The following is a 57,671-nucleotide window of genomic DNA, read 5'->3' as shown; positions in this document are numbered from 1 at the left end:
CCCTCAAAGGTAATAGCAAAGAGCTTGAGATTAATTATGAATTGAGGAATAATCATTCAGAAGTTGTGGAGTTATGGTTTGGGATGGAGTTTAACTTCGGGATGCTATCATCGGACGACGGGAGGAAGACTTTTTACGTCAAAGGCCTGGAGCAAAAAGACAGAAAACTCAATCTAAAGACAGAAGATGAGAATATCACGGATTTTGGCATAAGGGATGAAGCTTTGGGTCTCCAGATAGACCTGAAGCTGGATAAACCCGCAAGTATCTGGCAATTCCCCCTATATACTGTCTCCTTATCTGAATCCGGCTTTGAAAAAACTTATCAGAGCACGGTCTTGTTTCCGAACTGGAAAATCAGGTTAAATCCCGCAGAGGTTTGGCAGGCAAGGATAATCAAAAAAATCGATATTCTGTCTAGGATGGATCCATTCGGATAGTCGCCCGATTCATCGGACAAATTGCCTTCCTCGACTGGAGGGGTAAGGCGAGGGTGATTGGTGGGTCAGACATTTTTGTCTGACCCAACAGGAGAATGGGGGGGAAAGTAGTTCTTGCTCGAACTCATCCTCTGACCCTTCTCTTAGGAAGAGAAGGGGAGCTTTAGTCCCTCTCTTTCTAAGAGAGGGATTCAGGGTGAGTTCGCAACCTGAAATCGTCTCACTTATCTACAGGAACAGACAGGAATGTCTGTTTTACCATTCTCAAAAGTGTAGGTCAAGACAAGAGACTGTAGTTGCCTGATTTATCAGGCAAGTGCCAGGCGCAACATAAAAAAAGCTCGATGAATCGAGCAACTACAGCATACCCTGTTCGCTTATTTCCTTCTTCAAATTCTTTACATGCGTTCCTGCCCAAAAGAGCTTATTGCATTTAGAACAATAAAAGAATTTCTCCTGGGTCTTGAAGACAAAGGGCGGGACTTTATTCTCTACTTCTTTTTTAGGAACCGGAACCAATACGGTATTGCACATAATGCAGCGGGTAAAATGATTTTTTTCCTCAGGTTTAAGGTTGAACTTTTTCAGAACTTCTTTCAACTGCTCCAGGGGCTGGTTCAAAGAGAGGAGGAAAAGATTCTTCTCTGCGGATTTGAACCGTTTAAGCTGCTGGTCCCGGCTCAGGATTATCCTTTCTTCCTTTAAAGCCGTTGAAACTAACTCGGTGTCCTCTATCTCCTGGCTGAAAAGGGTGTCATACCCCAGGGTTCTCAACCATTTGGCTAACTTCCCTAGATTGTCATCGCAGATGAATTTCATAATATGAGTCTATTTTAAAAAATCCAAACAGGGTTTGTCAAGGATTTTAAATAAAAAAATTAATGATGTCATTGCGAGTCCCATATGGAGGCGAAGCAATCTGTTAACCCTTTAAGAATTGCTTCGTCGGTCAGATGGACTCCTCGGTATGTACCACTTTGGTGCCTACCTCGCAATGACAAAACTATTTTTTTTTCGTCATCCGCCATTAGCTTTTTTCAAATATTTTTCCTTGACTTTTACCATTCTGAAATTCTAAATTGAAATAGCTTTAGGCTGAAAAAGTGATGATTAGCTATTATCTCCTAAACTTTTAAAGGAGGCAAAAATAGCCAAGGAATTGTTTAACCTCTTGTAAAGGTCATAAGACTTTTTGTATAATATTTATTTTACTGAAAATATAAGTCAAAATAGGAGATGCTAAAATGAGCACATTCAAGGTTTCGTGAGCTGTCTTTTGGTTTCTTTTGCTCTTTCTCGGTTTCTTCTTTACCTCAGTAGTGGCCTTTGAACCGAATTTTCATCGTGGTGTCTACGGTCCTCTCCACACACCAGATTTTAGGTCTTATCCCTATTTCGATAAAACAAAAAGTCACGGTTTTAATTGCGCTCATTCCCTTCCCTGGGGATTTACTTATGCAGATTATGATTCAGCTTCGGTCGATACTCTTAACTTGATAGACTACATCTACTTGCAGCCGGGAAATGGACTGTACAGTAAGTATGAAGCCGACAGACATAATCTCAGAGATTACTATCAACCTTATCCAGGAGATCAAATCCGCTTTCTCAGTACTCGTTTGGATCACAACGGATATGGCAATCAGGTGCAAGACCCAGACGCTGGCAACGGATACGCATGGTTCGAATCTAAGGACAGCGTAACCCATAATGGTGGGTTGGTATTGTGGGGACTCTGGCATGAACAACCCGACTGTGACAGAATCCGTGACACATGTTGCATCGTTGATTATAGCAGAGAGATGCTCTGCTCAAATAGCTGGTGGGGATGTTATTATGAACTAATATACTATGCCCGCTTTAACCTTAAGGTTCCTGTAACACCTGGTGCTCAACCTTTGGACTCAGTTGCACGTATTGAGGTTCATTATATGAACGCGGTAAGAGATAGCGTAGTGGCGGATTCCCTACTTCTCTACGGGGATTTCACTCTGGGGCAATACCGGATATTTGAACTGTCATTCCACAACCAAATCCCTTATGGAAATGATTCGGTCGATTACAGAGTTCACTGGTTTAAGAATACTGATCTCTTCATAGATTATGTCGAAGTTTATGATTGCATTTACGATACCTTAATGAATCACAGTCCAACCTATCAAGATAGGATTATTGCACAAGTATCAACGTTGGAAAATCAATATCATGGAACATCTTTATTTCGATGGTACTTGCGTGACGAACCCGCCTATGTGCATTACAAAACCAACAGAGAGATAAGCCATCTACTTGATTCACTCAACTATGTTCCGGGAATTCAAGCAACAGGAGATGCAGCCTGGCATCATCCTAAAAAGTTTGCGGATGAGGTACAACCACATGAAATATGTTATGATGATTACCCTATAGCTACCTGGGTTGTTCCAGAATCTCTTCAGTACCTGCTAAATCTGTTTACCTGGCGCATCCGACAAGCGGCTGAAGCCGCACGCGAACATAATATCGAATGGTGGTATGTGGCCCAAACTCTCAGGGACCCCTATTGGTGGAGATATTCGCACAACAGCGAGCTAAGGACCACCGTTTACTTATCCTTGGCTTATGGTGCCAAAGGAATGGAGTACTTTCGGTACTCAAGTCACCCACAATGGACCCCCCAAAATCCGGCTTGGCAAAGTGGATTGCTATGGTGGAACGAAGATGTGCAGGATTGGGTGCCTATTGAGACCTACCCCGGTCCAAATCCTTATTCGAGCCAACCAGAGACTTTGCTAACTGAGGTTGTCCAGATTAATTTCTGGCTTGATTCCCTCGGCACAACGCTGCGGAGCCTCGACTGGATTGATGCCTGCTTAGACAGTTCCTACAACAACAATGACCTCCATGGCTGCGGTGGCAGTTACCTCGACAGCATCAGGTCACCTGGGCATGAACCCCATTGGGTGCAGGTCGGATTCTTTGAGAATCAAACCGGCGATACCAGCTACTTTATGCTGGTTAACCGTGAATGCTTGGCAACCGAAGGAGCAAATTACGATGTCTTTTTAAGCAAAGCAGGTGGTCCATTCTATATCAGAGATATGTACCTCAACACGAAAGTTGGTATGGTAAATGGAATAGGTGACATGTTTACAGTCTATCTGGGTCCTGGTGAAGGGAAGCTTTTCCGGTTGGAGCCATTTACCCCTAGCCCGCATGTTATCCGGATTCCGGTTGATTTTCAAACAATTCAAGAAGGTATTGATTCTGCTTCGAATGGAGATACGGTTTTGGTTGCGCCTGGAACTTATTATGAGAATATAAATTTCCGGGGCAAAGCTATAACTGTAGCAAGCCATTTTATCTATGACCATAACTCTGCCACTATTGAAGCAACTATAATTGATGGAAGTGAACCTATTAATCCCGATTCAGGCAGTGTGGTAACTTTTGTTTCAGGCGAGGATTCTATATCTATTTTAATAGGATTCACCATCACTGGCGGCACAGGAACTAACTTTTATCTGGGAAGGTGGCAACGCCATGGTGGAGGCATTTATTGCTTTTCTTCATCACCTACAATAATGAACAATTTGATTATTAACAATCACATCCCTAGCGAGCCGGGAGGGATGTGGGAACTGGGAGGTGGTATGTCTTGCAGGGGAACATCAAGCCCCTTAATTGTGAATAACTTGATTATTCTAAATAGTTGCGATGACGGTGGTGGTGGAATATGCATAGAAAGCGGCGGTAGCCCTAGAATTGTTAATAACACCATCTCAAACAATGGATCTGATGGAATGCTTATATGGAATGTTTGTACTCATAATGTTAGCAACAACATTATCGTTAACAACGATGGTCACGGGATGAGTTTCATGAACTGTTCTTCTTACTATGGTATTTCACATAATGATGTTTGGAACAATGCTGATGGTAATTTTGATGCTGAGGGATATCCTCCTCCCGAAATTGGAGATACCACCTGGGGAACTAATGTCAATGGAATCCCTTGCGACAGTTATCACAACATTATCAGGAATCCTATGTTTGTCAATCCGGACACTGATTACCACTTGCAGGAAAACTCCCCTTGCGTTAATGCAGGAGACAAATATATTTCAGGTTTACCCGATTTTGATTTTGACTTTAAACCCAGAATAAGAGGTTGCAGAGTGGATATGGGTGTGTATGAATATGATTATCAATATGAGTACACGTGCGGTGATGCTAACGGTGATCACAAAGTAACTGTATCGGATGCGGTTTATCTGGTAAATTATCTGTTCAAAGGGGGTCAAACCCCTATTCCAATTCAGTCCGGAGACGCTAATTGCGATGGGAAAGTAACTGTTTCCGATGTAGTGTATTTAGTTAACTATCTTTTTAAAGGCGGACCACCACCTTGCTGAGAAAAGGTTTCAGCTTTACATAAGTATTAGCCAAAATTCTTAGTATCCTGTAGGGGCAATTCATGAATTGCTCCTACAATCTATTGTAGAGAAAGGCTTCAGCCTTCCATTTTTCTTTTTATATTATATTGAACAGGCAGGAATGCCTGTTCTACCATCAAAGTTCGCCCCTACATTTCCTTGCATAAAGCTTGCCCAAAAATTATATTAGCTCCCACAGGAGAAGGAGTAAAGGTGAAACACGTAAGCCAATTCAGAAAAGTAGCAATCCAGGCGGCTCTTAAAGGTGGGGAGATCGTTCAGAAGTGCAGAGGCAGGGTTAAAAGGGTTGGGTATAAAGGGGTGGTGAATCTGGTTACAGGGGCGGACCGGCTCTCTGAGGACACTATTATTGAAATCATCCGAAAAAATTTTCCTGAACATAATATCCTGACTGAAGAGAGCAAAGGATACGAAAAAGAATCAGATTATAAGTGGATAATCGACCCTCTGGATGGCACGACCAATTACGCTCATGGGTTTCCCGTATATTGTATCTCGATTGCCTTAGAAAAAGAGGGAGAAATAATTTTGGGAGTGGTTTATAATCCGGTTCTGGATGAGCTGTTTGTGGCTGAGAAGAATAAAGGTGTCTTTTTGAATGGAAAGAGAATCCAAATCTCAGCCCAAAGGGACCTTTCTAAGAGTCTTTTAGCAACCGGGTTTCCTTACGATATAAGAGAAAGCCAGATTAATAATCTGGACCATTTCAAAAATTTTGCACTGCGTGCTCAAGCAATAAGAAGGGCTGGGGCTGCGGCTCTGGACCTATGTTATCTGGCAAAAGGAATCTTTGACGGGTTCTGGGAGCTGAAGCTTTCTCCCTGGGACACAGCGGCTGGAAGTTTAATGGTCAAAGAGGCAGGTGGAAAAGTTACTGACTTCTCAGGTAAAAGATTCAGCATCTACCAGAAAAATATCTTAGCCACAAATGGTAAGATCCATACCCAGATGATAACTGTTTTGAAGATGGGAAAGAAAGTTTAAATATGGATCAGAGATATATAAGAAATTTCTCCATCATTGCCCATATCGACCACGGCAAATCCACTCTGGCTGACAGGCTATTGGAGTTTACCCATACTTTACCTCCAAGAGAAATGAGAGAGCAGGTTCTGGACAATATGGACCTGGAAAGGGAGAGAGGGATAACCATTAAAGCTCATGCCATCAGGATGGACTATAAGAACGAGGAAGGAAACGAGTATATCCTGAACCTGATCGATACGCCCGGACATGTTGATTTTACCTACGAAGTGTCCAGGTCTTTAGCCGCATGTGAAGGTGCCCTTTTGGTGGTGGATGCCTCCCAGGGGGTTGAAGCCCAGACCATCTCTAACCTGTTTTTAGCCCAGGGGAACAACCTTGCCATCATCCCGATAATTAACAAAATTGACCTGCCAGGTGCGCAGATCGATTTAGTCAAAAACCAGCTTAAAGAGCTTTTAGGAGTAGAGGAACAGGAGATAATCTTGGCCTCAGCCAAGCAGGGGATTGGGATAGAAAAGATTTTGGAGACGATAATCATCAAGATTCCGCCCCCTTCAGGAGCGGATAAAAATCCATTAAAAGGACTGATCTTCGACTCGGTTTTTGACCAGTATAGGGGCGCTATTCCCTATATCAGGATAAAAGACGGCTCCTTAAAAAAAGGAGACCGGATAAAATTCTTTTCGAACCAGAAAGAGTATGATGTGGATGAGGTGGGGTATCTCAGACTGAAATTAGTCCCCACGAAAAGCCTTTCGGTCGGAGAGGTCGGTTATGTAATAGCTAATGTCAAAAATGTCACCGACACCAAAGTAGGGGATACCATAACTTCGGTTAATAATCCGGCAACTGAGCCGCTTCCCGGTTTTAAGGATATAAAATCTATGGTCTTCTCCGGGTTCTATCCGGCAGATTCTGAGAATTATGCGGAGTTAAGAGATGCGATGGATAAGCTGAAGATGAACGATGCTTCCTTAACCTTTGAGCCGGAAAGCTCTAATGCCTTAGGATTCGGGTTCAGGTGCGGTTTTTTAGGGCTTCTTCATCTGGAGATTGTTCAGGAAAGGTTGAGAAGAGAATATGGGCAGCCAATAATTGCCACAGTTCCCAACGTGGAATATCGGGTGACTTTGAAAGATGGTAAGATCGTCTATGTCGAAAATCCTGCCCTTTTGCCACCAACGGATAAAGTCGAGAAAATCGAGGAGCCGTTCGTCTTGGTCCAGATAATCTCTCCTTCTGAATATATAGGGAATATTATGAAGCTGGTTATGGAAAGAAGGGGCGTTTATAAAACCACAGAATACGTGGACAAGACCAGAGTATCCCTGCATTTCGATTTGCCCCTTTCAGAGATAATTTTCGATTTCTACGATAAGCTGAAGTCTATTACCCGCGGGTATGCCTCCCTGGATTACGAGCTGGAAGATTTCAGGGAATCGGATCTGGTGAAGTTAAGCATACTGATCAACGGGGATCCAGTAGATGCTCTATCTGCTATCGTGCATAGAGAGAAAGCCTATTTCTGGGGGAGAAACCTGTGCCAGAAATTAAGAGAGCTGATACCTAGACAGCTTTTCGAAGTGGCAATCCAGGCAGCAATAGGTTCCAAAGTAATCTCCAGAGAAACAGTCAGCCCGTTAAGAAAAAATGTGACTGCCAAATGCTATGGCGGAGACATAACCAGAAAAAGGAAGCTCCTTGAAAGACAAAAAGAGGGTAAAAAGCGGATGAAACAGATAGGCTCTGTTGAAATCCCCCAGGAGGCTTTCTTGGCTATTCTGCAGGTGGAAAGATAAACCCTCCAGATGAATTGTAGTTGCCCAATTTATTGGGCTGGTTTTTTCGTAGGGCAAATCTCAAGATCCATCTTGGACCTTCAGGTTTGTACATGTCATCCTCAAAGTTGTCCCGCTTTTAGCAGGATGCCCTACGGGTTCTTGGCTCGATAAATCGAGCGACTACATTCTTTTACCCCCTTATCCATTTTAAACTTCGTTCCTACGCGGGCTCTTACCCTTAAACTTTTGTGTTTCTTTACCGATAAACTACTTGGTGAAATACAAGTATTTTCCGCGAGGATAAGATACCATGATGAAAAGAAAAGAGCAGAAACCTTCAATTATAGGTTTTGTAGAAGTATTGTTCCTATCCCTTTTGATTGCTTTCCTTTTGAGAACTTTTGTAGTCCAGGCATACAAGCTTCCTTCTTCCTCAATGGAAGATTCCTTACTTTCCGGGGATTTTGTTCTGGTCAATAAGCTTCATTATCGCTACAAAGAGCCCAAGCCGGGCGAGGTCATTGTGTTTAAATACCCCCTGAATCCCAGCAAGGATATGGTGAAAAGGGTAGTTGCCCTGGAAGGGCAGACTGTGGAGATCAGGAGTAAGATTGTCTATGTGGACGGGAAAATGATTCCAGACCCATTTTTGGCAAAACATTCAGATTCTCGGATCCTGCCTGAGGATTATTCTACCAGGGATAACTTTGGGCCGGTTCAAGTTCCAGCAGGTCACCTTTTCGTCTTAGGGGATAACCGGGACAATAGCCAGGATTCCAGGGAATGGGGTTTTTTGGACCGGAGTTTCATCAAAGGCAAAGCGATGATCGTGTACTGGTCCTGGACAGAAGACCCGCACGCTCCCAAATTCAGAAGCCCATACATCACCCCTCTTCTGGAGATAATCTTTTACAATTTAGGACATCTTGGTGATAGACTGCGTCTAGATAGGATAGGGACAATAGTGAAATAGCAAACAGTAGACAGCATACAGGTAGGGGCGAGGTTTCCTCGCCCTTTTTTTTGTTATTTTCCCTGTTGACAAACAAAGAATTTCTCAATTTATTAAAGGCAAAGTCAAGGCTCTATCAGTCAAAAAGGTAGGCTGGGGAAAACCATATCACAGTCTGAACTCACCCTAAATCCCTCTCTTGTAAAGAGAGGGACTTGTGTCCCCCTTCTCTTTGTAAGTCGAAGATCCCGCCAAAGGCGGGGAGAAGGGGCCAGGGGATGAGTTCGAGAACGACGGTAAAAAGAAACGGATGATAAAAAATAATATCTAATCATAACTTTTTAAAAGGAGGTTTTGTGTCCCGTATTATTCCATTGCTCTTGATAGTGGCTTTAGTTGCTGGCTGCGGTCCCCAAAAGATGACACCGGAGGAAATCGCTAAAGAGAAAAAGGCGGTTGAGGAGGTGGCGATTAGCTATAGCAAATCAATACAAGCCAAGGATACAGAGGGTATTCTCAATTTGTTTTCTAAATCTTCAGAGCTTTTGGTGTTAGGCACAGATTCAGCCGAGGTGTTTAAAAATTTAGATGGATTGAAATCGCATTTTGAAGTTGATTGGGAATTGCTGAAACTGGAGAAATTCGACGAGCTGAGATATCTTTCGATGCAAATCAGTCCGGATGGTAAGTTAGCTTCGGCACTTTTCGAAGTCCCGTATGACCTGGTGATCGCAGAACAAATGATGCGCGCCCTTCTACGGCTTTCTATGACGATGATAAAAGAAGATAACCAATGGCATATCGTCCAGCTAATGGGGTCGATCGCCACGGTTGGTCAATCATCTGAGGATTTGTTAGCCAAGATGAAAGAAGAAAAAGCGAAAGGGACAAAGAAGTAGTTATTGCGTCGAATACCTTAAGGCGATTGACTGTAAACCATTTAACAGTCCGAGCTCACCCTGAATCCCTCTCTTAAAAAAAGAGAGGGACTAATGTTCCCCTTCTCTTGTTAAGAGAAGGGGTAAGGGGATGAGTTTAAAACGCCCGTAGGGCGGCTACTAACTATATAGTGTCTGAATTTTTGTAGGGGCGTTCAATCCGGGAAACGGATCCGCAGGATTGAACGCCCCTACGCTCTCTCCCCACAATAGCAAAATAAACCCCTTTATTTCTTTCAAGTTTATTAGTAATATAAATATATGTCTCTTGGCATATATATCCACATACCTTTTTGTCTTTCCAAATGCCCATATTGCGATTTCAATTCTAAAGTTATAGACTCCGATTTAGCTGAAGAATATGTCAAATCCCTTTTAAAAGAGATTCAGGCCTTTTCTAACAGTCAACCAGAAAGGATGTTTGTTGAGACTATCTATTTTGGAGGTGGGACTCCATCGATTTTAAAAACTTCTCAACTTGGCGAAATCTTAGAAAAGGTTTTCAGCTCCTTTAAGGTCAAACCGGATGCGGAGATAAGCTTAGAGGCAAATCCGGGAACTCTAATAAAGGAGAAAGTAAAAAAGCTTAAGGATTCAGGTTTCAATCGGGCGAGCTTAGGGGTCCAGTCTTTCAGAGAGAAAGAGTTAAAAATCTTAGGAAGAGCTCACAATAGCGAACAGGCAATCAAATCATATAAGATACTCAGAAAGTATTTTAATAATCTAAGCCTGGATTTGATCTTTGGGATTCCGGGACAAAGTCTAAAGACCTGGAGAGGAAATCTAAATATGGCTTTAAAGCTCAAGCCAGAGCATCTATCGATCTATAGTCTTACCATCGAGGAGAGCACGCCCTTCTATCATCTATGGAAGCAAAGGAAATTGGATCCACCTGATGAGGAAGAGGTAAGGAAAATGTACCTTGAGGGTATAAACCTGCTTAAAGCTCAGGGGTACAGACAATATGAGCTTTCCAATTTTGCCCGCAAAGGGTTTGAATGTCAGCATAACTTAAGGTACTGGCAGGGGAAGGAATATATAGGATTTGGAGCAGGCGCTCATTCTTATTTCCAGGGGGTAAGATGGGGGAATATAAGAGGCATTAAAGAGTACGTAGAGCTGTCTGAGAAAAATTCTTTGCTTATTGATTTTAGAGAAAGGCTCACCGAGAGTCAAAAAATAAACGAGTTTATCCTTTTGGGCATGAGAATGACTGAGGGGATAGACTTAAAAAAACTGAAGGAGGATTTGAATTTTGATCTGGAAAAGTTCAAAAAAGAGGAGGTCGGAGAGTTAATAAAGAAAAAATTTCTTAAAAAGGAAAAAGAAAGGCTAAGACTTAGCCGGAAAGGGATTTTAGTATCAGATTCGATAATTCAGAAGCTGGTCCCTTGAGTTTACAAGCATAAAAAAAGCCCCCATACGGGGGCTTTTTGTTTTCAGAATTTAAGAAAACTTAAGGTGCGGTGAAATGGTCAGAATGAAATTTTAGCACCTCCCTTAAGCGGTCATAAATGAAGCTATTCTCTAAAGCTGGGTACCCAGGATAACCGGAGTAAATTTGCAAGCTGGTATTATTTCTGATCACTGCAGGCAGGGAGTTATAAAATGCTAAAGCCTGATCCTTAAAGCCAAACTCACCCGGATCACCGCAATCGATATAGATTTTCAGGTGGTTTAAACTGGTATCAGAAGAAAAAATGTTTAAGATCCTGGTCTTCAGGTCCGCTTCCAGCCATTTGTTCCAGACAGAGGTAACAGTATGACCTAAAGAATCAAATGGAAGGTCTACTCCTTTGCCTGAGGGGGTGAGCTTAAAGAAAGTGGTGTAATTAGTACTGGAAAGGTTGTGAGGTGAAAATGCAACCGCCATGGCAAAGAAAAGAGAGCTGAGTGAATCTAAGTTATTTAGATCAATCTGGTGGTAACGTTCAGGAAAACTATCTATTTTATTCCTCTGCAAAAATGCGGGCACAAGGTTTAAAAGAGAGTCAAAATCAAGAGGAGCAGACATCACACTCACCGAGCCAAAAGCCAAGGGGTAGTCTGTGGCAATCCTCAAGGCTCCATATCCTCCATTCCCATGCCCGGAGATACCGAAGTTTTGCTGAAATAGGACGCTGTCTGAAATGGTGGTTACTGTATCTATCCAAGTTACGGTGATAGTATCATAGCGTGTGATAGTTTGATAACGTATGAGTATGGAATCGCCGGTTGCGCAAGGCGGGTGCCTGGTGGTATCCTGGTAGCAAACAGTGTCCCTAACGATTTCCGGGTGGGTAATATTTACATAGGTCGACTCTTTTTCGTTAACTTTCACATTTACCCCTCGTATACCAGTGCCGAAATCGTACAGGGTCTTGTGCATTAATTCCCTGGTGACATAATCCTCATACTTGCCAGCGAAAATAGAAGAGTCTGTATAGACCGAGTTGGTGAAGAAGCTGCCTCCAAACCTGCCAGAGCCATCCGGCATCACTATCACCATAGGCTGAATCTCCCCAGAGGAGATCATCTGGTCAGCTATGGTTTTGATCCTGTAGAAATGGTCGTAACTCGATCCATTTTCCTTAAAGCCGTGTAGGAACATAAGAACAGGATACTTATAGTTCTTTGATACGCCCTCTTGATAGCCCGGGGGAAGGTAAACCAACAGGGTTCTTCCAAACGGATCACCCAGGACGTTATTTATCAGGGTGAAGGCTGTGTCAATTGAGGTCTCGAAAATCCCGCCCTGTTCAACAGTCATCTGCAGAGGGTTTTTCCTCTGGGCACAGCCTGAAAATATCAGGTAAAAAAGGAGAACTAAAAAAATCGGCAGAACTATTTTTCTTTTCATAAACTCTCCCTTTTAAAATTTATAGGTGAAGGTGAAATAGGAAGTATGATTTCCATTCTCGTATCTTCCGGGAAGATTGATTAGAGAAGAAGGAATCACACCCTCTGTGGGTTTCAAGAACTTCTCCTTGTAACCGGTGAACTCGTATGAGTAGCCGAACTCGATAGATTCCCCTTTATATCCTACTCCCAGGGTATAACCATTTTTCTCTCCGGAATTGAAGAATAGAGGTGTGAGGGTCTTGTCCGGAGTAGGAGTTGGATCCAGGAAATATCCGGCTCTTAAGGCTAAGCTCTTGTGGGGCATATACTGCAATCCTAAACTGAACCTGGTTACATCTTTCCATTCAAAGGGAACAGTATATTCTGTTATCTCTTTACCGGTTAAAGGGTCTGTCCCTTTTTCCTCGAATTTAAGCTCTTTTAAGCTGGACCAGGTGGTTAAATTGACATCCAGGGTCAAAGTAAGGTTGGAATAAGGCATAACCGCAACCCCGACTCCTAAATCTGCGGGTAGTTTCAACTTGGTCTCAGAGTCAAAAGATGAGCTTAGAGTATAACCCCTCAAGTGGCTTGCAGCAACCGGGTCAATCGGCTCGATCTGATTGGCTGTGGCAGAATCATTCGGCAGGTATGTAGTAAGGCTCCTGGTCCCTGACAGTTTTATAGTCACAGGGCTTTTAACAGAAATCCCTATCTGAAACTTGGGAGAAGCCTTGTATAATAAACCGATATTGGCTCCCACCCCCCAGCCAGACCCTTCGAAATTGTTGTCTACTGCAAAAAGGTCGCGAGGCCTGCTGTTGTAAGGATAAGGGAGATCACTGGGAATAAGATCAACTTTTCTTAAAGTTAAATCGCCTTTCTGGATGCTTATCCCCGCACCCAGAGAGAGTTTCCCTTCCATAAATTGTCTGGCTACACTGGGGTGAAAGTCCAGAACCGTGAGATCCCCTTTGTGGTCTATAGCCGGGTAGAGGATATTATTGTTATAACCTGGCAAGGGATCAAACAAATCCCATTCAAAACTGCTGTGGTAAGGGGTGAAAAAAGCCAGTCCAGTTACAAATCCATTCAATTCCGGAAATTTTAAAAATCCGCTGAAACTGGGCAAGGAAAAAGTTTTGTCCTCCGGGTACCATTTGGTACCATTTTTATAACCGACTTCCCATCCATTGAAAGTGACATCCGGGGTGAACTTTGGTCTGGGGCTTAAGACCATAAAGGAAAAATTAACCTCGGATTTTGTCTGGAAGCCAAGTCCGGCCGGATTCCAGAATGCAGCGCTCCAGTCATCTGCCAGCCCCCGGAAAGCCCCGCCTAAACTAAGCGCCTTTGTTCCTACGCCTGAAGGAGTTAGTCCAGAAGAATGACTATTTAAAGGGTAAATCAGGAGAAAAATCAGAAAGAAAAAGATAACCAGATTTTTAAATCTCATATCTGCTCCTTGAATATAAGGGTTCGGGAAAAAACAAAACGATATGTTAGAGCTTACACCTCCTTTAAATCAGACTTTCAAGATATTATTTTCGTTTTCTCGTCCTGATAAAAACTTTTAAGCTTTGAAATTACTATATTAGTTTTTCTTTGTCAACTATTTTTTATAAATTTATTGACAAATCTTGAGTGCCATTCGCAATTGACTGCGTTAAATCTCCACGATCAAAACAGAAGGCAAAAAATTCTCTTAACTTCTTGATCCAGAGGATATTATCATCGAAACGCAGCTCAAAAAAACGATCTTGAAAATGGACTGATTAGTCTTTCCCGGGGCAATAGCTGGCATGTAAGTTTTTGTAGACTATATCACTACAGAATATGCTGGTGAAAACTCCGTCGTCAAAGTCATGGCCCAAGTGGAGGTCGATTTTCTTAATTTCTTCCTGATATCAATTCACCAGGCATAGCTCACGGTCATTTCTTGCTAAAAAGTCTGCACCTGTGTATATTATGAAGGGTTACTTCGTAGTAAAGTCGATAGAGAATTGCGACCTGTAGGGAATGAAAATGCCACAGGATATAATAAAAATTAAAGGTGCCCGGGAGCATAATCTTAAGGATATCGATTTAGAGATTCCCAGGAATAAACTGGTAGTCATTACCGGGATTTCTGGCTCAGGTAAATCCTCCTTAGCCTTTGATACCATTTATGCGGAAGGGCAGAGGAGGTATGTGGAGTCTCTTTCGGCTTATGCCCGGCAGTTCTTGGGGATGATGGAAAAGCCGGATGTGGATTTTATTGAAGGGCTTTCTCCAGCTATTTCCATCGAACAGAGGAGCGCCTCAAAGAACCCGCGTTCCACAGTTGGCACCATAACTGAGATCTATGATTACCTGAGGCTCCTTTATGCCAGGGTAGGTATCCCCTTTTGTTACAAGTGCGGGAGACAAATCACTCAGCAGGCCGCAGAGCAAATAGTAGATGCGATTTTAGCTTTGCCGAAGAACAGCAAAGTCTCGGTTTTAGCCCCTTTGGTCAGGGGAAGAAAAGGCGAATACAAGGACCTGTTTCAGGAAGTCAAGAAGGAAGGGTTTGTCAGGATCAGAGTCGATGGAAAAATATTTGAGATAGAAGAAGAGCCAGTCTTAAATAAAAATAAGAAACATAATATCGAGGTAGTAGTAGACAGACTTATAGTGGGCGATAAGATAAAGAAAAGGCTGGCAGATTCTATAGAGACCGCCTTGAAGATGGGCTCAGGCATAATCCTGATAGAGGTCAATAATAAAGAAGATTTGGTTTTCTCAGAGCATTATGCCTGCCCACATTGCAATATCAGCTATGAAGAGCTGACCCCCCGGATGTTCTCTTTTAACTCTCCTTTTGGGGCCTGTTCAGCCTGTTCTGGTCTCGGAACAAAAATGGAGGTAGACCCGGATTTAGTTGTGCCGAATCGAAAACTCTCCATAGCCCAGGGAGCTATCCTTCCCTGGGGCATACCTTTTGGCTCCTACTATATGCATCGGTTAAGGGGTCTTTCCAATCATTATAAATTCAACTTATATACCCCTTTTGATAAACTGAGCCAGGAAGTTCAAAAAGCAGTACTTTATGGAACCAAAGATGAAATGAAATTTCAATGGGAGTTTGAAAACGGAAAGGGAAAAGGGGAATATTTCGGCACCTTCGAGGGAGTGATACCGAATTTGGAAAGAAGATATATTCAGACAGAATCCGAAGGGATAAGGGAGTGGATCCAGAAGTTCATGCGCATAAAACCGTGCCTGGAGTGCGGAGGTGCCAGGTTAAAGCAGGAAAGCCTCTCAGTCAAAGTCGGAGGACTTTCCATAAGCCAGCTAACTGCCTTATCCATCAAAGGGGCAAGAGAGTTTTTCCAGAACCTTTCGCTATCCAAAAGAAGCCAGCAGATAGCCAGGCAGATACTGAAGGAAATAAACGAAAGAATAGGATTCCTGGTAGACGTGGGGCTGGATTATCTTACTTTAGACCGAGCCGCCAGTTCCTTGTCTGGGGGCGAGGCGCAGAGGATAAGGCTGGCTACCCAGATAGGGTCTAGGCTGGTCGGGGTTTTATACATACTGGATGAGCCCTCAATCGGATTACACCAGAGGGATAACAAAAGGCTGCTCAACACTCTCCTGGGTTTGAGAGATTTAGGGAATACCGTGCTGGTGGTTGAACATGATAGGGAAACGATTGAGACTGCAGATTACGTGATAGATTTAGGACCAGGTGCAGGTAAACAAGGGGGTAGTGTGGTCGCCTGTGGTCCTCCTCTTGCCATCAAAAAAAATAACCAGTCCTTGACCGGGATGTACCTTTCAGGCAAACTCTCCATCCCTGTTCCAAAAAGAAGGAGGTTATCCAATGGAGATTACCTTTCGATATTAGGTGCTTCAGGAAATAATCTCAAAAAGATTAAGGTGGACATACCCCTTGGTGTTTTCACCTGCATAACCGGGGTCTCTGGTTCTGGGAAATCTACCCTTATAAATGAAACCTTATACAGAGTGCTGGCAAACCACTTTTATGGCTCGAACATCGCTCCGCTAAAATATGAGGATGTAATTGGGCTTGAGAAAATAGATAAGGTGATAAATATCGACCAGTCCCCAATCGGCAGAACTCCCCGTTCCAATCCTGCGACTTATACCGGGGTTTTCACCTTTATCCGGGATCTTTTTGCCCAGATACCTGAGGCAAAAGTCAGGGGTTATAAGGCTGGAAGGTTTAGTTTCAACGTGAAAGGTGGGAGGTGCGAGGCTTGCGAGGGAGATGGGATAATCAAAATAGAGATGCATTTTCTGCCAGACGTCTATGTTCCCTGCGAGGTGTGCAAAGGGAAGAGGTATAATCGTGAAACTTTGGAGATAAGGTATAAGGGGAAGAACATCGCTGAGGTTTTAGATATGACTGTGGATGAGGCGTTAACCTTTTTTGAGTATATACCCAGCATTCGTAGAAAGCTCCTGACTTTGAAGGAAGTCGGACTGGGATATATCCATTTGGGCCAGTCTGCCACGACTTTATCCGGGGGAGAAGCCCAGAGGGTAAAACTCTCGACCGAGCTTTCCAAGGTGAGCACAGGCAAGACCCTTTATATCCTGGATGAGCCGACCACAGGTCTGCATTTTGAGGATATAAAGATGCTTTTAAAGGTTCTGAACCGTCTGGTGGAATTAGGAAATAGTGTGGTGGTCATCGAACACAACTTAGATGTAATCAAAGCTGCAGATTATATCATCGATTTAGGCCCCGAAGGTGGAGATGAGGGTGGAGAATTAATCGCCAGCGGCACACCAGAACAGGTGGCTCAAAATGGAAGCTCCTATACGGGTAAATTCCTTAAAAAAGTTTTGAGCCTAAGTTGAATTTAGAGATCAGATTTAGTTTTTGGTCTTTCAGTTGATAAAAGTAGACAGTAGGTAGTAGACAGTAGACAGGGAATAGAAGATTGTATGTCAATGTAGGGGCGAGGTTTCCTCGCCCAAATTCTTTGTATGGACAGAACATCGTTCTGTCCTTTGTTGTTTTTGCTCCTTCTGGATATCCATTTGGATTCACAGGATATTCATCCAGAAGGAAATAATCGGATGATAACATCCGACTAAGAGCAAGGTTCCAGCATTTCTTAGTTGACAATCAGAGGATTTCTCGATTTATTGAAGACAAAGTCAAGATGTTATCCGTCAAAAAAAGGTATGCTGGGCAAAAAAATTTCACATTACGAACTCACCCTGAATCCCCCGCCGTTGGCGGGACAGGCCTCTCTTAAAAAGAGGGGGACTTGTATCCCCCTTCTCTTATTAAGAGAAGGGGTTAGGGGATGAGTTCGATAACTGAGCGTAATAGATTATGATTGGCAAAACAATTTCGCATTACAAGATTCTAGAGAAATTAGGTGAGGGCGGGATGGGTGTGGTCTATAAAGCCCAGGATGTCCAGCTTCAACGTCTGGTCGCTTTGAAGTTTCTGCCTCCCCATATCTCTGACCATCCCGAAGAAAAAGCTCGCTTTATCCACGAAGCACAGTCTGCCTCCGCTTTGAATCATCCGAATGTCACTACTATTTATGGGATTGAGGAGAATCCAGAAGGGTTATTTATAGCTATGGAATATGTGGAGGGGAAGACTTTAAAGCAGCTGATTGAAAAAGAGACACTCTCCATAAAGAAGGTTTTGGATATCGGTATACAAATATGTGAAGGTTTAGCCATGGCTCACGAAAAGGGCATAGTGCACCGAGATATCAAATCTGACAATATAATGCTTACTCCCCGGGGCCAAGTAAAGATAATGGATTTTGGTTTAGCTAAACTGAAAGGAGCAACCAAACTAACCAAGACCCGCTCAACCTTAGGTACCCTTGCCTACATGTCGCCAGAACAGGCTCAGGGTGAGGAAGTAGATTCGAGAAGCGATATTTTCTCATTTGGAGTTGTCTTATATGAGCTTTTGACTGGAAAGCTTCCTTTTGGTGGAGAACATCAAGCCGCCATTATCTATTCTATAATCAACGAGGAGCCACAGCCAGCAGTTAGGTTTAACAACCAGATTTCTGGAGAATTGGAGAGGATAGTCTTCAAAGCATTAACGAAGGATAAAGAGGAAAGGTACCAGCATATAGATGATTTATTGGCAGATTTGAGGCACGAAAAGAAGAACCTGGAATATCTGAAAACTGGACAGATTCCTAAAGAGGTGATAGCACCGAAACCCAAGAGAAAAGTTCTTCCGATTATGATTCCTGCCTCAATTGTTTTTCTTTTAGTGCTTCTCTTCTTAATTCTCAAACCCTTCAAATTTGAGATAGCTCCGGAGAAGGGGGCAATCGCCAAAGAAAACTCCTTAGCTGTTATGTATTTTGAGAATCTGGTGGACAGAGAAGATAAGGAAAGGCTTGGGGAGATTGTAACTAACCTTTTGATAACTGGTCTTTCTGAGTCTCAATATATGAATGTGGTGTCCAGTCAAGGGTTATATGATATCCTGAAGCTGTTGGGGAAGGAAGGCGTGAAGATAATAGACAAGAGCGTAGCTTCAGAAGTAGCGAGAAAGGCAGGAGCCAGATGGATGCTTTTAGGCAGTATCCTTCAAGTTGAGCCCCAAGTCATACTAACCTCGCAGTTGGTGGAGGTTAAAAGCAATAGAGTTCTGGCAGCCCAGCGCATCACCGGAGAGCCCAAAGAGAAGATATTCTCAATTGTGGACAAGCTGACCTTAAAGATAAAACAAGACCTCTCCCTTCCGACTCAAGCGGAGAAAGAAGAAACTCCTAAGGTAGCAGAAGTCACAACTCATTCACAAGAAGCATACCGTTATTATCTGGAGGGTATGGACTTTCTTTACAAACATTACCATCCAGAGGCAGAGAAAAGTTTCAAAAAAGCTCTGGCTTGTGACTCTACCTTTGCAATGGCATATTTCTGGTTGGCTGAGGCTTCACGGAACTTAACTGGTCCGGAATACAAAGCATTGATAGCTAAAGCAGTGAAATACTCTGATAAAGTGAGCCAGAAGGAGAAATTGTATATTCAAGCTTGGCAAGCAGGTGCAGCAGAGAATACTGCTCAGTATATAAAAGCACTGCAAAAGATAGTTGAACGTTATCCCGATGAGAAGCTGGCGTTTTTAGGGTTAGGTCTAAGTTATAGGCAGCTGGAGAAGTTTCATGAATCAATTCATTATCTTAGCAAAGCCATTGAGATAGATTCACTGTATAAGGAGGCTTATAACGGACTTGCCTACGTCTATGATAGGGTTGGAGACTTTGAGAAATCAATTTGGGCTATTAATAAATATATCTCTTTAGCACCGGGTGAAGCCAATCCTTATAATACAAGAGGTAATCTCTATGCTTACAACGGGAAGTTAGACCAGGCTATTGAATCTTACAAAAAATCCTTAGAGATCAAACCCGACTTCTACAATTCCCTGTCAATGCTGGGTAATATGTATCTCTTTAAGCGAGACTATGCTAAAGCTGAAAGCTGTTATAAAGAGCTTGCCTCCAGTAGTGATAAGAATATTCGGTCGGGGGGCAGGACTCGTCTGGCTTATATTCCATTGTATCAGGGGAAATTCGGAGAGGCTCTTGAGGCCCTGGACTACGGTCTTACTGCAGATAAGATGGAACAGATTAAAGGAGAACCATCGTGGAAGCATTACTTAAAGGCTATGATATATGAAGAGAAGAAAAATCTGAACTTGGCTTTGAATGAGATTAAAAAGAGTATGGAAATCATCCAGAAGGAATCTCCTGATGCCATTCTTTATTGGCAAGACCATTATGCCTATCTTCTGGTAGAGAACGGAGATGTTGCTGCGGGTGAAGAAGTTTCCAACACTCTGAGAAGAAACATTGAGAAAAAGGATCCAGGCACTCTGTCCGCTTATGAGGACTACTGGTATATGGTTGGAAAGATTGAACTGGCCAAGGGGAACCTGGAAACAGCAATAACCAATTTTGTACAGGCTATGCAATATGCTCCTCGTATCGATGCCTGTTATTTCTTATCTGGTATTTACCTTAAATTGGGTAAATTGAGTGAGGCAGTAGCTCAGCTGGAGAAAGGACTTCTAAGATATGACTACAACCGGGCACTGTATACCATTTATGCAGTGAAGGCATATTACCTCTTGGGCTTGGCTTACGAGAAATCCGGCTGGAACAATAAGGCGATTGAGAAATATGAGGAATTTCTGGATATCTGGAAAAACGCCGACCCGGGGATTCCTGAAGTTGCGGATGCGAAGGAAAGGCTGAAAAAGCTAAAAAAGTAGACAGTAGACAGTAGACAAGGAAAAAGGCGACCCTTCGGGTAGCCTTTTTTTGCCTGTAGTTGCCCAGTTTATTGGGAGTTTTGCTCGATGAATCGAACAACTCAAAATGTCATTACGTTGTCACTGGAGTGACAACGCTGTAAAAAATTCTCAAAAAAAATTCCACTTTAAATTTTTTTTATTTATATTATCCGCTTGAGTTTTTGTGTTCTGTCAGGAGCTACTCCTGACAGAACACAAGTATATTTTAAAATCTTTCAAAGGATTCTATATGTCTGAGCCAAAAAAGACCCCGTTTTACCAGATCCATCTTAAAAACAATGCCAAAATAGTGGAGTTTGCCGGTTACTGGATGCCGATCCAGTTTAAAGGGATAATGGAGGAGCACCGCAGGGTCAGGTCAACTGTGGGGCTTTTTGACATCACCCATATGGGGGAGTTCGAAGTTAAGGGTAAGGATGCACTCGCTTTTCTGCAAAAGACAACCACAAACGATGTGTCCAAATTATCTGATTATCAGGTCCAATATTCCTGTATGTGCTATGAGGATGGCGGGATCGTGGATGACCTTTTAGTCTACAGATTGCCTGACCGTTTCTTCCTGGTCGTGAATGCATCCAATATTGAAAAGGATTTCAACTGGCTAAAAGAGCATTTGTTCGGGGACGTGAAATTGGAAAATATAAGTGACCAGACTGCGCTTTTAGCTATTCAGGGACCAGTCGCAGAGAAAGTGATGTCAAAGTTAACTGATGTTGATCTGAAAAAGATCAAATATTACTGGGCAGCCAGAGGAAAGGTTGCAGGCAAAGAAATACTTTTCTCCCGAACAGGTTATACAGGTGAGGATGGTTTTGAGCTTTATATGCCGAATGAATACGGCGAACATTTCTGGGATTCGATTATGCAAGCTGGAGAGGAATTTGGAATTGAGCCGATTGGTTTGGGTGCCAGGGATTCCTTGAGACTGGAGATGAAATATATGCTGTATGGGAACGATATTGACCAAACCACAAATCCTCTGGAGGCAGGTCTGGGCTGGATAGTTAAACTGGACAAGGGGGATTTTGTTGGAAAAGAGCCGACCATAAAGTTACAGAAGGAAGGGTTAAAAAGAAAACTGGTTGCCTTTGAGCTTTCTGATAGAGCCTTTCCCAGACAGCATTACCAGATAGAAAAAAACAGAAAAAAGATAGGTGAAGTGACATCCGGCACCTTTTCACCCTCTCTGGAAAAGGGGATTGGTTTAGGGTATGTCGACATTCAATCCTCTGAGGTAGGGGCAGACCTGAATATAAACATCCGTGGTAAAGACTATCTGGCAAAAGTCACCAAGCCGCCCTTTTATAAAAACTTCACTCATAAATAAGCTGAGGACTGCCTAGGTATGAAAATTGACCTGTTTTTTACTCCAAATGAAGTTAAAGAGGAGGAATTAAATAATCAAGCTGTTTTAGTGATAGACGTGCTAAGGGCTTCTACCACCATCGCCTATGCTTTTCACAACGGGTGCAAAGATATCATCCCCACCAGCTCAATGGATACGGCGATTGAGCTTTCCAGGAAAATAGGCAGGGATGCGGCTCTTCTTTGCGGGGAGCGGGAGGGTAAAAAGATCGAGGGTTTTGACCTGGGAAACTCTCCTTTTGAGTATGAGGCTGAAAAGATAAAAGATAAGACCCTGATTTTCGCCACCACCAATGGTTCAAAAGCTATTGTTAAGGGAGCAGTCGGTCTTTCTCTTGCAGTAGGCTCCTTTGTGAATTTCCAGACTGTTGCAGAACATCTTAATTCTAACTTAAATGACCTTTCGATCATCTGCTCAGGTAAGCTGGATCAGTTCTCAATCGAGGATGCAGTCTGCGGAGGGCTATATATTGACGCTTTTGTTAATAAGGATGTTCGCCAGTTGAATGATGCGGCTTATGCTGCGCTTAAATTGTACGAAATATATAAAGGTAACCTTCTGGAAATGCTGAAAAAATCCTCACACGGAAGGTATCTTATCGAATTAGGTTTTGAAAAGGATTTGCAACTGTGCTCTGAGGTTAATTCTCTGCAAATTCTTCCAGTTTTAAGTGACGGCCGGCTGGTTAGAGGCTCGTAGTTGCTCGGTTCTCGGGCTTATCGATTGAGAAGACCGTAGTGTTGCCTCTCCTGCCCTACGGGGGTTTGCTCAGGCAACGAAGATCGTCTTCACGGGAGTGAGGACGCTACCTATCTACGGCACGAAACAAGATGAAAGACCAAGAAAATATCTACAGAATCATTGATGCTAACCTGAACCGGGCGCGGGAAGGTCTACGAGTAGTGGAAGAGGTTGCCAGGTTCATGTGGGAGGATGAAAAACTCTCCAAGGGGCTGAAAAACCTGCGCCATAAACTAACTAAAATCTCGCAGGAGAATTTCGATCAGAAACTCCTTCTTCAATGCCGTGACAGTCAGGGTGATTTGGGAGCTAAGGGCATGGGTCTACACGAAGGGAAAAGGAAGGATGTAAAAGCGATTGTCCAGGCGAATTTGAGAAGAGCTGAAGAGGCTTTGAGGGTTTTAGAAGAGTTCGGGAAAATCATAAAAAAAGGCTCAGCAGAGCAATTTAAGAATTTGAGGTTTAAATTATATACTTTAGAAAAAGAGATTTTGAGTTCGTTACAAAAATGAGATCATCTGATATTGCGAGGAGTCCATTTAGACTACGAAGCAATCTGCTTTCTGAGTGGGATCGTGGGGGCACGTTGCAACGTGCCCCTACTTCTTCATCAGATTTATCTTGACTAAGAAAAAGGGAGCTATTATCATCTTTCTGTCCTGTGGACTAAAATTCGGGCAGTCGAATCTTTAATATTCTCTCCGGAAAATTATGAACTCTATTCTCAAAGCCAAGAAAGAAATAGTCGAAATCGGGAAAAGGATGAATCAAAAAGGATATGTGGTGGCGTCTGAAGGGAATATGAGTATCCGGCTGGGTGAGAATAGAATCCTGGTCACTCCTGCTGGCAAGAACAAAGGGTTTCTTAAAGATAACGACTTAGTGGTAGTGGACTTGAAAGGAAAGAAAGTCTCCGGAAATTTAGAGCCTTCTTCTGAGCTTAGAATGCAGTTATTCGTCTATCAAAAAAGAAAAGATATCAATGCGGCTGTGCATGCCCATGCTCCTTATTCTTTGGCTTTTGCCTGCGCTCATTTACCTTTATCCCAAAATCTGCTGCCTGAGGTGATAATGTTCTTGGGGAAGATCCCATTGACACCTTATGCCACTCCGACAACTGAGGAAGTGCCAAACTCTCTTTCTCCGTTTATAGAAAAGCATAATGCCTTTTTATTGGAGAATCATGGGGTCTTGACTTTAGGAAAAGATATATATGAAGCTTACAACCGTCTGGAGATGGTCGAGCATTTGGCTAAAATCAATCTATTATGTAAAATTTTGGGAAAGTCTGAGGAACTTTCTGATGAGTCCTTAGAAAAGTTAAAAAAGCTGAAAATGATATGAGAAAAGTCTTAATCGAAAAAGCAGTTAGACTGGAGAAGGTTCCGCCCTATCCTTTATTTGATTTCAACCGGGTTTTAAAAAGGCTGGATAAAAAGGGAGTAGAGATAATCGATTTAGGCCGATTCGATCCGGCCCTGCCATTACCAGGCTCTGTTCAGAAGATTTTGCCTTTTCTCCAGGACAAGAAGAACTTCGGCTATGCGGAGAAAGAGGAAATCTTCAAAGTAAAAGAGCTTTTTTCTTTCTGGTTTAAAAAAAGATATGGAGTTTCGCTGAATCCTAAAACCGAGATCTTCTTTTACTCCGGTAAAAGGGAAACCCTGACCCAGCTTGCGCTTTCTTTCATAAATCCAGAGGATAAGATTTTTGTATGCGAGCCCGCGGCTCAGCTTTATAAAGGCTGTGCACTTTTAGCTGAAGGGGAGATAGAGGTCCTTCCACTGTTAGAAAGGAATGATTACCTGCCGAATCTGGGACTTCTGAAGAATAAGAACAAAGACGAGAGGAAGTTTTTCTTCTTAAATTATCCACATAACCCCACAGGCTCCTTAGCCGACCTTTTTTTCTATAAAGAGCTGGCAGAAGTAGCTTTGAAAAATAACATCAGAGTAGTGCAGGATGCATCTTACAATGAGATCTATTTTGAGGAGTTTCAATCCTATGGATCCAACTTCGGACCCCCCAGCCTGATGCAGGCAGAAGGCGGAAGAAGGGTTGGAGTGGAACTGCATTCGCTTTCCAAAGGCACGGGACTCTCTGGCATAGATTGCGGTTTTATAGTGGGTGATAAGGAGATGATCTCAGGTCTGGAATCCCAGAGCAGGCTTTTCAATCACCAGCCCAACCGGCTTCTGCTCAAACTGGCTGAGGTCCTTTTGGAAGAATACGACCCGATAATAAGCCGAAACAAACAGGAATACAAAGTTAGAAGAGATGTGATGACCGAGCTCCTCTTGAGTCTGGGCTGGAGAGCAAGAAAACCAAAAGCCACTCCCTTTTTTTGGGCACAAATACCTGGAAGATATTCTTCCCTGGGGTTTTGCCGGATGCTTTTGAGAAAGACCGGGGTGATAGCTTCTCCGGGTATCGAATATGGAGGACCGGGAGAGGGATTTATCCGGCTCTGCTTGAACCAGCCGGAGGAGAAACTCAAAGAGGCAGGGGAAAGGATAAGAGAGCATTCCCACTTCTGGCAAAAAAGATACCGCAGTTAAAGATATGGGCATAATCAGACTGCACAATATGATCTTCTACGGGTTTCACGGGGTCTCACCTGCGGAAAAGGAGACTGGCAGGAGATTTGAGGTGGATTTGGAGCTTTTCCTTGATCTTTCCAGAGCAGAGCAAAGCGACAGACTCAAAGACACTGTCAATTATAAGGAAGTTTACCAGACAGTTCATGATATTATGACCGGAGAGCGTTTTTCCCTTATAGAAGCAGTTGCCAGCCGGATAGCTGATGAGGTCCTGACTAAATTCAAACCTGACCTGGTAAAGGTCAGGGTGAGGAAAAAGATACCTCCGGTTCCTGGAAACTTAGATGATATCGAGGTAGAGATAGAAAGAAGAAAGGAAGTCTGAAACAGAAGACACGTAGAGGTGGAGTTTATCTCCACCCGAACATCAGGTTAGATCAAATTAAAGGAGCAAGATAATTGGCAATTGCTTATCTGTGCCTGGGCTCAAATTTAGGAGATAAGAAAAGGAACTTGAACCAGGCTTTGAAAGAGATTAAGAATCTGAAAATGGTTAAAGTCCTTAAAACCTCTTCTATCTATGAGACTGAGCCGGTTGGTTTCAAGGATCAGAGCTGGTTTTTGAATGCGGTAATTAAAATCAAGACTAAACTCCCGCCTTTATCTCTGCTTTATCTTCTTCAAGGGATAGAAAGGAAGTTAGGCAGGGTTAGAGGAAAAAGATGGGGTCCGAGAAAAGTAGATCTGGATATACTCCTTTATGACAAGATGGTTATTAATGATGATAAGCTAACGCTTCCTCATCCACAGATGCACAAAAGAAGATTTGTCCTAATACCGTTGATCGAGCTGGGTTCAAGATGGAAACATCCGGCTCTGCATTTAACTCCTAAGATGTTTCTGCAAAAAATAAAGACAGGTCAGGAGGTAAAATTATCTGAGGTCAAATGGCAGGTTTAAACTACATAGTAGTGGAGGGAGCAATAGGTGCTGGGAAGACCGGCTTAGCACAACTTTTAGCTGAGAGGTTTGGAGCTTCTCTGGTTTTAGAGGAGATAGAGGAGAACCCCTTCTTATTGGATTTTTACAAAAACCGGAAGAGGTTTGCTTTTCAAACCCAGGTCTATTTCCTTCTTTCCAGGTTCAAACAGCAGCAAAGTTTGCTGGAATTAGACCTTTTCCATGCTAAGGTGATAAGCGATTACCTTTTCTGGAAGGACCGGATCTTCGCCTCGATCAACTTGAGCCAGAAGGAGCTTTATCTGTATGAGAAGATCCTGCCTATTCTGGAAAAGGATATTCCCAGGCCTGATCTGGTGATATATTTGCAAACCAGTCCGGAGGTTTTACAAAAGAGGATAAAGGAAAAGGGAAGAGATTTTGAAAAAGGCTTAGATTTGGAATATATTTCACTCTTAGTGGAATCGTATAACCATTTCTTTTTCCATTATAACTTAGGTAATTTATTAGTGGTAAAAAATGACAATCTGGATTTTCAAAAGAATCCCAGCCAATTTGAAGACCTCGTGAATATTGTCAAAGAAGAAAAACCAGGCACCAGGTATTATGTGCCTGCAGCTTAGTGATTAACTCTTATGCCAGAAGATAAAGTGACTGTCAAGACTTTTCTCAAAATGAAGCAGAGAGGAGAGAAAATCGCGGTTCTGACTGCTTACGATTTTTTCACTGCTAAAATCTTAGATGATATCGGCATAGATTCCATCCTGGTGGGTGATTCAGCCAATATGGTCTTTTATGGGGCTAAGGATACGCTTTCAATCAGTATGGATCAGATGATTTATCACACACAAGCGGTATCAAAAGCAGCAAAAAGAGCTCTGGTAATAGGCGATATGCCTTTTTTATCCTATCAGACTTCAGTCTCGGATGCGATTTTGAATGCGGGAAGATTTTTGAAAGAGGGCGGTGCGCACGGAGTCAAAATAGAGGGTGGTCTGGAGATGAAGGATACTGTAAAAAGGCTGATAGAGGTTGGGATTCCGGTGATGGGGCATATTGGCATGACCCCGCAGTCGATTGAGAAATTCGGGGGTTATTCAGTGCAGGGAAAAGATGAGAAGAAAGCTGAATATCTTTTGGAAAGCGCCAAAGCATTAGAAGATGCAGGCTGTTTTTCCATAGTCTTAGAGTGTATCCCCAGAGAGCTTGCCAAAAAGATTAGCTCCACCCTCAAAATTCCCACCATCGGAATTGGCGCAGGTATAGATTGTGATGGACAAGTTCTGGTGGTCAACGATATTTTAGGATTATACGAGGAATTCAAACCCAAATTTGTGAGAAGATATACAGAGCTGGCGAAAGAGATGAGAAAAGCGTGCAAGAATTTTATAGATGATGTCAAAACTAAGAAATATCCTTCGGAAGAAGAGAGCTATTAAGAATTGATAAGATCTGATGGAGGATGAAAGATGAGAAACAAGAAAACAAAATCCATAAAGGAATTGGTTAGCATTTTGAAAAAGCATAATGCCGATCTAAGGAATAAATTCAAGATGAAAGAGATAGGTGTTTTTGGTTCTTACGTTCGGGAAGAGCAGAAGAGGTCAAGCGATGTAGATATACTGGTTGAATTTGAGCCAGGCTATAAAACTTTCGACCGTTATATGGAGCTGAAGTTCTTCCTGGAGGAGATCATCGGGTCAAAGGTAGATCTGGTTATTAAAACTGCGATCAGAGATGAAATAAAAAGTAGAATTTTATCGGAGGCGGTTTATGCCTAAAAGGGATTATGTGCTCTTTATCACCGACATACGGGATTGCGCCAAGAGAATTCTGGAGTATGTGAAGGGCAAGTCGTTTGAGGAATTTACCAGCAATCAGATGCTGATCGACGCAGTTATAAGGAACCTGGAGATAATCGGTGAAGCAACCAAGAACATTCCGTCTGAAATAAAACAGAGATATCCACAAATCGAGTGGTGATTTATCCCTCATACCTATCTCCTCGCTACTCATTGAAGTTATGGAACCAATTTAAAATGATACACTTGATCTCCTCCCCTAAAAAAATGCAGGAATGTGCACTTTCCTTAAAAAAGAAGGGCAAGAAAATCTCCTTTGTGCCGACTATGGGGGCTTTGCATCAAGGTCATTTGAGTCTGGTTCAAAAAGCCAGAAAGTTAGGGGATTTTGTGGTGGCCAGTATTTTTGTTAATCCTGCTCAGTTTAAGCCTAAGGAGGATTACAAAAAATACCCGAGGGATTTAAGAAAAGACAAGGAATTACTCCAGCAAGCGGGATGTGACCTTATTTTCGTTCCAAGAGTGGAAGATATTTATCCAGAGGGGTATCTCACCTATGTCAATGTTGAAGAGTTGTCCAAGAAATTAGAAGGAGCATCCAGACCCGGGCATTTCAAGGGGGTCTGCACTATTGTAGCAAAGTTATTTAATATTGTTCAACCGGATTATGCCATATTCGGTCAAAAGGATGCTCAGCAGGCACTTATCATCAAAAAAATGACAGAAGACCTGAACTTTCCTGTGAAAATAATCGTATGTCCGACTGTAAGAGAAAAAGATGGGCTTGCCTGTTCCTCCAGAAATAGTTATCTTAATGCCGAGGAGAGAGACCAGGCTAAAATCCTGTACCAGTCTTTAAAGTTGGGGGAAAAGATGATAAAGGCTGGTGAAAAAAATCCCCTGAAGGTAATAAAAAAGATGACAGAGATGATACAGCAAATGCCTCTGGCAAAAATAGATTATATCGCACTTACTGATACTCAGACTCTTGAGCCGGTTAGAAAAATTAAAGGGGAACTTTTACTCTCTTTAGCTGTAAAATTTGGTAAAACCAGATTAATCGATAATCTCAAGATCTGTGTCTAAATTTTTAAAGGAATCTTATGTTAATAGCGGTTTGTAAATCGAAAATCCATAGGGTTAAAGTTACCGATGCAAATCTGAACTACGAGGGAAGTCTAACTGTAGATCAGACCCTTTTAAAGAAAGCGGATATGATACCCTATGAGTTAGTTCAGGTGGTCAACATCAATAATGGAGCCAGGTTTGAAACTTACGTCATTCCAGGCAAATCGAATTCCGGGATAATCTGCCTGAATGGACCTGCGGCGAGATTGGGCGAAATCGGAGATATTTTAATCGTAATCTCCTATTCCTGGATGGAAAAGAAAGAGGCAGAAAAATTCAAGCCCAGGGTAGTTTACGTCGATAAGAATAATAAATCCCAAAAATAAATGAATCTTGACTTAAACAAGGTCTCCTGTATAATTTTAGCTGCTGGCAAGGGGGTCAGGATGAAATCTGATCTCCCCAAGGTTCTGCACACTTTAAGCGGAAAACCTCTTATAGGGTATGTTCTGGACACAGTTCTCAGTCTAAATTTAAAAAGGGTAGCAGTGGTGGTTGGTTATCAAGGGGAAAAAGTAATCGATTTTGTGAAAGGGAAAGATGTGGAGGTTGTCTGGCAGAAAGAGCAGCTGGGCACCGGGCATGCGGTTATGCAGGCGGAACCTATTTTTCATGATTTCGACGGAGAGCTCTTAGTTCTCTGCGGAGATGTCTCCCTGCTTCAAACTGAAACCGTAATTGAACTTCTGAAAACCCATCAGCAGAAAAAAGCAAAAGCCACAGTCCTCACAGCAGTCTTAGAGGACCCTAAAGGGTATGGGCGGATTGTCAGAAATAAAAATGGGGATTTCGAGAGGATAGTAGAGGATAAAGATGCTACCCCGGAGGAGAAAAAGATCAGGGAGATCAATACTGGAGAGATGTGCTTTTCTGCTCCAGCGCTCTTCTCCGCTCTAAAGAAAGTAAAAAGGGATAATCTTCAAAAAGAATATTATATTACCGATGTGCTGGGGATATTAAAAAGAGGGGGAGAAAAGGTTGAAGCCCTGAGAGTTCAAAATCCCTGGGAGACTAAAGGGGTTAACTCGACTTCTGAGCTTTTGCAGATGGAAGAATACCTGGCAAACACAAAACTAAAATCTGGCGTAGAACATAAGGCTTGACAAAAAGTTGAATAAGGTTATATTGAATCCTGTTCGCGCAGGAGGGGAAGATGAAAAAAATAATATATCTTAGCTTGATCCTTACTATCCTATTATTGTCAATTCAAAGTGGCTTTGCGCAAGATAAAAGTGTCAATGAGCCATCCGTCAAATTAAAAGGGTTCAGCCTGCTTGATCCGAGCCGGTTGAAAATGAGCCAGAGTTATACTTTTTCGTTTTTTTCCTCAGGCAAACAGAGCGGGACTTTCGGATTGTACACTAATACCTTAGAATACAGAATCTCCCAGCCTTTGCTGGTCAGGGTAGGGCTGGCCTATCTGCACCAGCCACTTTCTGTCTTCAACCGAGGCAGCCAGAGCCTTAACGGTGTTTTGCTGCCGAATTTTCAGCTCTTTTATCAGCCGAGCAAAAGCTTTCAGCTCAGGATAGACGTCTCTAGTATGCCTGGGTGGTATGAATATTGGTACAGGTAAGAGGTAGGTTATCGAAGCTATTTTACGTTTTTTCTTTTTTAAAACTAAAATATCTAAAATTTATTTCCAGATAGATTTTCTGCAGTGCTGAGTTTCTTTATTCCCGAAAATTATGTTCAAGCGAAAAGGCGCGGATAAAAGGTATCGTTTTTACCGCAAGAGGTCCAAAGCAAAACGGGGGGGAAGGTTTGTGGATCTGGGTATAGCCTTTTTGGGTTTATTGATAATATTATTTGTTCTCTCTTCAGCCAAAAGGTTAACCCAGACTCAAGCAGAGGGGAGTCTGAGAACGAATCCTTTGCGAGTGCAAGTGCTGAACTCCTCAGGCAAAAGAATCAGTCCTGGTTTTGCCCAGTTCCTGGAGAAAAAAAATTTCAGCCCCTATTATCTGGTTATAGTTGAACAGAAAGACTTGCCGGATTCCCTGGTCAAGGAAAGTCTTCTTCTGGATAGGATGGGAGAGGAGAAAACCGCCCTGCTGATCGGTGAAAAAATCGGTCTGAAGAAGAAAAACATCCTCACCCGGCAGCTGGAAAACAATTATCTGAACATAGGCTATACCCTGATCCTGGGTCAGGATTATCAGAAGATTTTTAAACTAAAAGATTAAAAGGTCGATAAAAGCTTTACGACCCGTAGGGAGGAAGAAAAGCTCAAGTTGAAAATCTCTTCTCAGAGGTTAGCAAATTTAATTGGCAGATACGCCCTGGAGAAAAAAGCCGCAGACATAAAGGTTCTGGACCTGAGGAAAGTGGCGGATATCACCGATTACTTCCTAGTCTGTTCTGCAGAGGTGGAGTTACAGGCCAGGGCGATCGCGGACCATATAACTGAAAGCCTCAAGAAAAAGGGGATAAGAGCTTGGCATGCCGAGGGGTACCAGAATTCCAAGTGGATACTTTTAGATTACGTGGACGTGGTGGTGCATATCTTCTTAGACGAAACCAGGGAGTTCTACGGGTTAGAAAGATTATGGGGGGATGCAAAGGTGAAACAGATCAAAGAAAAAATCAGACTACTTAAAAAGAACAGGTCAGTTGCCTAAAGGTCAGAAGATCAGCTTTAAGTCGGACTGCTTGAATCGAAAAGGATCTCTCTTCTTTTATCTGCCTGGAAGGTTTAGATAAAGAATTAGACAAAAACTAAGGAATATATAATCAAATCATATTTTAAGAGGTGAATTTATGGATATAGTTGAGCTTAAAAGCAAGACCGTGTCGGAGCTTTTGAAACTGGCGGAGGAGTTAGACATCCCCGGCTGCGCGGGCTTGAGAAAACAGGATCTAATATTCAAGATCTTAGAGGCAAAGACTGAGAAAAACGGACTTATCTTCGCAGAAGGGGTTCTGGAAATTTTGCCAGAGGGTTATGGTTTCCTGCGTTCCCCGGATTATAACTATCTTCCGGGCCCGGATGATATCTACGTTTCCCCTTCCCAGATAAAAAGGTTCGATTTGAGGAAGGGGGATACTATCTCCGGACAGGTGAGACCTCCCAAGGATTCGGAGCGGTATTTTGCCCTTTTGAAGATCGAGGCAGTTAATTTCGAGAACCCGGAGGTGGCAAAACATAAGGTTTTATTTGACAACTTGACACCTCTTTATCCGGAAAAAAGGATTCAACTGGAAACCGCTACCGAAGAAGTCTCTATGCGGATAATGGATCTGGTCTGTCCGGTTGGAAAGGGTCAGAGGGGTTTGATTGTCTCCCCTCCCAAGGCTGGAAAGACTATCCTTCTGCAGAAGATCGCCAACAGCGTCACCGCCAACCACCCGGAGATAAAGCTGATAGTGCTTCTGATCGATGAAAGGCCAGAAGAGGTCACCGATATGAAGCGTTCGGTTAAAGGAGAGGTGGTCAGTTCCACCTTTGATGAGCCGGCAGATCGGCACGTGCAGGTGGCAGATATGGTGATAGAAAAAGCCAAAAGACTGGTGGAGCACCAGCAGGATGTAGTTATCCTTTTGGACAGTATCACCCGTTTAGCCCGGGCGCATAATGCAGTTGTTCCTCACAGCGGAAAAATCCTCTCCGGTGGAGTGGATGCTAACGCCCTGCAGAAACCGAAAAGGTTTTTTGGCGCAGCCCGGAATATCGAAGAGGGCGGGAGCCTCACCATTATGGCTACTGCCTTGATCGAGACCGGCAGCCGGATGGATGAAGTCATCTTCGAGGAGTTCAAAGGAACCGGAAATATGGAGATAGTCTTAGACCGCCGGCTGCAGGACCGCAGGATCTTCCCGGCTATGGATATCAACCGTTCTGGCACCCGTAAGGAAGAACTGCTTCTGTCTGAGGAGGAGTTAAGCAAGATCTGGATTTTAAGGAGATTCCTAAACGAGATGAACTCAGTCGAGGCTATGGAGTTCTTGCTTGACAGGATAAGAAAAACCAAAAACAACTCCAAGTTCTTAGAGTCGATGAAGGATTAGAGCTTTTTGGGGTTTAATCGTTCTTTAATCTGCCCTTTAGTTTACATTCATAAAAGAAGAATAAGATTAAAACTTCAGCCTGTCTTTGACTTAATCCTAGGTCGTTCAATGTAAAAACAATGTTACCTGTTATCAGCTCAGAAATAATAGGAAAAGAATAAGATTACATCCCCTTTTCTATCCAGACCAAGATTCTGATGCAAACCTCGATATTTCTTATAAAGTTTCTCAGGGGGACTCTTCCAAACCAAGAGAAAGATGGCTGAAGAGAAGAGAGCAACTGTGCTCATCGTTTTTGCAGTTTTCTGTTCCTCAGGGTTCAATAGATCACAGGGATTCGGTCCAAGAGCGTAATTCCAGGGCTCACATTCCTCTGGGTCTGGCTGTTTGAGGACCCAAATTCCGCCTGCTGTACACAAAATTGCAGAGCCTATCCTAAATGCTCTATAATTCCGAGCATAAAAGTGCAAGGTCTCTAAAGTTAAGTTATGTTTCTCTGCTTCATCTTCCATTTGCCAAGCCTTCTCATAAGACTTCTGAGCCCGGCTTTTTCCATAGATTAAATATAATCCTAAAACATCAATGGATATGCCACTGGCTGTCAATAATACACCGTCGTTATTCTTTTTTGTGAGTCCATAAATTCCGTATGCTGCCAAAGTAGTGCCAATTAGAAACGATAAGATACCTTGACGAATTCTGAAAGAATTTTGCCAACGTGCCAGCTTTCCTAAATAGTATTCTTCAGTATAATACTCTTCACTTGTACCGTTCATACTTTGATATTGGATCGGTATAAAGGAGATAAGATTTATACCTGTAGTACCCTTTACTTGGAGGTTTTTCAGAGATCCACCTGAGGCATTTTTGATCGAAGACGCCGTTAATAACGTAGTACTAAAGGTTCCATCTTGGTACAGGGTCTTTGCGAAAGGGGTGACGAGCGTGAAGAAAAGTAGTGTAATTGCCAAAGGCACTATTATCCATAGTCTAAGGCTATGGTTTAAAAATGCTTTCATCGTTACTCCTTTAGTAGTGGTTATGATAATTATATGTAATTTACCAAAAAAACGCAACATCTATCTTGCTCACAAAATAGTTTTTCAGTTCTTCTTGTTCGTGCGGGAATCGGAATTCCCGTACTTGGCTGAGCAGGATTGATTCGGGAACACCAATTCCAGAACCAACTTGAAGCGATGGAGTTCTTACTGGATCGGACAAGAAAGACCAAGAACAATCCGAAGTTCTTAGAGTCGATGAAGGATTAGAATTTTTTCGGGGGTTGAGTTTTCTCCTATCCATTCCTTCATTTCAATTAAATCTTCAACATTGTAGCGGAAGACTTTGGTTTTCCAGGTAGGGGTATTTTGTAGTCGCTTGATTTATCAAGCAATATTTTGAGTTGGAGTATCAACCTTTAGGTTGACCCATCAAAGGGATGGGCTATACTAAATCGGGGTGAGACCTTTTCAAAATCATCGGGGAAAAATGGAGTCAGTAGAGACACATCGCATGCGTCTCTCTATTGAGCTTTGCATTTAGTAACCAGAGTCGTGAAGGCTCAGCTAAGCCGTTTCCCCCCGATACCCGCTACTCGATCCTCGCTTCTTGCTTTTTGTTTTCGAAACTTTTGATTTTCCTTGCCATTTTCGAAATTTTGCATAAGTTACTTTGATATGAAAAGAAAGCCGATTCTGGGAATTACGATGGGTGACCCGGCCGGGATAGGTCCGGAGGTGGTGGTTAAATCAATTACCAAACCTGAAGTTAAAAGAATTTGTGTGCCTCTGGTTTTTGGCTCCATCGATGTTTTTCGTCAAGCCACTAAAAAATATCCAAGGGGGTACAGATTAAATCGGGTCTTCTCAGTAGAAGAAATGAATACTGATGGAAAGGTTATAAATATCTTGCATTGCACCGATTTAGATTATAAAAAGGTCAAAACCGGAAAGGTAAACAAAACCTCAGGCAGTATGGCGGCTACCTGTCTGGTTTATGCGGTTCAGTTTGCCTTAGCTCAAGAGATCGACGGGATTGTGACTGCCCCGTTATCCAAAAAAGGTCTAAAATTAGCCGGGTATGATTTCCCTGGTCAGACTGAGATGATTGCTTTTCTTACTGCTTCAACTAAATTCGGGATGATGTTTATAAGGGATGATTTAAAGATAATTCTGGTAACGACACATCTGCCTTTATCTAGAGTAAGTAAAGAGATTAATTCTCAAAAGGTTTTTGAAAAGATAGAACTGACAGACAAGGTCTTGAGATTCTTATTTAAAATAAAAAAGCCAATGATCAGCGTGTGTGCCCTGAATCCTCATTCCGGAGAGGAAGGGCTTTTCGGAAAAGAGGAGAAAAAAGCAATCCTGCCGGCAATAAAAAAAGCTCAGAGAAAAAGGATAAATGTATCCGGTCCATTTGCTGCTGATTCTCTATTCAATCCGAAGCGTTCATCTGGATTCGATTGTATAGTAGCGATGTATCACGACCAGGGGCTTATTCCGATGAAGATAAAAGGATTGGGAAGCTCAGTGAATCTGACAGCCGGGGTTCCGGTTATTCGCACCTCTCCCGATTTCGGAACAGCCTTGGATATTGCCGGAAAAGGAAAAGCAGACCCAGGGGGGATGATCAAGGCGATAATGCTGGCAGCGAAGTTAGCCGAATCTTCGGACAACTTGGACAAGATCTGGTTTAACTAAGTGGATTAGATGAAAGATATCCTCATAAAATTGCAAGGCGTCTCCAAAATCTATGATGGCTGGAGAAGCGCTCTAAAAAATGTAGATTTGGAAATAGAAAAGGGAGAATTCCTTTTTCTGGTTGGGCCAAATGGGGCGGGGAAAACTACTTTACTCAAGCTTTTGTGGATGGAGGAAGAGCCAAGCAGCGGAGTAATCTTCATAGATAAATACAACAGCCTGGAAAAGAATAAAAAGAGATTGCCGGAGCTGAGGCAAAAGATAGGCGTGGTGTTTGAGGATTTAAAGCTGATCAAGGAAAGAACTCTGGAAGAAAACCTCTCCTTACCTTTGAGGCTCTCAGGTAAAAAAGAGAAACATATCAAGTCCAGAACAGCAGAACTTTTAGGAGCATTCAACCTCTATCCCAAAAGAAAATCTTTCCCGAAGGAGATCTCGGCCGGGGAAAGGAAAAAGCTTGCCATTGCCCGGGCAGTTATAAACGAGCCCCTGATTATCCTGGCAGATGAGCCTTTTGGTGGATTGGACCAAAAGGTCACCTTTGAGATTATCGATTTTTTCAAGGAGATCAATCTAAAAGGTTCGACAGTGCTTGTGACTACTTATAGAGACGATATAGCCAGGAGTTTTAAAGGGAGGGTAATCCAGCTGGAAAAAGGAGAGATAAGAAAATGAGTTTGTTCTTCTTTTTAAAGGAATCGGTCTCTGGATTTTTCAGGGAAAAAGGTTCCACCTTTACCTCTTTGGTCAACCTGACTTTTTTCTTTTTGATCTTCGGCATCTTTCTTTTAGTAACCTATAATCTTTACACCTTCACCCAGAAAGTAAAAAGCAGGATGGAAATAGATGTCTATTTACAAGAAGAACTCGCCCAGAAAGAGATCGACGAGCTTAGAGATAAAATCATCCAGCTGGAAGGAATAGACCAGGCCGTATTTCGCTCCAAAGAGAAAGCCCTGCAGGAGTTGAAAGGTTACTTGGGGCAGAATATCTTGGAAGGTCTGGAGTCAAATCCATTGCCCTCTTCCTGGGTGGTAAAATTGAAGCCAGCTTATCAGAATCTGGATAAAATGGAGAAAATCTCCATTCAATTAAAGAAGATGGCAGGTGTGGAAGAGGTAGATTACGGCAGATTCTGGGTCGGAAAAATAGAGAACGTCTTTAAAATCTCATTATGGATAAATTTAGCCTTAGGAGTTTTCATGGTCTCAGGATCGCTGTTTACCATGATGCAAACTCTCAGGAATATCCGCAGGTCCAGGGCTGAGGAGTTGAAACTTTTCAGCCTTTTAGGCGTTGGAAGCCGTTTTTCCAGAAAGATTTTTCTGTTTGAGGGAATCATAAATGGAACGGTGAGCGCTTTTTTGAGCCTTCTGGTCCTGTATCTGCTATTCAATCTCTTCAGCTCTTTTGGATTCGAGCTTAGTTTTTTACCTTTAATCCTTTCGGTTGCCTTCATATTGTTCGGTTTTCTCCTTGGCGGATTTGCCGGTCTTTTATCCGGAGCGGAAAAAACTGACTGATAATGGATGAAAATATTCCGGTTAATGCAGGAGTCGACCCCCTGTAAAAATAGACGAGATGTAGAATGAGAACATTTTTGAACTTTTGTCTGATCCTCTTTCTTTCGGTCCTGACCTGTGGGTTTTTATTATACCCTTTCACTCAAAGCGATTTAATGGCTCAGAAGATAGAAAGCAGGATCTCAGAACAGAAAGACGAGCTCCATCGGATCAGGCAAGAGTTAGAGGAAAAAAGAGACAAGATAAAGAAACTCTCCAAAAAAGAGTCCTCGGTTTTCATAGAGATTAAAAACCTGGAAGAGGAGCTGGAGCTTATAGATAAACTGGTTTCCAGGCTTAATCAGGAATCGAGAAGAACCGGCAAAGGAATTTCAGCCGAAGAGGAACTGCTGAAGAATTCCCAATTCAGGTTACAGGACAAAAGGGAAGAACTGGGATGCCGGTTAAGGGATATCTACAAATATATGAGGTTCCGGGAATACGAAATCCTGATCGGCGCCTCCTCCCCTCTTGACCTGATGAGAAGGTTAAGATATATTAAGCTCATAACCCAGCAGGATCAGGCTTTGATTCAGGGTGTTTCCTCTGAGATCGCGAGTGTGAAAGAGACCAAGAAGACCCTGGAGACGAAAAGGAGGGAATTAGCTCAGTTAATCAAGGAGAAGGATAAAGAGGAAAAGAGGAGAAGCTCGGAAAAGGGGAAAAAAGAGAAACTTCTCAAAACCATCCGAACTGAGAAAGAAATTTATCTTAGTTCGGTTAAAGAATTAGAAAAAAGCGCCAAAGAGATCGAGAGGCTATTGACCTCCTTAGAGCAAAAAAGATCCGAAGGGGAAATCGAGACCCAGGCCAGCATATTCAAAGCTTTGAAAGGAAGGATTCCCTGGCCGGTCAAAGGCAAGTTAGCCTTAGGTTTTGGCCAGCAGGAGGAGAAGAGGTTTAACACAAAAGTCTTTAACCCGGGAATCGATATCTCGCCTGTATCGGAAGAGGTAAAAGCAGTGGCAGACGGTAAGGTAGTCTATTCTTCCTGGCTCAGGGGTTACGGGAACTTCATTATCCTCCAGCATGACGGAGGTTTCTATACGGTTTATGCTAATCTAAAGGAAGTTTTTGCGGATGTAGGCGAAACTATTAGCCAATCGCAGACTATTGCCAGGATCAGTGGCTCAGGGGCTGAAGACAATCTTCATTTCGAGATAAGAAAAGGAAAAGAGCAGCTCGATCCTTTAGAATGGTTGAAATAATGTCATTTAAAGAGATAATAGACCAGGAGATCGCTAAAAAAATCCTGCAGGGGGCAATCAGGGAAAAAAGGATTGCGCATGCTTATCTGTTCACTGGTCCGCCTGGGGTCGGAAAATGGCTTTTTGCAATTGAGCTGGCTAAGGCGGTCAATTGCCTGAAAGAAGGAGATGACTCCTGCAGCGAGTGTTCATCCTGCAAAAAGATCAGTCATTTGACTCATCCTGATCTGACCTTGATTTTTCCTCTTCCCCCTGTTTCTTCCTCTAAGAAAAGCAAAAAAGAAAAAGAGGAAGAGGAGCAGAAAAACCGGAGTAAATTCATTGAGGAAAAACTGGCTGAGCCGTACAAGATTGTCAGATACGAGAAGCCAGGCTCGATCTCCATAGAAGAGGTGAGAAATGCCCAGAGGAACCTGTTTTACACGCCAGTTGAAGGGAAAGTCAAAGTCTTAATTGTTCAGGATCCTGAGAAGATGTCGATTGAAGCTGAAAACTGCTTTCTCAAGACCTTAGAAGAGCCGCCAAAAAATTCACTTCTAATCTTCTTAAGCTCAGAGCCGGAGAAGCTTTTACCTACCATTGTATCGCGCTGTCAAAGGGTAAGGTTCAAGAGGATGTCAGAAGAGCTCATTGCTAAAAGGCTTGAAAAGGATTTCAATGTCCCAGAAAAAAAAGCGCTACATTATGCCAGGCTTTCAGAAGGGAGCTTAGGTCTGGCTTTTTCCTTAGTCGAAGGGGACAAAGACGAAGTCAGATTAAAAGGAGTAGAGTTTTTAAAAATCATAAATAAGAAGGATAGATTTGAACTGGTTGATTATCTTAATCAGCTTCTTCAGGATTATGGAAGAGAGTCAGCCTTAGAGCTTTTAGCATCTCTTTTGAGCCTGCTGAGGGATGTATATGTGACTATAGAGGTTAAAAAAGAAGAAAGACTTTTAAATCCGGACCTGAAAGCTGAGATCGAGAAGTTCGCAGATGATTTCAAAGGCTCAGACCAGGTGCAGGAGGCTATAGGCTCAGTGGAGAAAATCAGGGGTGATCTATTGAGATACGTCAATCTCAAATTAGCCCTTTTGAACCTTGGATTTGAACTGAGGAACTCCCTCTCAGGGTTAAGGAGAGAGAAGCTGGTTACGTAATATTAAAAAAGAGGTGTGATTGGAGGAGCTTAAAATGGAGATATATCTGGTGGAATTCAAGGGTTCAAGAAAACAATATTTTTTAAATCCTGAGGGTCTTCAGATAAAACCCGGGGATAAAGTCATAGTTCAGGCTGAAAGAGGAGAAGATTTAGGAAGAGTGACAAAAAAGCTCCAGGTCGAGGATCCTTCTAAACTGATAGAGAAACCTCTAAATATCCTGAGATTTTCCACTCCAGAAGACTTGCAGAGGATGAAGGAGAACGAGGAAAGAGGGGTCAAAGCTCTGGAGGAGTGCCAGAGATTGATTCACGAGCGGAATTTGGAGATGAAGTTGGTGGACGTGGAATACCAGTTTGACGGGAGCAAGCTGACTTTTTTCTTCACCGCGGAGAAGAGGGTCGATTTCCGTGAGTTGGTAAAAGAATTAGCCTCGATCTACCGGACCAGGATAGAGCTGCGCCAGATCGGGGTCAGGGATGAAGCCAGGAGATTAGGCGGGCACGGGTGCTGCGGGTTACAGCTCTGCTGTACTACCTTTATACGGGAATTCTCACCCATCACCACCCAGATAGCCAAGGAACAGAACCTGTCTTTAAATCCTTCCAAGATCTCAGGGAATTGCGGAAGGCTTTTATGCTGTCTGCTTTATGAAAAGGAGACCTACGAGAGAGGGCTGGAGCTTTACCCTAAGATCGGCTCAAAATACCAGACCGAGAAAGGGGAAGGAGTGGTGGAGAAGATAAACCTCTTTAAGGAATATATTGTGGTTAAACATGAGGAAGGAGAGGAGGAAAAAGTCGGGCTGGTGGAGATTAAGAAAAGATTAAGGAAAGCAAAACGGGTGCCGGTCCGGTCCGACAATATGTAGACAGAGTTACGCCACTAAAGTGGCTATGAATATCCGAACCAGAACGGTTTCTATTTTGTTCCAGCTTGTTCTTACCGACTTTAGTCGGGTCTAAGTTACCAGAGGTACGCCACTGAAGTGGCTATGAACAAAACCGATTTCAGTCAGGTCTAAGTTAAAAATAACAATATAGCAGATAAGAAAAAGGAGGAGATTTTGGCTGGCTTAAAGCCTCAGATCAAAAAAGGAAGATATTTTATTACCACTCCCATATATTATGTGAACGATAAACCGCATATCGGACACGCCTATCCCACTGTTGCGGTTGATATCCTTACCAGATTTCATCGCATCAAAGGGGACGAGACCTTCTTTTTGACCGGAACAGATGAGCACGGCAGCAAGGTAGCAGAGGCAGCCGAGCAGGCGGGAATCTCTCCGCAGGAGTTTTGCGATAGAAATAGCCAACGCTTCAAGGAGGTCTGGGAAAAGCTGAATATATCCTTCGATTATTTCGTGCGGACCACTGATGAAAGGCACGTTCAGGCAGTTGAAAAACTTCTGGACATACTTTACCAAGCAAAAGATGAAAAAGGTCAAAAGATAGTTTACCCTGGAGAATATACTGGATTATACTGCGTGGGCTGCGAGAAATTCATCACCGAAAAAGATTTAGTAAACGGACTTTGCCCCAATCATCTGAAACCTCCGCAAAAGGTAACTGAGAAAAACTACTTTTTCAGGCTCTCCTCATACCTGTCACAGGTCGAAAAACTAATCACAGAAGATAAAATAAGGATTTTGCCAGAGGAGAAGAAAAAAGAGACCCTGGGGCTTTTCAAGCAGGAGTTAGAGGATTTTTCGATTTCGAGAGAAAAGGTTACCTGGGGGATAACTTTGCCCTTCGACACTACTCAGAAGACCTATGTCTGGGTGGATGCTCTGCCAAATTATATTTCAGCTATCGGTTACGGGGATAATCCTGATGAATTCAAGAAATGGTGGACCGAGGGGAAAGTTATACATCTTTTAGGTAAAGACATTTTGAAATTCCACAACATCTACTGGCCTGCGATGCTGATTGCGCTCGGAGAAAAAACACCAGACATACTTTTCATCCACGGTTTTTTCACGGTGAATGGTCAAAAAATGGGGAAGTCTCTAGGCAACGTGATCGACCCTTATTATCTGATAGAAAGGTATGGCAGTGATGCTACCCGCTATCTCCTTTTGACTCATTTTCCCTTCGGACAGGATGGAGACATTCAGGAGAAAAGATTAGAGGAGAAATATAATTCTGATTTAGCAAACGATTTTGGCAATTTAGCCAGCCGGGTTTTGAAGCTGATCAAGGAGCATTTTCGCGGAGAGATTCCAAAGCCTTCGGATTACTCTGTGGATGAAAAGGAGCTGCAAAATTCAGCCCTGAAGACAGTCGAGGTGGTTTTTGACTCAATCGAGGAGCTGAATCTCAACCAGGCTCTTGATGAGGTCCTGAAGTTAGTCCGCTTCACCAACCGCTATGTGGACAAGACCGCTCCCTGGAATTTAGCCAAGGAAAAGGATAAAACCCGATTGGGAACGGTTCTTTATGCCTCAGCAGAAACCTTGAGGATTATCAGTCTTCTTTTCTATCCTGCTCTGCCGGAGAAATGTCAGAAGTTAAGAGAGATTTTAGGGTTAGCACAAAATGAGATAATCCCGAATTTAGAAAGAGAAAAAGACTGGGGTTATTTAAAACCCGGAACGAAAATCCGGGAGATCGTTCCCTTGTTTCCTCGGTTTAAAGAGGCAAAACCGGCTGAGGTCTCAAAAGAAAAATCTGAAGTTTCAATTGCAAAAGAAGAGAAGATGGAAATAACTATTGAGGATTTCGCTAAAATGGATATAAGGGTGGCTCAAGTCATAGGAGCAGAAAAAGTCGAAGGGGCAAAAAAGCTTTTAAAGCTTGAAGTTGAATTCGAGGACGAAAATCGAGAAATAGTCGCCGGAATTGCGGAATATTATAAGCCAGAGGAGCTGGTCGGAAAGAAGATTATCCTTCTTGCCAATTTAAAACCTGCTCGCATAAAAGGGATAGAATCAAAAGGGATGCTCCTTGCCGCTCAGGACGGGGAAAATCTGACCATATTAACAGTGGATAAAGAGGTTAAACCCGGGGCGAAGATAAGTTAAGACCCAGGTAAATCGAGATTTTAAAAGAGATGTTCTGCAGAACATCTCTTTTTTTGTCTTGATGACAGGGTTAGGCAGGTTTAAGATCGTTATTATGTAGCGGAAGTTCTCAAGGTCTTGAGACTTTTTAGCCTTCCATTTTTTTCCAAAAAAGTCGGGCAAGGGTGCCCGACCTACGAAAGGAAAAAGAGATCCCTTCTCTCGTAGGCGGGGCTCCCAGCCCCGTATAGGGTATCACCCTCAAACTTGTTTGAGGGTGATACAAGTCAACTAAAAGGAATTGACATTCAATTTTAGGAGGCTTATTATTAAAGAGAAGGATGATTCTTTAATTGTAAGGGAATATTATGATCGATACCCATGCTCACTTGGATTTTTCGCAGTATGATAAGGATAGAGATAAGGTTATTGAAGATGCTTTTTCCTCCGGATTAGAGTCGATTGTCAATATCGGGGTGGATTTAGAATCGTCTGAAAAGTCGATAAGGTTAGCTGAAAAGTACAAAAATATTTATGCCACTGTGGGGTTCCATCCGCATGATGCGTCTAAATTGACCGGTGAGGCTTTCAAAGAGTTGGAAAAAATAGCTTCTCATCCAAAAGTTGTGGCAATAGGTGAAATCGGGCTGGATTTTTACAGAAATCTTTCTCCTGAGAATGTGCAGATAAAGGCTTTTAAGGAGCAGATAGATTTGGCCAGGAAATTAAAACTCCCGATCGTCGTCCATATCAGAAATGCCTATAAAAAAGCTCTAGATATTCTCAGAGCTGACGCCGCAGGGTTGAAAGGGGTTCTTCATTGTTTCTCAGGGGATGAGAATGAGGCTAAAGATGCTCTTAATCTTGGTTTTTGTCTTTCCTTTAACGGCACCTTGACCTATAAAAATTCCAGGTCAGCCGAGCTGGTGAAGAAAATCCCCCTAAGCTCGATTTTAACTGAGACTGATTGCCCTTATTTAACTCCTGAGCCAATGCGGGGTAAAAGAAATGAGCCTAAATTGGTCAGGCTGGTCATAGAAAAAGTCGTCCAGCTTTCTGACTCACATACTTTTAAAGAGATAGATGAGATTTTCACTCAGAATACAAAAAAACTCTTCAGATTAGAATGAAATTCTCTTCTTTACCCAGACAAAAGGACTCCAGAATCTTTCCCAGAAAAAGATTCAGCCAGAATTTTCTGGTCAATCTCAAAGCCGCAAAAAGAATTGTTGATTACTTAGAGTTAAAACCAGATGAGAAAGTCCTGGAGATTGGACCCGGTAAAGGCGCATTGACCCACTTTCTCTTAGAAAAGGCTAAGAGAGTTTATGGAGTGGAGCTGGATAGGAACCTCTGCTTATATCTGAAAGAAAAATTCAAAGACAAAGAAAACTTTGAAATTATAAATCAAGATATTTTAAAATTTGACATTAAGAAGATTGCACAAAAAGAAGGAAGATTAAAGGTAATCGGGAATATCCCTTATCAGATAACAAGTCCGATTCTGGAGTATCTTATTCGAAACCGGGAACTTATTGATTTAGCCATTTTGACCGTGCAGAAGGAGGTGGCAAAACGTATCTGTGCCAAACCAGGCACGCCTGACTGGTCCCCGCTTTCCATCGGGATTCAGCTTTTCTCCAATCCGGAAATTCTGTTTACCCTGAAACCGAATTCCTTTTTTCCCCCTCCGAAAGTTGACTCGGCGGTCATAAAAATCAGGTTCCTTTTAAGACCAAAAGTGGAGGTGGAGTTTCCCTTCTTCACCGATCTGGTAAAAGCAGTTTTCTCCCAGAGAAGGAAAACCCTTTTGAATAGCTTGAGTAAAAGTTTGGACTTGAATAAAGACGAGCTTCAGACTATCTTAAAGGATGCAGAAATAGATTCCCAAAAGAGGGGTGAGACTCTAAACTTGAAAGAGTTGGGGAAGTTAGCTAAGATAATTTCAGCAATTAAATGAAAAAGGTTTACTTAAGTTTTCTCGTCCTCATTATTTGTCTGATTCAGCCCGCATATGCCTCGAACCTGCACCTGGATTTCTCCCGGAATAACCAGACTTACAACTGGAACAACCGGCTGGAATATATCTACAATCAGGATAAGAATTTCTACTGGGAATTTTTGTTTTCTTTGAATTCACTTCTGATAAAACAGGAAATCCAGGACCGCTGGCAGGAGGATGGGGGTTTGAGGGTGAAATTCGATTATCTTTTAAAAAGGGACTTCAAAGCCGGCGTCCTCCTTCAGCATAAATTAAGTTCCGTGGGATCAAGGAAGGTCACGTCTCAGGATTATCTTTTAACTGCCGAGACCAATCTCTGGCAGAAGCTGAAAGTTTCTCAGAATGTGGGGATAAGCTCCATCAACCGGAAATCAGAGGCGACAAAAGGAGGAGAATCCGGACTGAACTATTCTCTTGCCCTGGGGCTGGGACCCTTCTCCTGGGAAAAAGCCGAGTTTTTTGTGGATTTGAATCAAGGCCTGGTAAAATTGGAAAGGATACCCAGTCAGGAGAGGAACCTGAGAATTCGATTCAATAGAAACTTAGCAGATAAAGATTCCATGAACTTAGAGTACCAGGAAGGATGGTCAAAAAAAAGTTTTTTCTCCAGTGAAGGTTCTCAGACGAGCACTCAAAGAAAAACCGAGAGAGTCTTAAGACTGGATACATCCAGAGGTTTATTCTCCGGTTTCCTGCTCAAATTCGGTTATAACTTTCAACTGAACACTTACCGCTACGTCTCTGAAGAGGATACCCTGTTCAACCCTCTTTATCTCAGAGATAATTCCCTCAGCTCGAGAGATTACATTTTGAGCCTGAGCAGAACTTTTTTCGGCAGGGCTAACTTGGAAGGGTTTTATAAATATATGTCCGGGCAGGAAGACTATGGATTATCCGAAAGAAATCAGGATATGAAAAGCGGGGAGTTGGGAGGGAGGTTTTCAGCAAGATTCAGCAATTCCGACTCAGGTTTTATTTCAGCTTCCATGGGCGTGACCTCCTTTTATACCGCTCCAGGTTCCTTTTTCAATGACCGGGATGTCCTTACCAAAATACTGTCTGTGGAATACCTGCACATCTTCAGCCGGTCATTCAGTTTGAAAGTCAAAACCGGTTTCAAGAACTTCCACCAGATATATATTTCCAGCCAGAAATCAGCCAATAACAATTACAACGAGACCTATAATCTTTCGCCTGGCCTGAGCTGGAGGATAAGCCAGAAAGTGAGGTTTTATCAGGAATACCAGATTCAGGCTAATTATATCTCCTATGATTTTCAGAAGGCGACCGAGAGTAACCAGAACAAGATTTTTAGAAGGGCTTCAACTTTTAGCCGCTTGAACTACTCCGCCAGCGAAAATCTGGAAGGGGAGCTGAGTTACCTTTATCGGTTTGAGGATTTTGGACAGCTTTTGTGGAAGGATGAATGGGTGAGAAGACCCTCCTGGGAAAGGAAAACCCAGGGTTTTGGACTTTTGGTCAGGCATAAACTTTTCAAAAGCGTGATCTTCTCCTCTGGATACAATTATGAGATCAGAAAGGACTATAGCCTGTTTCTGGACCTGCCAACTGGGAAGGAGAAAAAAGTTTTCACCTATAAATTTTATAGAAATCTGTTAAACTTTTCCATAGATTATGTAACTGATCAGGCAAATTTCATCAGGTTTGTCTGGACTGTTCGGGCACAGAAAGAAAGCAGAAGCAAAGAGGATTTGTCCAATTTCATAACTATAACCCTGGGAAGGACTCTGTAAAAAATGGTCAAGAAAATCGCCCTTGTCATATTCATCGGGACTCTGGTCCTTTGTGGCTGCAAGAATCCCTTTAAGACCAGGAGCTCAGCCGCACCTTCAGGTCCCAGAGGAACCTGGAACCCTCCCACTACCCCGGAGACGGTTATCCAGAACCTTTATAATGCTTATACCGAAAAGATAATCGATAATTACGTTATGTGTTTTTCTGATTCCTTTGTCTTCTCCGCGCCTGAGGATTCCCAAGAAGCGATTGGACAAAACCAGCCAGAGCGTTTCTGGAACTGGAACCTGGCAGTTGAAAGGAACGTCACTTTCGGGCTATTTAACCTGTATAGCTCCAGCTCAAAAAGATACGTACTTATCCTGGATAAAAATCCGGACCAGCCGGACGTGAAAGGGGATACCAGCGCAATCCTTTACCGGGATTACCTGATCTACTTATATGATTACGATAAGGCAGAACCTCTTATCGGGGTGGCTAAAGGGAGCTCGACTTTCAATCTCCGGCAATCAGCCTACGATTTCTGGATTATCTACTCCTGGGTTGACCGTCCGCTTCTGACTGGAGAATCCGACTGGGCAAAGTTCAAATCCCAGTTTAGGTGAGAAGGATGATGAAAAAAGCCTTATACATAATTTTAATCTTAGTTTCAGGTTTATCCTGTTATAACCCGTTTTCGCCTCCTGAAGTAGGTCCGGGATTTATGGCGCCGGTTGCCTCGCAAACCGATCCGGACAGCGTCATGAAAAATTTCAAATATGCTTATGAATACCGGGATATAATCACTTACGAGAACTGCCTGAACCAGGATTTCCTTTTCTATTACATTGACCAGAGCGACATCCCCGGAGAGCTGCAGGAGCAGCGGATTCAACGAAGTGATGACCTGGAGAGAACAAGGGGTGTTTTCAAGGTTTTCGACGACATCCGCCTGGAGACCTGGGAGGTCTTTCCGCTTCCTTCGGAATATGATTCCCTGACTCACGAAGAGCTTAAATTAAGACAGGCGAATTTCCATTTGAGCCTGACAGATATCGACGGGGATTATAATTATGAACATTTAGAGGCAACCGGGTTTGCCAAATTCAAATTCAGAAGATCAGAGGATGGTTTCTGGCGCATAGTTTACTGGCAGGATAATTCCATTCAAGGTCCATAAAAGTAAAAGGAGAGGTTATGCCTAAATTAAGCATTAATATCGATCACGTGGCTACTTTAAGGGAGGCAAGAAAATCTTCAGAGCCGGACCCGATTGCCGCAGCCATAGCTTCCGAATTCGCGGGTGCAGATGGGATAACGATTCACCTGAGAGGGGATCGCCGGCATATCAAAGACAGAGATTTGAAGATTCTCAGAGAGGTAGTAAAAACGAGTTTGAACTTAGAGATGGCGGCAACTCAGGAGATGTTAGAAAAGGCTTTGGAGATAAAGCCGGATATGGTGACCTTAGTGCCTGAAAGGGAAGGAGAGATAACCACAGAAGGCGGACTGAACGTAGTGGATAACTACGAAAAGCTGTCCCAGATTATTCCCAAACTACAGGTAAACGAGATCCTGCTCAGCCTTTTTGTTAATCCGGAGATAGAATCGATAAAAGCCGCGGCTAAACTTAAAACCGATTTTGTGGAGATAAATACGGCAAAATATTCTGAGGCGAAAAACTTAGGCGAAAAGATTGAGGAACTGGAAAAAATCGAGAGGATGGTGGACTTGGCTTATAGGCTGAGTTTAGGTATAAATGCCGGACATGGGCTGAATTATAAAAACATCGTGGAGATAGCCAGGATAAAACATATAGACGAGTTCTCCATCGGGCATTCGATAGTAGCCAGAGCAGTGATAGTTGGTTTTGAAAGAGCAGTAAGGGAGATGCTGGAGCTGGTGAAAAAGAATTCATGAGACATTGCTTTTTTGTAGCCCGTAGGAGACATGGTTGACCTACGCATGCTATACTAAGGCAATGTTGATGCTCAGTTCGTCTCGATTAAAAAGTGTTCGCTCAACGCCTCGCTCGATTGTAGATGAAAGTGCTTGGCGTTGCATTGTGCCACCAGACGTTAGGTGAAATTGGTCATAGGAGGTAGTAGTATGAAAATTCGTCCTATTTTTTTAGTGCCCTGGCTTGTATATATTTTTTTTATTGTTGGGTTTTCACCAGCATGGTCGCAGGAAAATCTGCCTACGCTCATAAAGAAGGTTCAGCAATCGGTTGTTGTCATCATAACTTATAACGAGAAAGGGGAAATTCTCGGGCAGGGAACCGGCTTCTTCATAAGCACAGAAGGGGATGTTATCACCAATATTCATGTGCTGGGAGGTGCTCATCGTGCTGATGTTAAGACAGCAGAGGGGATAATTTATCCAGTAAAGAATATTTTAGCAGAGGACAGAGAGGCAGATCTCATCCGGGTTTCTGTTGATATTTCTCATAAGGATGTGCATCCTCTGCCAGTAGGTGCTTCTATGCCTGAGGTTGGTGAACAAGTTGTCGTAATCGGCAACCCCTTGGGGCTTGAACAAACAGCCTCAGACGGAATTGTTTCGGCTGTTCGGGAGATTCCCAATTTCGGGAAAATTATTCAAATAACCGCACCTGTTTCCCTTGGCTCAAGCGGCAGCCCTGTGCTGAACATAAAAGGAGAGGTCATTGGAGTGGCGACTTTTCAAATCATTGAAGGACAGAACCTGAATTTTGTTATCCCTGGTGACAGAGTAACGAAACTCAAACCCGAAAAGGGTGTGGCTCTTACCGAATGGAAAGAAAAAAGAATAGAAGAATGGCTAACCTCTCCAGAAGTACTTTATTATACGGGACTTCGTTTTCTTTTATCTGGGGAGTATAAAGAAGCCTTACCTTATCTTGAAAAAGCGGTTGAGAAAGACCCCAATTACGTTAATGCCTATTCCTACATCGGGTATTGCAATCTCAGTTTCGGGCGTTATCAGGAAGCCATAGAAGCTTGCAAGCAGGCGATTCGCATTAAGCCTGATGATTTCGATTCACACTACAACCTTGGTATGGCTTTTTATGCACTGGGGCGTTATCAGGAAGCCATAGAAGCTTTCAAGGAGGCAATCCGCATTAAGCCTGATGATGCCGAGCCATACGGCAATCTTGGTGTGGCTTATGTTAATCTGGGGCGTTATCAGGAAGCCATAGAAGCCTTGAAGCAGGTAATCCGCATTAAGCCTGATGATGCTCTGGCACACTACGACCTTGGTGTGGCTTATGTTAATCTGGGGCGTTATCAGGAAGCCATAGAAGCCTACAGGCAGGCAATTCGCATCAAGCCTGCTTTTTGCCGAGGCATACGCCAATCTTGGTCTCGCTTATGGTAATCTGGGGCGTTATCAGGAAGCCATAGAAGCCTTGAAGCAGGCAATCCGCATTAAGCCTGATGATGCCGAGTCATACGGCAATCTTGGCGTGGTTTACGGTGGGCTGGGCCTTTATGAGGAAGAGATAGAAGCCTTGAAGCAGACAATTCGCATTAAGCCTGATAATGCCAATGCATACTACAATCTTGGTGTGGCTTACGACAATCTGGGGCGTTATCAGGAAGCCATAGAAGCCTTGAAGCAGGCAATCCACATTAAGCCTGATGATGCCGATGCACACCACAATCTTGGTCTGTCGTATTTGTTAATTGGAGATCGAGGTTCAGCTTTGGACGAATACAGGATTCTAAAAGACCTGGACAAGGATTTAGCAAACAAGTTGTTTAATCTGATTTACAAATAGGGCAAGATTTTTTTCGTAGGGGAGGGGCTTGTCCCCTCCCCTTAAAATGTGTTTTTCCAAAATGTAAGAATTCAAAATCAAGGTATCTTATAGCATCTGACCCAAATTATGATGGATGGCAAATACTTACAAGGTATAAGAACACTTGAGTCTTTATGCAAAACAGCTAGTAAGCTTTCGATAGCCACGAGTGGAAGAGAAGTTTCTACTTGGCGAGAGGCATATGGTTCACATATTTTTGGGAAAATCTGTCTAACTGGAATTGCTATTCTCAAACTCTTACCACAAAGTGTATTTTATTTTGCACCTAAAGGACTCGAAGTCTGGGATATTTCTTCAGTTTGCATTCTCACACGTTCCCTCATTGATACTTACAATGTATTTCACTATTTAATTATACAAAAGGTAGAGAATGAGGAATTAGAGTTTCGTTTTGTGCTTTGGAATTTACATTCAGAGACCGAGCGGTTGAAAATGTTAGAGTTGAGTAAGTCGAAAAGCGAAAAACTTGAGAAAATCAAACAATATGTAGAAAGTTTAAAAGAAAAATTGGGGGATAATAAATTCTATCAAAAGTTAGATTTAAAGGAACAAAAGAAATGTTGTACCGGTGAGAAAGGCATTTACTTAAAAAATACAGATATTTCTAGAAATGCGGGAATAAATCCTGATTATTATAAGTCAACTTATAAATATCTTTCACAATATGTCCATACATATCCCTTTTCGATTTCACAAATAATTCCATTTAAAGCTGACGACACCGAATCTCAAAAACTGTTTAAGCCTATTATTGGGTACTGCACTGGTTATCTTTGTGTTTCAACAAGAGATTTCGTAAACATATTTCCAGATCAATCAGGGAATATACCCTCTGAAATTATTAAGACAATCGAAGATTGGGAATATATAATGAGGAATATTTTTTCTGATCCGACCGGGGCTGCTCCCACGAGTAATGTATAATGCGTGTCGGCAGAGTAGCGCCTGACACAACTATTGCAATGTCGACCAGTCCTGCGGGCATGGTCGACCTACGACTTGTAGGGGCACGGCATGCCGTGCCCCTATCTATCAGTCTTTTTTGCCCACAACTGCTAAGACATAATTTTTAGTATCCAGATATTTTTGTACAACCTCCTTGACCTGCTCTTTGGTTACTGCTCTTATTTTCTCCAGATGCTTTTCATCATAATCATAACCTGCGCCTAAAAACTCATTTACCCCCATATAGTAAGCCTGATTTATCCGGGAGAGTCTGTAGAAAAGAAGGTTTCCCCATAGGGAGTTCTTGGCAGTTTCTAATTCGTTATCGTCCACCGGATTTTCCTTTAGCTGGTTCATCTCATTTAGAATCCCGTCAAAAGCTTCTTTATAATTCTTGGGTCTGGTACCAATTGAGGCTATAAACCACCCAAAATCTTTATCAAAATTGACCGAGGAGCCAACTGAATAGGCTAATCCCTTTTTCTCTCTTAGGTTCAATCCAAGCCTGCTGGAAAGGATTGAGTTTGCCACCTCTAAGGCTGGAGCCTCTGGATTATCTATTCCCGGCAGGAGATTTCCTAAGTATATGTAGACTTGTTCTTTCTTCATCTCTTTCGTGACTTCAGCAGGTGACGTTATGGTTTTAGGTTGAGGGATGGATGGGGGGCTGAAATCGGTTGGAGGAATATCTCCAAAGTTGGTTTTTATTACAGATAGAATATTTTCTGGAGGAAGGCTGGTTACTACAGTCAATATCATATTTTTGGGAGAGTAGAATTTTTTATGAAAATCGATCAAGTCTGTCTGGGTTATAGAGCTAATAGTGTTCTCATCTCCGAGCACGGTCTTCCCATAAGGATGATCCTTGAAAAGCTCCGCATAAAAAAGATTACTGCAGGTTTTGGAGGTTGATTCGTTTTCCCGTTTGATTATGCTCAAGATCTCGGCTCTGATTTTCTCCACTTCATCCTGAGGAAATTTAGAGTTTTTCACCAGGTCAGATAAAAGCTCAACTCCTTGGTCTGCGAATTCATCTAAGGTTTCGAAGCGGATAAAAGAATATAGGCGGGAGGTATAAATATCATCATAAGGAATATTCGGGTCATCCACTAATTTCAACTGTCCCCCGATTGAGGCAATGTCCTGGCTTATCTTCTCTGCGGTTTTTTTAGTAGTTCCTTTGGCTAACATCGAATTTATGAAGTTGACTACCCCAGTTCTTCCCTCTGGTTCTGAGGCGGTGCGGTTTTTGCCCAATATATTCAGGGCAAAGACTTTTGAATCCGGGTTAGAGCGGATTATAATCTCCAAGCCATTGGGCAGAATCTCTTTCATATATTTAGATTGAGAGGAAGAAGCAGTTGACTCTTTTTTCTCAACTTTTGGCACAATTGCTGTGGCTACATATTTTGGCTCGGAGAAGTATTTTTGTGATACCTTCTGTATCTTATCAGGAGTGACTGTTTCCAGATTCGGAATATAAGATTCTAAAAAATCGTATCCGCAGTTGACTAGAATCGGAGCTATGGTCATTCCATAAATGTAGAGCTTTTCCTCCTGATAATATAAATCCGCTTTGGTAGAGACGATGGTATTCTTGACTGTCACAGGGTCAAGCCTTTTGTTGGTCAGATTCTTAAGGGTCCGGGTCGTGATGGCAAGTATCTTCTCTATCTTCTGAGGCGAGTCGGTCAGGATGGAGATATTCAGAGTCGAAAACTCTTTCTGGGTCTCCACTGAGGCAGACAGGTCGATTATCAGGGGCTCTTTTCCCTGAGTCAAAGCCTGGTAAAGAGGAGAGGTCTCGCCTGAGCTTAAGATTCTGGTCAAAAGGTCAAAGGCAAAATAATCCGCATCGGAAAGATGAGGGGCTTTAAAAGAAAGATTGAGATAACAGTTTTTTGTATCGACTTCTTTGTATTTGATAACCTTGTCTTCAGGCGGAGTGTAGGTGATTTTTTCCAGAGGAGGAAGGGGTCTGACCGGGATGTTGCCGAAATACTTTTCGACCAACTTGAGCATTTTGTCAGTCTCAAAATCTCCTATCAACAAAATCGCCATATTATTCGGTTTATAATAGGTCTGATAATACTGGATGATGTCCTCTTTTGGTATGGTGGCTATTATATTTTCATACCCTAATACCGGACGGGCATATGGAGTGCCTGGGTAAGCTTGCACATCAAAAAACTTTTCCACCTGATAGTCAACGTTGTCCTCATCCTTTTTTATCTCCTCGATCACTATATTTCTTTCTTTGGCAAGCTCCGAGTCCGGGAAGATAGAGTTGAAAAGCATATCTGATTGGACATCAAGCCCATCCTCGATGAACTCCTTGGGCATTATCACCAGATAGCAGGTCAGCTCTTTTCTCGTAAAAGCGTTGAAAAAAGAAGAGCCTTTGCTTTTCATCTCTTCGGATATCTGCTCCCTGGTTCTGCGTTTTGTCCCATCAAAAAGAAGATGCTCCAGAAGATGAGTTGCTCCATTGTTATAATCGGTCTCATATTTACTGCCAGCATTAACATAGATCATCGAAGAAATAACAGGATTGGCGTGCTTTTCCTTAAGGATTACCTTCATTCCGTTGGACAAGGTGAAGACCTGGGCTTTATTCTCCTCAAAACCTTGAGCAAATATCCCCTGAGTAAAAAATATTACCAGGACAGTTCCAAAGACAAAAATTCTTTTTAACATAAAACCTCCTTAAATCTTTTTCGGGAATTTCGTTAAAGAAAGGAAAATTGTCAAGGGATTTATAAGAGAGTCTGAAAAACTTATTTTGTGGGATGCCTGCGTGAGCCGTAGCGTCCTCACTCCTGTGAGGACGAGAATCCGTTGCGACTGGGGTGGCGACACTGCCGTTTTTCGTAGGCCGGGCACCTTGCCCGACTGCACTCTTGCACTTTTTCAAAGACCTATGCAGAAACACGTAGAGGCACGGCGCGCCGTGCCCCATAGATCTCGCATTCCAATTGTAAAGTTAAAGCTTTACACTCCAGTCAAGAAATTTTAGCTTTATGGCAGAATTTAAGCAAAGAAAAGCGCAGGTTATTCCACAGGGGCTTGAAGCTTGTACTGCTTCATCTTGAATCTCAAGGAAGATTCCGGGATTTTTAAGGAGAAGGCTGCGGATTTTTTCACCCAGTTGTTCTCGATCAAAGCCTTGAGGATATACTGCTTCTCTAATACGGAAAGTCTCTCATACAAAGACAGGTTCTCTTTTTTCAGCTCGCTGGGAAGAGGGAACTTGTCCGACAGAAGCTCCTCTAACATGAATTCATCACTCTGGTTGTAAGCTAAGAGTCTTTTGGTCTCGTTTTCTAATTCGCGGATGTTTCCGGGCCAATCGTATTCTGAATAAAGCTCCAGGATCAGAGGTTTCAAAGAAAGCGCTTTCTGGTCACCGTTGGAATGTTTCCTTATGAAATGGTCCACCAGGAGTGCAATATCCTCTTTCCTTTCCCTCAAGGGTTGAAGCTTCAGATTAACGGTGTTCAGCCTGAAATATAAATCCTTGCGGAAGCGTCCCTGTGCTACCTCCTCTTCCAAGTTCTTATTGGTGGAAGCAACAATCCGGATGTCTATCTTCTTTTGCTTGATCTCGCCCAGGCGGGTGATGACTTTTTCCTCCAGTACCCTGAGCAGTTTTATCTGGATTGAAGGACTTAAATCACCAATCTCATCCAGATAAAGGGTTCCTCCATCTGCTTCCTCGAACAGACCCTTTTTGTCGAAGGTGGCACCGGTGTAAGCGCCTTTCTTGTGTCCGAAAAGCTCAGATTCAAGCAAAGGCTCAGGCAGAGCCGCGCAGTTGACTGCCACAAAGTTCTTATCTTTCCGGTTGCTGGAATAATGCAGTGCCTTAGCCAGGAAATCCTTGCCTGTGCCGGTCTCGCCCTCGAAGAGGACTGAAAGATTGGTATCCTTGATCTGCTCCAACTTCCACAATATCTTAAGCATCCGGCTATTCTGGGTAACGATCTGGGAGAACGAGCATTTTTCCTCTAAAATTTGCCTAAGGCGGAGATTATCCTCCTGCAGGCTTTTTTTCTGAATCTCCGAGACCTTCAAAGCCAGAAGGTCTGCAAAGGCGACTGCGAAATTGAGTTCCTTGGGGTTGAAAGAGGAGAAGTTATTTATCCGGTCAAGGTAGATATATCCACAGACCTCCTCCCCAGTAGAAAGCGGGATTAAAAGGAGAGTGTTGATCTTTCCGTTCTCCATGATCTTCCGAATGGAAGAAGAATGCGTGAGGATTAAGGGCTTTAAGCCATTCTCCTCTGTCCTTTTGGAAGAAGGATTTGAAGGGACCAGATTCCCGGCCAAGGTTTTGGCTTTATCTGGTTCTAAATTGTATAACGAAGGGAAGTAAAGCTCCTCTCCCCCATTTCTGTAAACTATAAATCCCCTTTCTCCCCTGACCTTCTCAGCTAAAAGCCTAAAACTGTCATCCAGCCCCCCGGCCTGGATACCCCGATACTCTGCATCTGAAAGATACTTGCGGAAAAGCTTGAACTCGTTCTCTGCAGAAAGGCTTTTCTGGCTCAAGGTTTTTTCTATTTCTTCTCTCAGCTTCGTGCAGGAGGAAAGTTTCTCTTGTTCAGCCAGTTCCATGAATAGCTTCTCTGCCCTGTCTAAAGCATAGAGGGAATTCTCAAAATTGTTCAACTCCAGCTCTATTTTTGCCAGGGAAAGCTCGGATTCGCCTTCGAAATATTTCAAGCCTAAATTGACAGAGAGCTTTTTGGCTTTGTTCAGGTAATTTGCTCTCTCCTGATAATCGAACCCTTCGGTGGAAGACAGAGTTAGGTAGGTTCTTATCTGTTCGTATTTGGCGTTGATTTCGTCCAGAATATTAACGCTTTTCTTGAAAACTTCTCTGGATTTGTCCCTTTCCTTTTTGAGATCATAGATTTCCCCCAAAACCTTGTAAGCTAAACCTTGCTCTAATCTTTCTCCTATAGCGTTTGAAACCTTTAATGACTTCTCAGCCGACTCTAAAGCTTTTTCTAATTCCCCTCTTTTTAGCTCTAACTCAGCTAAAAGCCTGTAGCTCTGACTGATTATTGCGCTCTGGGGTGCTATTTTCTCACCTATTTTGATAGCTTCAAGATAACAGGCTTCTGCCTCACCCAACTTCCCCTCCAGGAAATAAAGCTCACCCTGGTACTCGTAATAAATTGCTAAATCCCTCAAAGACACTTTTCTTTCAAGCAACTGGGAAGCTTTGTGGAAATAGGAAGAAGCTGGCTTGAACTTTCTTCTCAGAAGTTTAAGGTACCCTAAGGAGAGAAGGGAGTGGATAAGATATACCTCCTGTCCTGGCTCTTTTGTCATCCTGATGTTGGACAGAAGACACTTTTCAGCCAGGTCCAGCTCTCCGCTTAAGGTATAGACTCTTCCCAGGTTTCTCTGGATTGCACCAAGAGTGACCCGATCATTGTTCTTTTCCAGGTAAGGTATGCTTTCCTTCAGATATTCTGCAGCCCGGGCATAATCTGAGCGGATGAAATATATCTGGGCAAGCTTGTTATAAGCCTGCACAATCCCCTTTTCATCGTCTATCCTTCTGCAGGTCGCAATCGCATCCCTGAACTGCGCTTCCGCTTCCTTCAACCTCCCCAGGGCAAGATAATCCTTACCCAGGACCGTCTGTACCTGGGCAATTCTTCTATTCTCTAAGGTATTTTTAAAGAGTTCAAAAGCCCTTTCCCCGTTTACCAGGGAATCTTCATATTTTGCCAGACCGTAAAGAGTCAGTGCTGAGAGATAATAAAATACCCCCTTTTCCAAAGAGTGAGGATTAAAACCTCCTTGGATTTCAATCTCCTTGAGCTGGTCCCAGGCATCGCTGTATCTATCTTTCTCTAAAAGCGGCTCAATCTGCTCAAGTTTTTGAATTAAGGATAAACCTTCTACCTTCTCCTTCATTTCTTCCTAGGTAAAGATATATTTTTGACTGACAGGTCTTTCCTGACCACTTCTTGTTTCTTCTCTACCACCAGTATAAAAACGCCGGAATTGTACGGAAATGCCGAGTAAAAATAAACACTGTTCCGCACAGGGACAGAATACGGTTGCTTGATGATGGTAGGGTTGGACTTAACCTCATCCCAGGGGTGCTCGGGCATTGGTTCATTCGGGCCTGGACCCGCATGAACCGTGAGGGTTAGAGGTGAGAGGAAAAGAAGGATCAAGAAAGCTACCAGCCATTTCCTGAAGGTCATCTGTTTCGCCTCCTTTGGCCTTTTAAGGGTTTTTCTTTACCTACAATACTATCTGTAGCGCAAAATTGTCAAAGAAAAGAGCTTTTAAACCAATACTAATTTACCTCAATTGACCGAACTTGTCAAGTCTTTTTTT

The 57,671-nt window shown here is 42.8% G+C and carries 51 protein-coding genes (1 of these 51 running past the window's edge); 44 read left to right on the top strand and 7 right to left on the bottom strand.

Going from position 1 to position 57,671, the window contains the following annotated elements; all coding sequences use genetic code 11:
• Window positions 1-440: the end of a DUF1926 domain-containing protein gene (locus MUP17_09840; protein ID MCJ7459281.1), read on the top strand. Its footprint begins 1,732 nt before the window's first position; only the last 440 of its 2,172 coding nucleotides appear in the window; its start codon lies off the left edge, out of view; the stop codon is at window positions 438-440.
• Window positions 441-797: 357 nt separating this feature from the next.
• Here MUP17_09840 and MUP17_09835 read toward each other — a convergent pair whose 3' ends face one another.
• Window positions 798-1,259 (bottom strand): Mut7-C RNAse domain-containing protein, encoded by a 462-nt coding sequence (locus tag MUP17_09835; GenBank protein ID MCJ7459280.1) that lies wholly within the window; start codon window positions 1,257-1,259, stop codon window positions 798-800.
• A 467-nt stretch (window positions 1,260-1,726) separates the two neighbouring features.
• On the opposite strand from MUP17_09835, the gene MUP17_09830 reads away from it, so the two are divergent.
• The 6 genes from MUP17_09830 (at window position 1,727) to hemW (ending at window position 10,929) form a co-directional block, all read left to right on the top strand.
• Window positions 1,727-4,834: a right-handed parallel beta-helix repeat-containing protein gene (locus tag MUP17_09830; protein MCJ7459279.1), complete on the top strand. Its 3,108-nt coding sequence runs from the start codon at window positions 1,727-1,729 to the stop codon at window positions 4,832-4,834.
• A gap of 234 nt (window positions 4,835-5,068) precedes the next feature.
• Window positions 5,069-5,860: an inositol monophosphatase gene (locus MUP17_09825; GenBank protein ID MCJ7459278.1), complete on the top strand. Its 792-nt coding sequence runs from the start codon at window positions 5,069-5,071 to the stop codon at window positions 5,858-5,860.
• A gap of 2 nt (window positions 5,861-5,862) precedes the next feature.
• Window positions 5,863-7,662, top strand: coding sequence for a translation elongation factor 4 (gene lepA / locus MUP17_09820; GenBank protein MCJ7459277.1), 1,800 nt, complete (start codon window positions 5,863-5,865; stop codon window positions 7,660-7,662).
• A 295-nt stretch (window positions 7,663-7,957) separates the two neighbouring features.
• Window positions 7,958-8,617 carry a signal peptidase I gene (gene lepB / locus MUP17_09815; protein ID MCJ7459276.1) on the top strand — a complete coding sequence of 220 codons (660 nt, stop codon included), beginning with the start codon at window positions 7,958-7,960 and terminating at the stop codon, window positions 8,615-8,617.
• Window positions 8,618-8,952: 335 nt separating this feature from the next.
• Window positions 8,953-9,495 (top strand): nuclear transport factor 2 family protein, encoded by a 543-nt coding sequence (locus MUP17_09810; protein MCJ7459275.1) that lies wholly within the window; start codon window positions 8,953-8,955, stop codon window positions 9,493-9,495.
• A gap of 300 nt (window positions 9,496-9,795) precedes the next feature.
• The gene (gene hemW / locus MUP17_09805; protein ID MCJ7459274.1) at window positions 9,796-10,929 is read left to right on the top strand and encodes a radical SAM family heme chaperone HemW; all 1,134 of its coding nucleotides are present in this window, start codon (window positions 9,796-9,798) and stop codon (window positions 10,927-10,929) included.
• Between the two features lie 61 nt (window positions 10,930-10,990).
• Here the strand turns inward: hemW and MUP17_09800 are convergent, their stop codons facing one another.
• Window positions 10,991-12,373, bottom strand: coding sequence for an alpha/beta hydrolase-fold protein (locus tag MUP17_09800; GenBank protein ID MCJ7459273.1), 1,383 nt, complete (start codon window positions 12,371-12,373; stop codon window positions 10,991-10,993).
• 12 nt (window positions 12,374-12,385) lie between these two features.
• A complete protein-coding gene (locus tag MUP17_09795; GenBank protein ID MCJ7459272.1) occupies window positions 12,386-13,810 on the bottom strand; it encodes an outer membrane protein transport protein in 1,425 nt (474 codons plus the stop codon).
• Between the two features lie 569 nt (window positions 13,811-14,379).
• Here MUP17_09795 and uvrA point away from each other — a divergent pair.
• The 20 genes from uvrA to rho all read left to right on the top strand — a co-directional run bounded on the left by uvrA (window position 14,380) and on the right by rho (window position 33,204).
• Window positions 14,380-17,205, top strand: coding sequence for an excinuclease ABC subunit UvrA (uvrA, locus tag MUP17_09790; protein ID MCJ7459271.1), 2,826 nt, complete (start codon window positions 14,380-14,382; stop codon window positions 17,203-17,205).
• Between the two features lie 484 nt (window positions 17,206-17,689).
• Window positions 17,690-20,617: a protein kinase gene (locus tag MUP17_09785; GenBank protein MCJ7459270.1), complete on the top strand. Its 2,928-nt coding sequence runs from the start codon at window positions 17,690-17,692 to the stop codon at window positions 20,615-20,617.
• 271 nt (window positions 20,618-20,888) lie between these two features.
• Window positions 20,889-21,986 carry a glycine cleavage system aminomethyltransferase GcvT gene (gcvT, locus tag MUP17_09780; GenBank protein ID MCJ7459269.1) on the top strand — a complete coding sequence of 366 codons (1,098 nt, stop codon included), beginning with the start codon at window positions 20,889-20,891 and terminating at the stop codon, window positions 21,984-21,986.
• 18 nt (window positions 21,987-22,004) lie between these two features.
• Complete coding sequence (locus tag MUP17_09775; GenBank protein ID MCJ7459268.1) at window positions 22,005-22,724, top strand: 2-phosphosulfolactate phosphatase; 720 nt, start codon at window positions 22,005-22,007, stop codon at window positions 22,722-22,724.
• Window positions 22,725-22,855: 131 nt separating this feature from the next.
• Window positions 22,856-23,278 (top strand): thiamine-phosphate pyrophosphorylase, encoded by a 423-nt coding sequence (locus tag MUP17_09770; GenBank protein ID MCJ7459267.1) that lies wholly within the window; start codon window positions 22,856-22,858, stop codon window positions 23,276-23,278.
• Between the two features lie 199 nt (window positions 23,279-23,477).
• Window positions 23,478-24,110: a class II aldolase/adducin family protein gene (locus tag MUP17_09765; protein MCJ7459266.1), complete on the top strand. Its 633-nt coding sequence runs from the start codon at window positions 23,478-23,480 to the stop codon at window positions 24,108-24,110.
• A complete protein-coding gene (locus MUP17_09760; protein MCJ7459265.1) occupies window positions 24,107-25,324 on the top strand; it encodes an aminotransferase class I/II-fold pyridoxal phosphate-dependent enzyme in 1,218 nt (405 codons plus the stop codon). The genes MUP17_09765 and MUP17_09760 overlap by 4 nt, the downstream gene beginning before the upstream one ends.
• 4 nt (window positions 25,325-25,328) lie before the next feature.
• The gene (gene folB / locus MUP17_09755; GenBank protein ID MCJ7459264.1) at window positions 25,329-25,691 is read left to right on the top strand and encodes a dihydroneopterin aldolase; all 363 of its coding nucleotides are present in this window, start codon (window positions 25,329-25,331) and stop codon (window positions 25,689-25,691) included.
• Between the two features lie 74 nt (window positions 25,692-25,765).
• Window positions 25,766-26,266, top strand: coding sequence for a 2-amino-4-hydroxy-6-hydroxymethyldihydropteridine diphosphokinase (folK, locus tag MUP17_09750; GenBank protein MCJ7459263.1), 501 nt, complete (start codon window positions 25,766-25,768; stop codon window positions 26,264-26,266).
• On the top strand, window positions 26,254-26,889 hold the full coding sequence (locus tag MUP17_09745; GenBank protein ID MCJ7459262.1) for a deoxynucleoside kinase: 636 nt from the start codon (window positions 26,254-26,256) through the stop codon (window positions 26,887-26,889). The genes folK and MUP17_09745 overlap by 13 nt, the downstream gene beginning before the upstream one ends.
• Before the next feature lie 12 nt (window positions 26,890-26,901).
• Entirely contained in the window at window positions 26,902-27,705 is an 804-nt protein-coding gene (gene panB / locus MUP17_09740; protein MCJ7459261.1) for a 3-methyl-2-oxobutanoate hydroxymethyltransferase, read from the top strand.
• A 30-nt stretch (window positions 27,706-27,735) separates the two neighbouring features.
• Window positions 27,736-28,047 (top strand): nucleotidyltransferase family protein, encoded by a 312-nt coding sequence (locus MUP17_09735; GenBank protein MCJ7459260.1) that lies wholly within the window; start codon window positions 27,736-27,738, stop codon window positions 28,045-28,047.
• The gene (locus tag MUP17_09730; GenBank protein ID MCJ7459259.1) at window positions 28,040-28,249 is read left to right on the top strand and encodes a DUF86 domain-containing protein; all 210 of its coding nucleotides are present in this window, start codon (window positions 28,040-28,042) and stop codon (window positions 28,247-28,249) included. The genes MUP17_09735 and MUP17_09730 overlap by 8 nt, the downstream gene beginning before the upstream one ends.
• A 56-nt stretch (window positions 28,250-28,305) precedes the next feature.
• On the top strand, window positions 28,306-29,154 hold the full coding sequence (gene panC / locus MUP17_09725) for a pantoate--beta-alanine ligase (GenBank protein MCJ7459258.1): 849 nt from the start codon (window positions 28,306-28,308) through the stop codon (window positions 29,152-29,154).
• Between the two features lie 17 nt (window positions 29,155-29,171).
• Window positions 29,172-29,522 carry an aspartate 1-decarboxylase gene (locus MUP17_09720; protein ID MCJ7459257.1) on the top strand — a complete coding sequence of 117 codons (351 nt, stop codon included), beginning with the start codon at window positions 29,172-29,174 and terminating at the stop codon, window positions 29,520-29,522.
• A gap of 60 nt (window positions 29,523-29,582) precedes the next feature.
• Window positions 29,583-30,299, top strand: a complete 717-nt coding sequence (locus MUP17_09715; GenBank protein ID MCJ7459256.1) for a sugar phosphate nucleotidyltransferase — start codon at window positions 29,583-29,585, stop codon at window positions 30,297-30,299.
• 50 nt (window positions 30,300-30,349) lie between these two features.
• Complete coding sequence (locus tag MUP17_09710; GenBank protein ID MCJ7459255.1) at window positions 30,350-30,772, top strand: hypothetical protein; 423 nt, start codon at window positions 30,350-30,352, stop codon at window positions 30,770-30,772.
• A 190-nt stretch (window positions 30,773-30,962) separates the two neighbouring features.
• Window positions 30,963-31,382, top strand: a complete 420-nt coding sequence (locus tag MUP17_09705) for a hypothetical protein (GenBank protein MCJ7459254.1) — start codon at window positions 30,963-30,965, stop codon at window positions 31,380-31,382.
• 48 nt (window positions 31,383-31,430) lie between these two features.
• A complete protein-coding gene (gene rsfS, locus MUP17_09700; protein ID MCJ7459253.1) occupies window positions 31,431-31,817 on the top strand; it encodes a ribosome silencing factor in 387 nt (128 codons plus the stop codon).
• Window positions 31,818-31,956: 139 nt separating this feature from the next.
• Window positions 31,957-33,204 (top strand): transcription termination factor Rho, encoded by a 1,248-nt coding sequence (rho, locus tag MUP17_09695; GenBank protein MCJ7459252.1) that lies wholly within the window; start codon window positions 31,957-31,959, stop codon window positions 33,202-33,204.
• Window positions 33,205-33,341: 137 nt separating this feature from the next.
• Here the strand turns inward: rho and MUP17_09690 are convergent, their stop codons facing one another.
• On the bottom strand, window positions 33,342-33,980 hold the full coding sequence (locus MUP17_09690; protein MCJ7459251.1) for a hypothetical protein: 639 nt from the start codon (window positions 33,978-33,980) through the stop codon (window positions 33,342-33,344).
• A 91-nt stretch (window positions 33,981-34,071) separates the two neighbouring features.
• Between MUP17_09690 and MUP17_09685 the strand changes: the two genes are divergently transcribed.
• The 17 genes from MUP17_09685 to MUP17_09605 all read left to right on the top strand — a co-directional run bounded on the left by MUP17_09685 (window position 34,072) and on the right by MUP17_09605 (window position 51,284).
• Window positions 34,072-34,365 carry a hypothetical protein gene (locus MUP17_09685; GenBank protein ID MCJ7459250.1) on the top strand — a complete coding sequence of 98 codons (294 nt, stop codon included), beginning with the start codon at window positions 34,072-34,074 and terminating at the stop codon, window positions 34,363-34,365.
• A 515-nt stretch (window positions 34,366-34,880) separates the two neighbouring features.
• On the top strand, window positions 34,881-35,906 hold the full coding sequence (gene pdxA / locus MUP17_09680) for a 4-hydroxythreonine-4-phosphate dehydrogenase PdxA (GenBank protein MCJ7459249.1): 1,026 nt from the start codon (window positions 34,881-34,883) through the stop codon (window positions 35,904-35,906).
• A 9-nt stretch (window positions 35,907-35,915) separates the two neighbouring features.
• Window positions 35,916-36,581, top strand: coding sequence for an ATP-binding cassette domain-containing protein (locus tag MUP17_09675; protein ID MCJ7459248.1), 666 nt, complete (start codon window positions 35,916-35,918; stop codon window positions 36,579-36,581).
• Window positions 36,578-37,429 (top strand): permease-like cell division protein FtsX, encoded by an 852-nt coding sequence (locus MUP17_09670; protein ID MCJ7459247.1) that lies wholly within the window; start codon window positions 36,578-36,580, stop codon window positions 37,427-37,429. Before MUP17_09675 ends, MUP17_09670 begins: the two co-directional genes overlap by 4 nt.
• A gap of 65 nt (window positions 37,430-37,494) precedes the next feature.
• Window positions 37,495-38,676, top strand: coding sequence for a peptidoglycan DD-metalloendopeptidase family protein (locus MUP17_09665; GenBank protein MCJ7459246.1), 1,182 nt, complete (start codon window positions 37,495-37,497; stop codon window positions 38,674-38,676).
• On the top strand, window positions 38,676-39,815 hold the full coding sequence (gene holB, locus MUP17_09660; protein MCJ7459245.1) for a DNA polymerase III subunit delta': 1,140 nt from the start codon (window positions 38,676-38,678) through the stop codon (window positions 39,813-39,815). The genes MUP17_09665 and holB overlap by 1 nt, the downstream gene beginning before the upstream one ends.
• A gap of 19 nt (window positions 39,816-39,834) precedes the next feature.
• Window positions 39,835-40,686 carry a hypothetical protein gene (locus MUP17_09655; protein ID MCJ7459244.1) on the top strand — a complete coding sequence of 284 codons (852 nt, stop codon included), beginning with the start codon at window positions 39,835-39,837 and terminating at the stop codon, window positions 40,684-40,686.
• 195 nt (window positions 40,687-40,881) lie between these two features.
• Window positions 40,882-42,840, top strand: coding sequence for a methionine--tRNA ligase (gene metG, locus MUP17_09650; GenBank protein MCJ7459243.1), 1,959 nt, complete (start codon window positions 40,882-40,884; stop codon window positions 42,838-42,840).
• A gap of 347 nt (window positions 42,841-43,187) precedes the next feature.
• The gene (locus tag MUP17_09645) at window positions 43,188-43,949 is read left to right on the top strand and encodes a TatD family hydrolase (GenBank protein MCJ7459242.1); all 762 of its coding nucleotides are present in this window, start codon (window positions 43,188-43,190) and stop codon (window positions 43,947-43,949) included.
• Window positions 43,946-44,779 (top strand): 16S rRNA (adenine(1518)-N(6)/adenine(1519)-N(6))-dimethyltransferase RsmA, encoded by an 834-nt coding sequence (gene rsmA / locus MUP17_09640; protein MCJ7459241.1) that lies wholly within the window; start codon window positions 43,946-43,948, stop codon window positions 44,777-44,779. The genes MUP17_09645 and rsmA overlap by 4 nt, the downstream gene beginning before the upstream one ends.
• Complete coding sequence (locus MUP17_09635; protein ID MCJ7459240.1) at window positions 44,776-46,575, top strand: hypothetical protein; 1,800 nt, start codon at window positions 44,776-44,778, stop codon at window positions 46,573-46,575. The genes rsmA and MUP17_09635 overlap by 4 nt, the downstream gene beginning before the upstream one ends.
• 3 nt (window positions 46,576-46,578) lie before the next feature.
• Window positions 46,579-47,181, top strand: coding sequence for a hypothetical protein (locus MUP17_09630; protein MCJ7459239.1), 603 nt, complete (start codon window positions 46,579-46,581; stop codon window positions 47,179-47,181).
• 5 nt (window positions 47,182-47,186) lie between these two features.
• Entirely contained in the window at window positions 47,187-47,735 is a 549-nt protein-coding gene (locus MUP17_09625) for a hypothetical protein (protein MCJ7459238.1), read from the top strand.
• A 17-nt stretch (window positions 47,736-47,752) separates the two neighbouring features.
• On the top strand, window positions 47,753-48,475 hold the full coding sequence (locus tag MUP17_09620) for a pyridoxine 5'-phosphate synthase (GenBank protein ID MCJ7459237.1): 723 nt from the start codon (window positions 47,753-47,755) through the stop codon (window positions 48,473-48,475).
• Window positions 48,476-48,664: 189 nt separating this feature from the next.
• Window positions 48,665-49,915 carry a tetratricopeptide repeat-containing serine protease family protein gene (locus MUP17_09615; GenBank protein ID MCJ7459236.1) on the top strand — a complete coding sequence of 417 codons (1,251 nt, stop codon included), beginning with the start codon at window positions 48,665-48,667 and terminating at the stop codon, window positions 49,913-49,915.
• A 22-nt stretch (window positions 49,916-49,937) separates the two neighbouring features.
• Window positions 49,938-50,318 (top strand): tetratricopeptide repeat protein, encoded by a 381-nt coding sequence (locus MUP17_09610; GenBank protein ID MCJ7459235.1) that lies wholly within the window; start codon window positions 49,938-49,940, stop codon window positions 50,316-50,318.
• A 108-nt stretch (window positions 50,319-50,426) separates the two neighbouring features.
• Window positions 50,427-51,284: a DUF5677 domain-containing protein gene (locus tag MUP17_09605; GenBank protein MCJ7459234.1), complete on the top strand. Its 858-nt coding sequence runs from the start codon at window positions 50,427-50,429 to the stop codon at window positions 51,282-51,284.
• 108 nt (window positions 51,285-51,392) lie between these two features.
• Here MUP17_09605 and MUP17_09600 read toward each other — a convergent pair whose 3' ends face one another.
• The 3 genes from MUP17_09600 to MUP17_09590 form a co-directional block, all read right to left on the bottom strand.
• Window positions 51,393-54,002: an insulinase family protein gene (locus tag MUP17_09600; protein ID MCJ7459233.1), complete on the bottom strand. Its 2,610-nt coding sequence runs from the start codon at window positions 54,000-54,002 to the stop codon at window positions 51,393-51,395.
• 354 nt (window positions 54,003-54,356) lie between these two features.
• Entirely contained in the window at window positions 54,357-57,239 is a 2,883-nt protein-coding gene (locus MUP17_09595; protein MCJ7459232.1) for a sigma 54-interacting transcriptional regulator, read from the bottom strand.
• Entirely contained in the window at window positions 57,236-57,535 is a 300-nt protein-coding gene (locus MUP17_09590; GenBank protein ID MCJ7459231.1) for a hypothetical protein, read from the bottom strand. The genes MUP17_09595 and MUP17_09590 overlap by 4 nt, the downstream gene beginning before the upstream one ends.
• Between the last annotated feature and the right edge of the window lie 136 nt (window positions 57,536-57,671).

Source organism: Candidatus Zixiibacteriota bacterium (assembly GCA_022865345.1).
Classification (GTDB): Bacteria; Zixibacteria; MSB-5A5; order MSB-5A5; family RBG-16-43-9; genus RBG-16-43-9.
Note: the sequence above shows the minus strand (reverse complement) of the source record. Positions and strands in the feature narration are given on the sequence as shown.

Excerpts from the sequence above, each read along its gene's own strand:
- panB (MCJ7459261.1), top strand. The coding sequence starts at position 26,902 with ATGCCAGAAGATAAAGTGACTGTCAAGACTTTTCTCAAAATGAAGCAG.
- rho (MCJ7459252.1), top strand. The coding sequence starts at position 31,957 with ATGGATATAGTTGAGCTTAAAAGCAAGACCGTGTCGGAGCTTTTGAAA.
- MUP17_09765 (MCJ7459266.1), top strand. The coding sequence starts at position 23,478 with ATGAACTCTATTCTCAAAGCCAAGAAAGAAATAGTCGAAATCGGGAAA.
- MUP17_09625 (MCJ7459238.1), top strand. The coding sequence starts at position 47,187 with ATGATGAAAAAAGCCTTATACATAATTTTAATCTTAGTTTCAGGTTTA.
- MUP17_09795 (MCJ7459272.1), bottom strand. The coding sequence starts at position 13,810 with ATGAGATTTAAAAATCTGGTTATCTTTTTCTTTCTGATTTTTCTCCTG.
- MUP17_09760 (MCJ7459265.1), top strand. The coding sequence starts at position 24,107 with ATGAGAAAAGTCTTAATCGAAAAAGCAGTTAGACTGGAGAAGGTTCCG.
- MUP17_09595 (MCJ7459232.1), bottom strand. The coding sequence starts at position 57,239 with ATGAAGGAGAAGGTAGAAGGTTTATCCTTAATTCAAAAACTTGAGCAG.
- panC (MCJ7459258.1), top strand. The coding sequence starts at position 28,306 with ATGATACACTTGATCTCCTCCCCTAAAAAAATGCAGGAATGTGCACTT.
- MUP17_09770 (MCJ7459267.1), top strand. The coding sequence starts at position 22,856 with ATGAAAGACCAAGAAAATATCTACAGAATCATTGATGCTAACCTGAAC.
- MUP17_09835 (MCJ7459280.1), bottom strand. The coding sequence starts at position 1,259 with ATGAAATTCATCTGCGATGACAATCTAGGGAAGTTAGCCAAATGGTTG.
- MUP17_09600 (MCJ7459233.1), bottom strand. The coding sequence starts at position 54,002 with ATGTTAAAAAGAATTTTTGTCTTTGGAACTGTCCTGGTAATATTTTTT.
- MUP17_09645 (MCJ7459242.1), top strand. The coding sequence starts at position 43,188 with ATGATCGATACCCATGCTCACTTGGATTTTTCGCAGTATGATAAGGAT.
- MUP17_09690 (MCJ7459251.1), bottom strand. The coding sequence starts at position 33,980 with ATGAACGGTACAAGTGAAGAGTATTATACTGAAGAATACTATTTAGGA.
- MUP17_09670 (MCJ7459247.1), top strand. The coding sequence starts at position 36,578 with ATGAGTTTGTTCTTCTTTTTAAAGGAATCGGTCTCTGGATTTTTCAGG.
- MUP17_09735 (MCJ7459260.1), top strand. The coding sequence starts at position 27,736 with ATGAGAAACAAGAAAACAAAATCCATAAAGGAATTGGTTAGCATTTTG.
- MUP17_09730 (MCJ7459259.1), top strand. The coding sequence starts at position 28,040 with ATGCCTAAAAGGGATTATGTGCTCTTTATCACCGACATACGGGATTGC.
- MUP17_09635 (MCJ7459240.1), top strand. The coding sequence starts at position 44,776 with ATGAAAAAGGTTTACTTAAGTTTTCTCGTCCTCATTATTTGTCTGATT.
- MUP17_09800 (MCJ7459273.1), bottom strand. The coding sequence starts at position 12,373 with ATGAAAAGAAAAATAGTTCTGCCGATTTTTTTAGTTCTCCTTTTTTAC.
- hemW (MCJ7459274.1), top strand. The coding sequence starts at position 9,796 with ATGTCTCTTGGCATATATATCCACATACCTTTTTGTCTTTCCAAATGC.
- MUP17_09715 (MCJ7459256.1), top strand. The coding sequence starts at position 29,583 with ATGAAATCTGATCTCCCCAAGGTTCTGCACACTTTAAGCGGAAAACCT.
- holB (MCJ7459245.1), top strand. The coding sequence starts at position 38,676 with ATGTCATTTAAAGAGATAATAGACCAGGAGATCGCTAAAAAAATCCTG.
- MUP17_09605 (MCJ7459234.1), top strand. The coding sequence starts at position 50,427 with ATGATGGATGGCAAATACTTACAAGGTATAAGAACACTTGAGTCTTTA.
- MUP17_09675 (MCJ7459248.1), top strand. The coding sequence starts at position 35,916 with ATGAAAGATATCCTCATAAAATTGCAAGGCGTCTCCAAAATCTATGAT.
- rsmA (MCJ7459241.1), top strand. The coding sequence starts at position 43,946 with ATGAAATTCTCTTCTTTACCCAGACAAAAGGACTCCAGAATCTTTCCC.
- MUP17_09785 (MCJ7459270.1), top strand. The coding sequence starts at position 17,690 with ATGATTGGCAAAACAATTTCGCATTACAAGATTCTAGAGAAATTAGGT.
- MUP17_09710 (MCJ7459255.1), top strand. The coding sequence starts at position 30,350 with ATGAAAAAAATAATATATCTTAGCTTGATCCTTACTATCCTATTATTG.
- MUP17_09620 (MCJ7459237.1), top strand. The coding sequence starts at position 47,753 with ATGCCTAAATTAAGCATTAATATCGATCACGTGGCTACTTTAAGGGAG.
- MUP17_09720 (MCJ7459257.1), top strand. The coding sequence starts at position 29,172 with ATGTTAATAGCGGTTTGTAAATCGAAAATCCATAGGGTTAAAGTTACC.
- MUP17_09615 (MCJ7459236.1), top strand. The coding sequence starts at position 48,665 with ATGAAAATTCGTCCTATTTTTTTAGTGCCCTGGCTTGTATATATTTTT.
- gcvT (MCJ7459269.1), top strand. The coding sequence starts at position 20,889 with ATGTCTGAGCCAAAAAAGACCCCGTTTTACCAGATCCATCTTAAAAAC.
- lepA (MCJ7459277.1), top strand. The coding sequence starts at position 5,863 with ATGGATCAGAGATATATAAGAAATTTCTCCATCATTGCCCATATCGAC.
- lepB (MCJ7459276.1), top strand. The coding sequence starts at position 7,958 with ATGAAAAGAAAAGAGCAGAAACCTTCAATTATAGGTTTTGTAGAAGTA.
- MUP17_09775 (MCJ7459268.1), top strand. The coding sequence starts at position 22,005 with ATGAAAATTGACCTGTTTTTTACTCCAAATGAAGTTAAAGAGGAGGAA.
- folB (MCJ7459264.1), top strand. The coding sequence starts at position 25,329 with ATGGGCATAATCAGACTGCACAATATGATCTTCTACGGGTTTCACGGG.
- MUP17_09630 (MCJ7459239.1), top strand. The coding sequence starts at position 46,579 with ATGGTCAAGAAAATCGCCCTTGTCATATTCATCGGGACTCTGGTCCTT.
- MUP17_09590 (MCJ7459231.1), bottom strand. The coding sequence starts at position 57,535 with ATGACCTTCAGGAAATGGCTGGTAGCTTTCTTGATCCTTCTTTTCCTC.
- pdxA (MCJ7459249.1), top strand. The coding sequence starts at position 34,881 with ATGAAAAGAAAGCCGATTCTGGGAATTACGATGGGTGACCCGGCCGGG.
- MUP17_09665 (MCJ7459246.1), top strand. The coding sequence starts at position 37,495 with ATGAGAACATTTTTGAACTTTTGTCTGATCCTCTTTCTTTCGGTCCTG.
- uvrA (MCJ7459271.1), top strand. The coding sequence starts at position 14,380 with ATGCCACAGGATATAATAAAAATTAAAGGTGCCCGGGAGCATAATCTT.
- MUP17_09745 (MCJ7459262.1), top strand. The coding sequence starts at position 26,254 with ATGGCAGGTTTAAACTACATAGTAGTGGAGGGAGCAATAGGTGCTGGG.